56 protein-coding genes and 1 pseudogene (1 of these 57 running past the window's edge) are annotated in these 57,671 nt (G+C 43.4%); 45 read left to right on the forward strand and 12 right to left on the reverse strand.

The window, feature by feature from the left end; translation table 11 throughout:
- A partial coding sequence (locus MHI15_RS19870; protein ID WP_445668008.1) for a putative amidoligase domain-containing protein occupies positions 1 to 471 on the forward strand: 471 nt, incomplete at its 5' end.
- 14 nt (positions 472 to 485) lie between these two features.
- On the opposite strand, the gene MHI15_RS19875 is transcribed toward MHI15_RS19870, so the two are convergent.
- Positions 486 to 1,283, reverse strand: a complete 798-nt coding sequence (locus MHI15_RS19875; RefSeq protein ID WP_076128370.1) for a GNAT family N-acetyltransferase — start codon at positions 1,281 to 1,283, stop codon at positions 486 to 488.
- Positions 1,284 to 1,490: 207 nt separating this feature from the next.
- Here MHI15_RS19875 and mutS point away from each other — a divergent pair, with 207 nt between their 5' ends.
- From mutS to glnA, 13 genes are all read left to right on the forward strand, one after another.
- Entirely contained in the window at positions 1,491 to 4,220 is a 2,730-nt protein-coding gene (mutS, locus tag MHI15_RS19880) for a DNA mismatch repair protein MutS (RefSeq protein WP_076184448.1), read from the forward strand.
- 42 nt (positions 4,221 to 4,262) lie between these two features.
- The gene (mutL, locus tag MHI15_RS19885; protein WP_076302619.1) at positions 4,263 to 6,248 is read left to right on the forward strand and encodes a DNA mismatch repair endonuclease MutL; all 1,986 of its coding nucleotides are present in this window, start codon (positions 4,263 to 4,265) and stop codon (positions 6,246 to 6,248) included.
- 11 nt (positions 6,249 to 6,259) lie between these two features.
- Positions 6,260 to 7,072, forward strand: coding sequence for a class I SAM-dependent methyltransferase (locus tag MHI15_RS19890; RefSeq protein ID WP_305953964.1), 813 nt, complete (start codon positions 6,260 to 6,262; stop codon positions 7,070 to 7,072).
- Positions 7,062 to 8,042 (forward strand): tRNA (adenosine(37)-N6)-dimethylallyltransferase MiaA, encoded by a 981-nt coding sequence (miaA, locus tag MHI15_RS19895; RefSeq protein ID WP_175619957.1) that lies wholly within the window; start codon positions 7,062 to 7,064, stop codon positions 8,040 to 8,042. Before MHI15_RS19890 ends, miaA begins: the two co-directional genes overlap by 11 nt.
- A 19-nt stretch (positions 8,043 to 8,061) precedes the next feature.
- Positions 8,062 to 8,301 carry an RNA chaperone Hfq gene (hfq, locus tag MHI15_RS19900; RefSeq protein ID WP_036687741.1) on the forward strand — a complete coding sequence of 80 codons (240 nt, stop codon included), beginning with the start codon at positions 8,062 to 8,064 and terminating at the stop codon, positions 8,299 to 8,301.
- Positions 8,302 to 8,440: 139 nt separating this feature from the next.
- Positions 8,441 to 10,999: a transglycosylase domain-containing protein gene (locus MHI15_RS19905; RefSeq protein ID WP_076302618.1), complete on the forward strand. Its 2,559-nt coding sequence runs from the start codon at positions 8,441 to 8,443 to the stop codon at positions 10,997 to 10,999.
- Positions 11,000 to 11,185: 186 nt separating this feature from the next.
- Positions 11,186 to 11,740, forward strand: a complete 555-nt coding sequence (locus MHI15_RS19910) for a DUF402 domain-containing protein (RefSeq protein WP_076190185.1) — start codon at positions 11,186 to 11,188, stop codon at positions 11,738 to 11,740.
- A 2-nt stretch (positions 11,741 to 11,742) separates the two neighbouring features.
- Entirely contained in the window at positions 11,743 to 12,399 is a 657-nt protein-coding gene (locus MHI15_RS19915) for a YdcF family protein (RefSeq protein ID WP_076128385.1), read from the forward strand.
- A 317-nt stretch (positions 12,400 to 12,716) separates the two neighbouring features.
- Positions 12,717 to 13,691, forward strand: a complete 975-nt coding sequence (locus MHI15_RS19920) for an AAA family ATPase (RefSeq protein ID WP_340010358.1) — start codon at positions 12,717 to 12,719, stop codon at positions 13,689 to 13,691.
- A gap of 254 nt (positions 13,692 to 13,945) precedes the next feature.
- Entirely contained in the window at positions 13,946 to 15,235 is a 1,290-nt protein-coding gene (gene hflX, locus MHI15_RS19925) for a GTPase HflX (RefSeq protein WP_076128387.1), read from the forward strand.
- 133 nt (positions 15,236 to 15,368) lie between these two features.
- Positions 15,369 to 16,643: a methionine gamma-lyase family protein gene (locus MHI15_RS19930; RefSeq protein ID WP_036687732.1), complete on the forward strand. Its 1,275-nt coding sequence runs from the start codon at positions 15,369 to 15,371 to the stop codon at positions 16,641 to 16,643.
- Positions 16,644 to 16,705: 62 nt separating this feature from the next.
- Entirely contained in the window at positions 16,706 to 17,116 is a 411-nt protein-coding gene (locus tag MHI15_RS19935; protein ID WP_019910684.1) for a MerR family transcriptional regulator, read from the forward strand.
- 33 nt (positions 17,117 to 17,149) lie between these two features.
- Positions 17,150 to 18,478 carry a type I glutamate--ammonia ligase gene (gene glnA / locus MHI15_RS19940; RefSeq protein ID WP_036687730.1) on the forward strand — a complete coding sequence of 443 codons (1,329 nt, stop codon included), beginning with the start codon at positions 17,150 to 17,152 and terminating at the stop codon, positions 18,476 to 18,478.
- 119 nt (positions 18,479 to 18,597) lie between these two features.
- On the opposite strand, the gene MHI15_RS19945 is transcribed toward glnA, so the two are convergent.
- Together MHI15_RS19945 and MHI15_RS19950 are read right to left on the reverse strand one after the other, a co-directional pair.
- Complete coding sequence (locus MHI15_RS19945) at positions 18,598 to 18,855, reverse strand: tyrosine-type recombinase/integrase (RefSeq protein WP_254847683.1); 258 nt, start codon at positions 18,853 to 18,855, stop codon at positions 18,598 to 18,600.
- A 200-nt stretch (positions 18,856 to 19,055) separates the two neighbouring features.
- Positions 19,056 to 19,235: pseudogene (locus tag MHI15_RS19950) on the reverse strand (YHYH domain-containing protein); the annotation flags it as partial.
- Positions 19,236 to 19,421: 186 nt separating this feature from the next.
- Here MHI15_RS19950 and MHI15_RS19955 point away from each other — a divergent pair.
- Complete coding sequence (locus tag MHI15_RS19955) at positions 19,422 to 20,189, forward strand: nucleotidyltransferase domain-containing protein (RefSeq protein WP_341164761.1); 768 nt, start codon at positions 19,422 to 19,424, stop codon at positions 20,187 to 20,189.
- A gap of 286 nt (positions 20,190 to 20,475) precedes the next feature.
- Positions 20,476 to 21,258: an SDR family oxidoreductase gene (locus MHI15_RS19960; protein ID WP_339187308.1), complete on the forward strand. Its 783-nt coding sequence runs from the start codon at positions 20,476 to 20,478 to the stop codon at positions 21,256 to 21,258.
- Between the two features lie 79 nt (positions 21,259 to 21,337).
- Here MHI15_RS19960 and MHI15_RS19965 read toward each other — a convergent pair whose 3' ends face one another.
- Together MHI15_RS19965 and MHI15_RS19970 are read right to left on the reverse strand one after the other, a co-directional pair.
- Positions 21,338 to 21,589: a hypothetical protein gene (locus MHI15_RS19965; RefSeq protein WP_341164762.1), complete on the reverse strand. Its 252-nt coding sequence runs from the start codon at positions 21,587 to 21,589 to the stop codon at positions 21,338 to 21,340.
- A gap of 1,699 nt (positions 21,590 to 23,288) precedes the next feature.
- Positions 23,289 to 23,765: a ferritin-like domain-containing protein gene (locus MHI15_RS19970; RefSeq protein ID WP_339187305.1), complete on the reverse strand. Its 477-nt coding sequence runs from the start codon at positions 23,763 to 23,765 to the stop codon at positions 23,289 to 23,291.
- A 581-nt stretch (positions 23,766 to 24,346) separates the two neighbouring features.
- Here MHI15_RS19970 and MHI15_RS19975 point away from each other — a divergent pair.
- From MHI15_RS19975 to MHI15_RS19990, 4 genes are all read left to right on the forward strand, one after another.
- Positions 24,347 to 25,036, forward strand: coding sequence for a hypothetical protein (locus MHI15_RS19975; RefSeq protein ID WP_341164763.1), 690 nt, complete (start codon positions 24,347 to 24,349; stop codon positions 25,034 to 25,036).
- Positions 25,037 to 25,462: 426 nt separating this feature from the next.
- Positions 25,463 to 25,666: a DUF5316 domain-containing protein gene (locus MHI15_RS19980; RefSeq protein ID WP_076184440.1), complete on the forward strand. Its 204-nt coding sequence runs from the start codon at positions 25,463 to 25,465 to the stop codon at positions 25,664 to 25,666.
- Between the two features lie 32 nt (positions 25,667 to 25,698).
- Positions 25,699 to 26,190: a cupin domain-containing protein gene (locus MHI15_RS19985; protein WP_076184439.1), complete on the forward strand. Its 492-nt coding sequence runs from the start codon at positions 25,699 to 25,701 to the stop codon at positions 26,188 to 26,190.
- Positions 26,191 to 26,973: an MBL fold metallo-hydrolase gene (locus MHI15_RS19990; RefSeq protein WP_076308341.1), complete on the forward strand. Its 783-nt coding sequence runs from the start codon at positions 26,191 to 26,193 to the stop codon at positions 26,971 to 26,973.
- A gap of 105 nt (positions 26,974 to 27,078) precedes the next feature.
- On the opposite strand, the gene MHI15_RS19995 is transcribed toward MHI15_RS19990, so the two are convergent.
- The 4 genes from MHI15_RS19995 to lexA all read right to left on the reverse strand — a co-directional run bounded on the left by MHI15_RS19995 (position 27,079) and on the right by lexA (position 29,554).
- The gene (locus MHI15_RS19995) at positions 27,079 to 27,657 is read right to left on the reverse strand and encodes a hypothetical protein (protein WP_076279303.1); all 579 of its coding nucleotides are present in this window, start codon (positions 27,655 to 27,657) and stop codon (positions 27,079 to 27,081) included.
- A 222-nt stretch (positions 27,658 to 27,879) separates the two neighbouring features.
- Positions 27,880 to 28,260, reverse strand: a complete 381-nt coding sequence (locus MHI15_RS20000) for a hypothetical protein (RefSeq protein WP_139329870.1) — start codon at positions 28,258 to 28,260, stop codon at positions 27,880 to 27,882.
- Positions 28,261 to 28,410: 150 nt separating this feature from the next.
- On the reverse strand, positions 28,411 to 28,749 hold the full coding sequence (locus tag MHI15_RS20005; RefSeq protein ID WP_076128407.1) for a L,D-transpeptidase: 339 nt from the start codon (positions 28,747 to 28,749) through the stop codon (positions 28,411 to 28,413).
- 178 nt (positions 28,750 to 28,927) lie between these two features.
- On the reverse strand, positions 28,928 to 29,554 hold the full coding sequence (gene lexA / locus MHI15_RS20010) for a transcriptional repressor LexA (RefSeq protein WP_036687720.1): 627 nt from the start codon (positions 29,552 to 29,554) through the stop codon (positions 28,928 to 28,930).
- A 251-nt stretch (positions 29,555 to 29,805) separates the two neighbouring features.
- Between lexA and MHI15_RS20015 the strand changes: the two genes are divergently transcribed.
- The 18 genes from MHI15_RS20015 (at position 29,806) to MHI15_RS20100 (ending at position 47,795) form a co-directional block, all read left to right on the forward strand.
- A complete protein-coding gene (locus MHI15_RS20015; protein WP_076128409.1) occupies positions 29,806 to 30,219 on the forward strand; it encodes a LysM peptidoglycan-binding domain-containing protein in 414 nt (137 codons plus the stop codon).
- Between the two features lie 109 nt (positions 30,220 to 30,328).
- Positions 30,329 to 30,538: a DUF896 domain-containing protein gene (locus tag MHI15_RS20020; RefSeq protein ID WP_036687717.1), complete on the forward strand. Its 210-nt coding sequence runs from the start codon at positions 30,329 to 30,331 to the stop codon at positions 30,536 to 30,538.
- Positions 30,539 to 30,587: 49 nt separating this feature from the next.
- A complete protein-coding gene (locus tag MHI15_RS20025; RefSeq protein ID WP_076128411.1) occupies positions 30,588 to 31,109 on the forward strand; it encodes a hypothetical protein in 522 nt (173 codons plus the stop codon).
- Between the two features lie 34 nt (positions 31,110 to 31,143).
- Positions 31,144 to 31,929, forward strand: coding sequence for an HAD family hydrolase (locus MHI15_RS20030; protein ID WP_036687714.1), 786 nt, complete (start codon positions 31,144 to 31,146; stop codon positions 31,927 to 31,929).
- A 262-nt stretch (positions 31,930 to 32,191) separates the two neighbouring features.
- A complete protein-coding gene (locus tag MHI15_RS20035; protein ID WP_038571571.1) occupies positions 32,192 to 32,617 on the forward strand; it encodes a FixH family protein in 426 nt (141 codons plus the stop codon).
- Between the two features lie 179 nt (positions 32,618 to 32,796).
- Positions 32,797 to 36,174 carry a methionine synthase gene (metH, locus tag MHI15_RS20040; RefSeq protein WP_370511261.1) on the forward strand — a complete coding sequence of 1,126 codons (3,378 nt, stop codon included), beginning with the start codon at positions 32,797 to 32,799 and terminating at the stop codon, positions 36,172 to 36,174.
- A 143-nt stretch (positions 36,175 to 36,317) separates the two neighbouring features.
- Positions 36,318 to 37,256 carry a ribonuclease Z gene (rnz, locus tag MHI15_RS20045; protein ID WP_076279308.1) on the forward strand — a complete coding sequence of 313 codons (939 nt, stop codon included), beginning with the start codon at positions 36,318 to 36,320 and terminating at the stop codon, positions 37,254 to 37,256.
- 293 nt (positions 37,257 to 37,549) lie between these two features.
- Positions 37,550 to 38,338 carry a TIGR01457 family HAD-type hydrolase gene (locus MHI15_RS20050; RefSeq protein WP_076128417.1) on the forward strand — a complete coding sequence of 263 codons (789 nt, stop codon included), beginning with the start codon at positions 37,550 to 37,552 and terminating at the stop codon, positions 38,336 to 38,338.
- A gap of 45 nt (positions 38,339 to 38,383) precedes the next feature.
- Positions 38,384 to 39,199, forward strand: a complete 816-nt coding sequence (locus tag MHI15_RS20055) for an Fpg/Nei family DNA glycosylase (protein WP_076133771.1) — start codon at positions 38,384 to 38,386, stop codon at positions 39,197 to 39,199.
- The gene (locus MHI15_RS20060) at positions 39,189 to 40,052 is read left to right on the forward strand and encodes a deoxyribonuclease IV (protein ID WP_341164991.1); all 864 of its coding nucleotides are present in this window, start codon (positions 39,189 to 39,191) and stop codon (positions 40,050 to 40,052) included. The genes MHI15_RS20055 and MHI15_RS20060 overlap by 11 nt, the downstream gene beginning before the upstream one ends.
- Positions 40,049 to 40,393 carry a cyclic-phosphate processing receiver domain-containing protein gene (locus MHI15_RS20065; RefSeq protein ID WP_339243712.1) on the forward strand — a complete coding sequence of 115 codons (345 nt, stop codon included), beginning with the start codon at positions 40,049 to 40,051 and terminating at the stop codon, positions 40,391 to 40,393. Before MHI15_RS20060 ends, MHI15_RS20065 begins: the two co-directional genes overlap by 4 nt.
- Positions 40,390 to 40,713 (forward strand): thioredoxin family protein, encoded by a 324-nt coding sequence (locus MHI15_RS20070; protein WP_076128425.1) that lies wholly within the window; start codon positions 40,390 to 40,392, stop codon positions 40,711 to 40,713. The genes MHI15_RS20065 and MHI15_RS20070 overlap by 4 nt, the downstream gene beginning before the upstream one ends.
- Positions 40,710 to 41,495, forward strand: a complete 786-nt coding sequence (locus MHI15_RS20075; RefSeq protein WP_282579836.1) for an ABC transporter ATP-binding protein — start codon at positions 40,710 to 40,712, stop codon at positions 41,493 to 41,495. Before MHI15_RS20070 ends, MHI15_RS20075 begins: the two co-directional genes overlap by 4 nt.
- A 47-nt stretch (positions 41,496 to 41,542) precedes the next feature.
- Complete coding sequence (locus MHI15_RS20080) at positions 41,543 to 42,559, forward strand: SAM-dependent methyltransferase (protein ID WP_341164992.1); 1,017 nt, start codon at positions 41,543 to 41,545, stop codon at positions 42,557 to 42,559.
- 124 nt (positions 42,560 to 42,683) lie between these two features.
- A complete protein-coding gene (locus tag MHI15_RS20085; RefSeq protein ID WP_341164764.1) occupies positions 42,684 to 44,177 on the forward strand; it encodes a serine/threonine protein kinase in 1,494 nt (497 codons plus the stop codon).
- A gap of 114 nt (positions 44,178 to 44,291) precedes the next feature.
- Positions 44,292 to 45,845 (forward strand): ABC-F family ATP-binding cassette domain-containing protein, encoded by a 1,554-nt coding sequence (locus MHI15_RS20090; protein ID WP_036687697.1) that lies wholly within the window; start codon positions 44,292 to 44,294, stop codon positions 45,843 to 45,845.
- A 73-nt stretch (positions 45,846 to 45,918) separates the two neighbouring features.
- Positions 45,919 to 46,959 carry a ThiF family adenylyltransferase gene (locus MHI15_RS20095; protein ID WP_076302608.1) on the forward strand — a complete coding sequence of 347 codons (1,041 nt, stop codon included), beginning with the start codon at positions 45,919 to 45,921 and terminating at the stop codon, positions 46,957 to 46,959.
- A 116-nt stretch (positions 46,960 to 47,075) separates the two neighbouring features.
- Entirely contained in the window at positions 47,076 to 47,795 is a 720-nt protein-coding gene (locus MHI15_RS20100; protein ID WP_076128431.1) for a response regulator transcription factor, read from the forward strand.
- Positions 47,796 to 47,840: 45 nt separating this feature from the next.
- Here MHI15_RS20100 and MHI15_RS20105 read toward each other — a convergent pair whose 3' ends face one another.
- Positions 47,841 to 48,341, reverse strand: a complete 501-nt coding sequence (locus MHI15_RS20105) for a C40 family peptidase (protein WP_076128433.1) — start codon at positions 48,339 to 48,341, stop codon at positions 47,841 to 47,843.
- Between the two features lie 294 nt (positions 48,342 to 48,635).
- On the reverse strand, positions 48,636 to 49,277 hold the full coding sequence (locus MHI15_RS20110) for a thiamine diphosphokinase (RefSeq protein ID WP_036687693.1): 642 nt from the start codon (positions 49,275 to 49,277) through the stop codon (positions 48,636 to 48,638).
- A 165-nt stretch (positions 49,278 to 49,442) separates the two neighbouring features.
- Between MHI15_RS20110 and MHI15_RS20115 the strand changes: the two genes are divergently transcribed.
- Positions 49,443 to 49,907, forward strand: coding sequence for a low molecular weight protein-tyrosine-phosphatase (locus MHI15_RS20115; protein ID WP_076184504.1), 465 nt, complete (start codon positions 49,443 to 49,445; stop codon positions 49,905 to 49,907).
- 137 nt (positions 49,908 to 50,044) lie between these two features.
- Here the strand turns inward: MHI15_RS20115 and MHI15_RS20120 are convergent, their stop codons facing one another.
- Positions 50,045 to 50,776, reverse strand: a complete 732-nt coding sequence (locus tag MHI15_RS20120) for an alpha/beta hydrolase (RefSeq protein WP_076184429.1) — start codon at positions 50,774 to 50,776, stop codon at positions 50,045 to 50,047.
- 265 nt (positions 50,777 to 51,041) lie between these two features.
- Between MHI15_RS20120 and pdhA the strand changes: the two genes are divergently transcribed.
- The 6 genes from pdhA to MHI15_RS20150 all read left to right on the forward strand — a co-directional run.
- Positions 51,042 to 52,109: a pyruvate dehydrogenase (acetyl-transferring) E1 component subunit alpha gene (gene pdhA, locus MHI15_RS20125; protein WP_038571556.1), complete on the forward strand. Its 1,068-nt coding sequence runs from the start codon at positions 51,042 to 51,044 to the stop codon at positions 52,107 to 52,109.
- Positions 52,110 to 52,124: 15 nt separating this feature from the next.
- A complete protein-coding gene (locus MHI15_RS20130; RefSeq protein WP_038571553.1) occupies positions 52,125 to 53,102 on the forward strand; it encodes an alpha-ketoacid dehydrogenase subunit beta in 978 nt (325 codons plus the stop codon).
- Between the two features lie 106 nt (positions 53,103 to 53,208).
- A complete protein-coding gene (locus MHI15_RS20135) occupies positions 53,209 to 54,855 on the forward strand; it encodes a 2-oxo acid dehydrogenase subunit E2 (protein WP_076184428.1) in 1,647 nt (548 codons plus the stop codon).
- 2 nt (positions 54,856 to 54,857) lie between these two features.
- Positions 54,858 to 56,270, forward strand: a complete 1,413-nt coding sequence (lpdA, locus tag MHI15_RS20140) for a dihydrolipoyl dehydrogenase (protein ID WP_036687684.1) — start codon at positions 54,858 to 54,860, stop codon at positions 56,268 to 56,270.
- Between the two features lie 152 nt (positions 56,271 to 56,422).
- Entirely contained in the window at positions 56,423 to 57,397 is a 975-nt protein-coding gene (locus MHI15_RS20145) for a S66 family peptidase (RefSeq protein WP_341164765.1), read from the forward strand.
- Between the two features lie 141 nt (positions 57,398 to 57,538).
- Positions 57,539 to 57,671, forward strand: partial view of a thymidylate synthase gene (locus MHI15_RS20150; RefSeq protein WP_076190191.1) — the start only. It continues 848 nt past the right edge of the window; 133 of the gene's 981 nt are visible here — the first part of the coding sequence; its start codon is at positions 57,539 to 57,541; its stop codon lies off the right edge, out of view.

Below are 57,671 nucleotides of genomic sequence, written 5' to 3' on the forward strand. Positions count from 1 at the left end.
GGCGTGACGCTGACGGCGCCGCTGCTGCGCGCGCTCGATAACTATCTCGCGCTGCCCATGCTTCTGCTCGAAGACGTCCGCGCAGGGGCGCGTCGTCCCCGATACGGCGTGCTCGGCGATTTCCGGACTCAGCCGCATGGCGGCTTCGAGTACCGGACCTTGCCGAGCTTCCTGGTATCCCCGGTCATCGCTAAAGGCGCGGTCTATCTGGCTCACCTAATCGTGAGCCATTATGAGGACCTGACACAACGCCCGCTCGACCGGGAAGACCTGCATATCGCCTACTACAGCGGCGATAAATCTCCGCTGCGCGCCGCAATCCCCCCATTGCTGGCGCAGCTGCGTTCCCTAGGCGGCTACGAGATTGCCGCCCCCTATATCGAGCCTTTATTCGACTATATTGCCGCTGAACGGACGTGGGATGAATCACGTGATATACGTGAGTTATGGTGCAGTAAAGTAAAAGTGTGATTTTACTATTTGGTCTACATGTTAACAATGGTCCATGAACCGATATCTTGAAAACCAAGTCGTTTATAAATAACTCCGGCATGTGGGTTGTCATAAAAGAGGCACAATGACTTTCCTTCATGGAGCAGGTCTGCACATAGCTGTGCCATTACGCGCGAAGCAAGGCCTTGCTCTCTGAATGCTTGATGTGTGGCAACCCCTACAATCATCGCTGACATGGAATTTTCCGCTGAAGTTGAAGCGGTGACAATGACCTTATCTTCCCGTTCTATATAATAGGTGCGGCCGGTGTTGCTTTCCAGCGTTTTACGCAGGCTGGTTCTTGCACCATTCCGGCTGCTTTCAAATTCTTCAATGGTATCCGTGAGTGCGCAAATCGCTTCTACATCCTGAACCGTAGCTTTTTTAATAGGCTCAGCTGAAGAGAAGGACTCACTTATTTTATTGTTCATTTCTTTTAATTCAGCAAAATACAGCTGTTTTACTTGTTTGAAATTAATTTCCCCGTCAAAAGCCTTCACCACCTCTGAGGCTCCGGAGATCATATGTATGTCATTATCCTTTCGGATAATCTCAGCGAACCCCTCGACATCAAAAGGGCCATCTGCATAAGGAAGGTAACTTCTATAGAAGCGCAGCAGAACGGCTTTTATCCGCCCGTCGGCTGGATCAATCTCTCCCCATAAATCCATGAAATCCTGCTCAAACCCAAAATTCTCCACATCGCCAATGATAAATAAATTAAGCGCCGGCTCTTTCCGCAGCAATGCCATCAGCAGCTCTTGATCATCCTTCGTTAGCTTTCGTATCATATTGTATTCTCCTTTGATTTTTATATGGGCTGACGCTCTGTGTTAAGATTTTACAATATTTAAAAGCAGAAGAATATACCTCCTGCAAGTGTTTGTCTGATAAGTATTCTAGTCTTTCGTTGTACTAATGTGAGGTTTCAGGGTAACTTTGTCCACCAATTTTCTGTTATAATGGGGGACAGCATTAAATAGGCATGGAGGTTGACCATGGCACAATATACGCCGATGATAGAGCAATATTTAAAGGTAAAGGAAGGGGCTAAGGATGCCTTCCTATTTTTTAGACTGGGCGATTTCTACGAAATGTTCTTTGAAGATGCCATTTTGGCTTCCAAGGAGCTTGAGATTACGTTGACAGGCCGCGAAGGCGGGGGCGAGGAGAAAATCCCTATGTGTGGAGTGCCTTACCACGCCGCCGAGGGATATATTCAACGCCTGATAGAAAAAGGATATAAAGTCGCCATTTGTGAGCAGTTAGAGGATGCTTCAGTCACTAAAGGCATGGTGAAGCGGGATATTGTACGCGTCGTGACACCAGGAACCGTGATGGATGGAAAAATCATTGCTGACAAGAGCAATAACTACCTCGTTTGCGTCACCGAAAGTGACGGAATGATGGCATTAGCTGCCTGCGATTTAACAACTGGTGAGCTGTATGTTACTTCGGTATTATCTGGAGCCGAATGGCTGCGTGATGAGATTGGCATTTATGAACCGGCTGAGATCATCGGAGACGCTGCACTTTTGGAGATCCTGCGAAGCGAAACGCCGCTGTTAGCCAAACCTGTAGTTTACACCCCTTGGGAGAAACGCGAGGAGGAGCTGGCACGTCGTCAGTTCGGTGAAGCGGCATGGGTACGTCTAGAGAAGGAACGTGGACAATGTCTGGCGCTTCTGATCTCTTATCTGAATGAGACCCAGCGACGTTCGTTAGGGCAGCTTAGTCAGATTTCTCCTTATGAACCAGGCAATTATATGATTCTAGATCCATTTACACGCCGGAATCTTGAACTAACCGAGACGGTTCGCGAACGCTCCAAAAAAGGATCCCTGCTCTGGCTGCTGGATCGAACGGAAACGTCGATGGGCGCCCGTCTGTTGCGTCGCAGAATTGATAAGCCGCTATTGCAGCGAGCTCCGATCGAACGGCGCCTAGAGGCTGTCGATTATTTGTACAATCAGTTTATCGTTCGCGAGGACCTGCGTTTAGCGCTTAAAGAAATTTATGATTTGGAGCGTTTGGTGGGTCGTATTGCTTTTGGCAGCGCCAATGGCCGTGATATGAATGCTCTGAAATTATCGCTGGCACAAATTCCTGCATTGAAGGATTTATGTATGACCTCCGGTTCAGCTACTTTACGAGAGATCGGTGCAAGTATGGATGAATGCGCTGAGCTGCGAGAGGATATTGACCGCGCAATCGTAGAGGATGCCCCGGTGTCTGTGCGCGACGGTGGAATTATCCGTTCCGGTTATCATGAACGTTTGGACGAGCTTAGGGAAGCTAGCAGTAACGGTAAACGTTGGATCGCTGAACTGGAAGCTAAGGAAAGACAGGCCACTGGCATTAAGTCACTGAAGATCGGCTATAACAAAATCTTCGGGTATTTCATAGAGATCACCAAATCCAATCTGGCTGCACTGCCGGAAGGAAGATATGAACGTAAGCAGACGCTTGCCAACGCAGAGCGTTTTGTCACTCCTGAGCTTAAAGAGAAGGAAGCACTCATCCTTGAAGCTCAGGATAAAATGACGGATTTGGAATACAGCCTGTTTACCGAGCTGCGTGATCGCATCAGCGGGCAAATTCCCCGCCTGCAAAATCTTGCGGAAAAGGTTGCCGAGATTGATGTGTATCAATGCTTGGCGGCAGTTAGTGCCGAACATCGTTTTGTGAAGCCAGTCCTTTCGGATGGTTATGATCTTCGGCTTGAAGGGGGCCGTCATCCCGTTGTGGAGGCGGTGCTTAAAGATTCTGCTTTTATTGCAAATGGAAGCACGCTGAGTAAGGAAGAAGGTAATATTCTTCTAATTACAGGTCCTAATATGGCGGGAAAAAGTACTTACATGCGTCAGGTGGCGCTGATCTGCATCATGGCTCAGATTGGATGTTTTGTACCAGCAAACAGTGCTGAAGTTCCGCTTATAGACCGGATCTTTACTCGTATTGGAGCAGCTGATGATTTGATCGGTGGACAAAGTACATTTATGGTGGAAATGGCTGATATCCAGGTTATGACAGAGAAAGCAACAGCTCGTAGCTTGATTATTATTGATGAGCTGGGAAGAGGTACCTCGACCAGTGAAGGTATGGCCATCGCTCAGGCGGTTATTGAATATGTACATGATGTTATTTCTTGCAAAGCTCTAGTTTCGACGCATTTCCATGAATTGGCTCATTTGGAAGGGAGTCTTAAAGGACTGCGGAATTACTCTATGGCTGTTCAAGAGAGCGGTGATAAAGTTAACTTCCTGCGCAAGCTAGTTCCTGGAGCGGCTGACAGCAGCTATGGCATCTATTGTGCACGTCTTGCGGGTCTTCCTGAAGGGATTATTGACCGAGCTTATGGTCTCTTGCAGAGCATTGAGCAGGCAGCCCATCCTGGTGGTTCTGAACTTCATTACGGGGGAAGCCTCGAAAGACAGGCGGCTGTAAGAGAAGTTGCTAGCGCATCCTCGATAGCGCAAGCCGTAAGTGTCATCACTGAGGCACCTGTAGAAAATGAGGTTGTTCAGTTGTCTATCTTTGGTGAGGAAGAACCACGCAAGAATCGCAAAGGTAGTGCACATCAAGTTGCGGTAACCGAAATCCAAGAGAATCCTGCGCTAAAAGAGTTCATTTCTTCTGTGCGTGACGCTGATCTTATGAATATGACGCCGCTGCAGGCGATGAGTCTGTTGAACGAGCTGAAGATGAAGGTTAAGGATCTGCAATAAAGATTTTATAATAATTGATTGCCTAAATAAGAGGTGAATGAAATGGCCAAAATTCATATATTGGACGAGCATATTGCCAACCAGATAGCTGCGGGTGAAGTAGTAGAGCGGCCAGCTTCTGTTGTAAAGGAGCTTGTCGAGAATGCAATTGACGCTGGCAGTACAAGAATTGAGGTATCGGTAGAAGAGGGGGGCTTGCAGAGCATCCGCGTTAAAGATAATGGCTCCGGGATTGATCCTGAAGATTGCGAGACCGCCTTTTACCGGCATGCTACAAGTAAAATTCTGAATGGCCGCGATCTATTTCAAATCACAAGCTTAGGCTTCCGCGGAGAGGCACTTCCCAGTATTGCCGCGGTCTCCAAGGTATCGCTTCTAACTGCAACTGCCGATGACGGCAAAGGGCGCCTAGTAGACATTGAGGGTGGCAATCTCATACGAAATGAGGACGCTCCTTCCGGCCGGGGAAGTGATCTTGCCGTTCGTGAATTGTTTTTTAATACGCCGGCAAGGCTGAAATATATGAAGAGTATTCAGACGGAGCTGGGCCATATCTCAGATGCCATGTACCGCATGGCGCTGGCTCATCCGGGGATCTCTTTTACCTTGCATCATAATGGCAATCAGCTGCTGCATACGCTCGGAAATGGTGATCTGCTGCAGGTCATCGCAGCTGTTTACGGAACCAATGCCGCCAAAGCAATGCTGCCGATTACGGCAGAAGACTTGGATTACCGGATTTCCGGATATATTAGTCGTCCAGAATGGACACGTTCCAATCGAAATGCAATCACTACTATTGTCGGTGGACGTTATATTCGCAGTAATGGACTGAACGCAGCCATCATGCGTGCTTATCACACCTTGCTTCCGATTAACCGTTATCCGTTATTAGTTCTTGAACTGGATATGCACCCCTCTTTGGTAGATGTCAATGTACATCCAGCAAAACTCGAGGTTAGATTCAGTAAAGAGAATGAGCTTTACACCTTTGTTGAGCAGGAGATCCGCAAAATACTGCTGGGGCAAAGTCTGATTCCACGTCCAAGCAAGGAAACAATCGGACCCAAGGGCAGCAGCTCCTTTATCCAGGAGCAATTTGCTTTTTCCAAAGGAGCTGTTCCGCCGTCATCTTCGAATGGTGATGAGAAGGATACAGCCCCTACGGGATCTGCCAGCTTCTTAAGTGGACTACAGTCATCGAACCTTGACCGTAATTCCCGTGATTTTAGCAAGGATGGTCAGGCGGATCATCAGGTAGCTCGCGAGGTAGCTCCAGCTTACGGATCAGGCTATCCGTCTTCATCTTCGCAGGGGCGCCAAACTAATGCGAATACTAGTTATTCAAATAGCTATCGCCCGCAAGAAACGTCAATGGCGCAGAAGCAGCTCCCTTCGGTTGAGAAGCTATGGGCTCCACCACAACAAGAAGAGCCTGGACTTCCGGCCTTTCCTGAGCTTAATTATATAGGCCAGCATCATGGGACCTATATTATTGCCCAGAATGATGGAGGACTCTATTTAATCGATCAGCATGCGGCACATGAACGTATTAATTACGAATACTTCTATGAGAAATTTGGTCGGCCGGAGGATGCCTCACAGGAGCTGCTACTGCCGATTACACTGGAGTTCACGCCTTCTGAAAGTCGTCAGCTTAGTGAACGTCTACATTGGTTTCAGCAGGCCGGGGTATATCTTGAGCACTTTGGCGGACAGACCTTTCTTGTTCGTTCTTTGCCCTATTGGTTTCCTGAAGGGGATGAGAAGGCGGTCGTTGAAGAAATGGCGGAGTGGGTCTTAAGCGAGCGTATGATTGATCTTGCGAAGCTACGAGAAAAGTCATCGATTCTGTGTTCATGTAAAGCCTCGATTAAGGCCAACCATAAACTAACAGAACAGGAAGTGGAGGCTCTGTTGTCCCGACTGGCAGAGTGCAAACAACCGTATACTTGCCCACATGGACGGCCGATTGTGATCTCTTTTTCATCCTATGATTTAGAGAAATTGTTCAAGCGGGTTATGTAATTATACATTTTTTGAAATTTGTTAAGAGCAAGACTGGAGGCACCATGATTATAACTACGGGGTATAGCCCGATAATGGAAATAGTAGAACGCGCGCAAAGCCTTGCGGAGAGAACGGGTTGTAGTTATGCTCCACGTGAGAAGCTCTCCATTACAAGGATGGTTGAACATTACGGAGATGAGGATATTCTGATTCTATCTCAGGACGCTGTTCGACTACACCGCTTAGGAATGGAGCCTATGGAGTTTCATCCGAGCATGGGCTTCGTTCGCGCTAAACGAATTCTAAAGGGTGAGATCGAGCCGATGCTTGTTGCGGCTCGAATGCTTCCCGGAGATAGCGTATTGGATTGTACAGCTGGATTAGGAGCTGACTCCTTACTGTTTGCTGTACATGGTGGTGAGTCCTCAGAGGTAACCGCTTTGGAGAGCTCATTACCGCTGTACGCACTGCTCAGTGAAGGGATGTCTCATTACACCTCTGGGCAAGTAAAGGTCAATGAGGCTTTACGCAGAGTTAATGTCGTGCATAGTGAACATTTGGATTATTTACGGTCTCAACCAGATCGAAGTGTGGATATTGTTTATTTTGATCCTATGTTTCGCGTGCCACTGACGGGTTCTGCCTCGATTTCCCCGCTGCGGCAATTCGCTAACCGTGCAGCCTTATCGACAGAGAGTGTAGCCGAAGCGGTTAGGGTCGCCCGTAAGACTGTTCTTTTAAAAGAAAAGGCTTTGAGTGGCGAATTTGAACGCCTAGGGTTTACTGAGCTGCTCCGAAGCAACTCCAAAACATCGTACGGGGTGATACACATTGACAACTAAAGAAAGGCATAAGGTTCTAGTGCTGTTAGGACCAACTGCCGTAGGCAAAACCCGGTTAAGTCTGGAGCTGGCAGCGGCTTATAACGCTGAGATTATTTCCGGCGATTCGATGCAGGTTTATCGTGGCATGGATATTGGTACAGCTAAGATTACACCCGCCGAAATGAACGGCATTCCCCATCACCTGATCGATATTCATGATCCGCAGGATGCGTATTCTGCCGCTGAATTTCAAGAGCAGGGCACTAGACTCATCGAGGAGATAAGCGCTAGAGGGAAGCTTCCCTTTATCGTAGGGGGGACTGGACTGTATATTGAGTCTTTATGTTACGGCTTTCAGTTCTCGGAAGCAGTGGCTGATGAAGCTTTCCGTAAAGAGCAGGATCAATTTGCGGAAGAACATGGAGCGCTTGCACTGCATGCCAGACTCGAGGCGGTTGATCCAGTCAGCGCAGCCAAACTTCATCCTAACGACCGTCGCAGAATTATCCGTGCACTGGAAATTCAACACCAGACAAACACTACACTTTCCGCTTCTCATGCTGCTCAAAAGAAGGAATCTCCCTATGACTTATGTCTCATAGGTTTGACAATGGACCGGAAAATACTATATAAACGTATTGAGGACCGAATTGATAGCATGCTGGCGGATGGTCTCGTTGCTGAGGTGAAGGGACTGCTGGATAACGGTTACAGCAGAAGCCTTGTGTCCATGCAGGGATTGGGTTACAAGGAAATTGCCGCTTACCTGGCGGGAGAGCTGACGCTGGAAGAAGCTGTGATACTGCTTAAACGCGATACTCGCCGATTCGCCAAAAGACAGTTGTCATGGTTTCGCCACATGAAGGAAATCGAGTGGATCGATGTCGAAGGTGAACAAAACTTTTCTGAGAATTTCTCAAAAATACGTGGTATAATAGCAGGAAAGTTTCTCTCAGGTCTTGAATATACTTCTGAACAATCTAATTGAACCATTGGGGGTACGTCATATGAACAAGTCCATTAACATCCAAGATACATTCTTGAACCAACTACGCAAAGAAAATATCCCTGCTACGGTATATCTGACCAACGGTTTTCAAATCCGGGGAATAATTAAAGCATTCGACAATTTTACAATCGTCATTGACAGTGATGGACGCCAGCAAATGGTGTATAAACACGCAATTTCCACGTTCACACCACAACGTAGTGTATCACTGATGCAAGACAGCAGTAGTGAAGAATAACATTTATCAAAAATGAATTGAAACCTTTCTTGTTTATAAATCGTTTGAATAGAGTGTGAGAGAGCAACCTGTGAAGGTTGTTCTTTTCATTCATGGCAGACCATTTATGTTTATTTCCGAAAGGGAGTCAGGAGGCATTATGTCTAGAGACGATACATCCAGGACGAATCACAATAGAGATAGAGGATCGTCCAGTTCCAAATCAAAACCAAAATCAAAAACAAAAAAGAAAAAGAAATTTTTGACGAAGAAGCGTGTGCTGTGGAGCTTGTTCTTCGCTACGGCATTGGCCATTTTCTGTGCATTAGGTGGATATCTGTTCATTATGCTAAATGGTCAAAAGCTTCTGCTTGAGAACCAGGATAAGCTAACAGTGAATGAAACGACTAAGGTATATGACCGCAATGCTAATTTAATCGGCGAATTATCACTGGAGAAAAGTGATCCAGTAGAGTATGAAGAAATTCCACCGTTATTGGTTAACGCTTTTGTAGCCACAGAGGATAAACGTTTCTTCGAACATTCTGGTGTGGATTTATGGTCGATTGGCCGGGCAGCAGTAAAGGATATAGCCGCACGAAGTATGGTAGAGGGCGGTAGTACCATTACTCAACAGCTCGCCAAAAACATCTTCCTGACACGGGACAAGACGTTTTTCCGTAAAGCAACTGAGGTGTCGATTGCCGTAGCCCTGGAGAATCAGAAATCTAAAGAAGAGATTATTACCATGTATCTGAACCGGATTAACTTCGGGGGTACAATTTACGGAATTAAAGCAGCATCAGTAAGATATTTTGGTAAAAGTGATTTGAGTCAGCTTAAGGTTTGGGAAATCGCGACATTGGCGGCCATGCCAAAAGGCCCGTCTCGTTACAACCCGCTGCGTAACCCTGATCTTTCGAAGGAACGCCGGGCAGTAGTGCTTCAGCTTATGTATGAGCAAGGGTACATTACGGAGCAGGAAAGAGACGAAGCAAAAGCCGTAGATTATAACTATAAGCCGCCAGAAAAGAAACAGCGTTATCAAGCATTTATTGATTTTGCAGTAGATGAGGCGGAAGAAAAATTTGGATTGTCAGAAGATGATCTGAATATCGGCGGATACAAAATTTACACTACCATGGATAAGCATGCTCAAGAAACGGTTGAAGATGCTTTTGCAGATAGTGATAATTTTGAAAAGAGTGTAGATGAAGAGCTGGTACAAGGCTCGATGACGATTGTGAATCAGGAGAATGGCAGCATTGTCGCACTCCTTGGCGGACGGAATTATGAGAAAAAAGGCTACAGTCGTGTAACTGGCAGCCGTCGTTCTCCAGGTTCTGCTTTCAAACCAATTGTCTCTTATGCTCCAGCGCTGGAAACTGGGAAATTCACCATGAATTCAACGCTAAGCAACGAGAAGCAATGTTTCGCGAACTATTGTCCAACCAACCTGCACGGATATTCTAAGAGCATCAACATGAGTGATGCCATTCAGAAATCAGAGAATATTCCGGCTGTTTGGCTGCTCAATGAAATTGGTGTGAATACCGGATTTAAATTTGCCAAGAAACTAGGCATTGGATTGGAAGATGAGGATAAGAACCTCTCGCTGGCTCTTGGAGGCATGAGCAAAGGGACCAATACGCTGGAAATGGCGCAAGCCTACAGCGCTTTTGCAAATGGCGGCGAACTAAGAGAGGCTTATTCCATTAAATCCATCTCTGACAGCAGTGGTGAGACGGTCTACAAAGCGAATACAACGCCTGAGCGAGTGATGAGTAAGGAAACAGCTTATCAAATGACTGAGATGATGCAGAAGGTCGTGGAGAGCGGTACGGGTAGAAAAGCTAGGATTGACCGTCCTGTTGCCGGTAAGACCGGTACGACGCAAAGTGGATATTCTGGAATCAGCTCGAACCGTGATGTATGGTTTGTAGGCTATACGCCAGAATGGACTGCAGCAGTCTGGATGGGTTACGACAAGCCAAGTAAAAAGCATCTGCTTAAGAACAGCAGTCCGCTTGCCGCTGCTTTCTGGGGTAAGGTCATGGAGGAAGCGCTGAAGGATGTTCCTAAGAAATCCTTCCCGCAGCTCGATAACGAGATTGCTCCTGAGCCTACTGAAACACCAGAAACAGCTCAGACCGTTACTGGACTATCAGCAGCATATGATCCTTCTACGATGACTGTAAATCTCAATTGGGAGGCAGTTCCTGTTGCCGGCGTTGAGTATCGTATTTATCGTAGAGAGACATCGGAAGCTGAATTTGGCTCACTGTTAAATACAGTGACTACCAGCGCAGGCGATTTTAGTGCACTGCCTGGTTTGGTTTACGAGTATTATGTAACTTCTTATGACCCTGCGCTAAAAGTGGAGAGCGAACCCTCCAATGTGGTTAGTGTATCCGTGCAGGATGAAATGCCGACCCCTGAACCCACCATAGATCCTAATCTTCCGACCCCGACCCCAGAGGACGGTGGCAACAACGGAGAGAATGGAAATGGTGGCAATAACGGAGGCGGCAATGAGGGAGGCGGAAATGACGGCGGTACTACAATCCCTGAAATCACCCCGCCACCGCCAACACCAATGCCGACCCCAACTCCAGAACCCACTATCGGTGGAGAGGGTTCCGGCGATGAGAGTGGGAATGTATCCACAAACCCTGATCCAGAGACAGGTTTTGTGAACGGGGATTCTTCCACTCAATAAAACGAATTTGAATTTCGAACAATAGCTTTATCCATGGCAGTCCAGCTTTGCTTTATTTATAGAGCGAAGCTGGACTGCCGTTTTTATTAGGTTTAGAAGAAAAATTTCTTGTATTTTGCGGGATATTTTGAGTGTATCCTCTAAATGTGTTAAGCTGAATAGACCATACTGGAGAGGGTAATTTCTATGAAACGTAAATTCGGAGACCGGGCCAACTGGCGCCGGATTACGCGTCGCCATTTTGCCTGCCGCTATGTGGAGAGCCGGGAATTCAGCGGATATATTACGCTTTATACCATCTACGGGCTGAAAGAACCACTGTGGAAGAGCTATGGACGACATACATATCGTATTGCAGATAAAGGTTATTCCTGGCTGCAATATTTTCCGAAAGATAGTCACTATATTGTGACGGCTATGTTCGACGAAAAACAAAATATTGTTCAATGGTACATAGACACCTGTAAAGTGCAAGGCGTTACTGACCAAGGTGTGCCTTGGTTTGACGATTTGTATCTGGACGTGGTAGTACTTTGGAACGGCGAGGTGTTTTTGCTCGATGAGGATGAACTGGAGGAAGCACTGGAGAGGCAAGACATCTCAGAAAACGATTATAAGCTAGCCTGGGAGACTGCCCATACTATTTTACGTGGCATCGATGCTCATGCTTTCCCTTATTTCTCACTCTCTTTGAAACATCGTGCCGAATTATTTCATCATGGAGAATTCAGGAGGAAATAAAGATGGAATGGTACGTTTATGGAAGAGACTCTTCCCCGATTCGGATTGTTCGCAAAAAACGCCGAATTTGGTCTAAACGAACGTTGCTTATTGCTTTAATGGTTATTGTTGTAGTTGGTTTGTTGTGGTGTGCGTACGCATTGAGGAATATCAATAAAGCTGCAACGACAGATCCTATGCTCAAAGCCGATACAGGGATCATTCTTGGCATGTCGATGTGGGGAGATGAACCTAGCCCGGGATTGAAGGAACGATTGGATTACGGGCTTAAGCTTTACCAAGAGGGGATGTTCCCGCATTTCATAGTTTCTGGAGGTTTGGATAAACCTGATCTTAAATATACCGAAGGTCAAGGCATGCGCAATTATTTAGTAGCTCATGGAGTTCCGGATAGCGCCATTTCTGTTGAAAATAAAGCTACCAGCACTTACGAGAATCTTCTGTATAGCAAAGCAATTATGACAAGTGAGGGATTGTCCTCAGCAATTATTATTACGCATACATATCATGGATGGCGTTCACACGAAATCGCGGACGAGCTCGGTTATGTGAATTCTGAACTAGGGCTTACTGAATCCACTGTTCTGTCGATGACAAGGCATAAGTCGCGTGAAATTCTAGCCTATACGAAATGGAAAATCCAGCAGTTGTTCCTGTAATTGTTCCCAAATATCAGAATCTTCTAATAATGCTTCCTATTCCGGAAGAGACTTGATTAGAAAAGCCAGCCCCCAAATGGACTAAACTCTAAATGGGGGCTATTTGTTATTTGTAGATCAAAAATAATGGGGTTGTGAAATGATAAAAAAATAAATGTCTGCTTATGACTTTTATGCATTTCGGTCATTCTATCCTCGTGTACCATCGTAGAAGATGCGAGAGATAGCAGGGAATCCAATGTCGAAACCCCATTCTTTAAAACAAGTGCATGATGTCATTCAGTTATTGCATATAATGCTCTAACGAGGTGATTACAATGGGTGAAGAAAATTTAAGAAAGATAACCATTAATGATTCCAGAATGAATATAACTTTCAAAAATCAAGACCCAACAAATATTACGAATGAAACATTGGAGAGCGCGCTGGCTCAAAATAATCATTTAGAATCTACAAAAGAAATCCTGCAAGAGCTTCATGAGCTTATCGGTCTTGAAAAGGTGAAGGATCTCATATATGAAATTCATGCGCTTATCCAAGTGGAAAAAATGAGACAAGAACTGGGGTTAAATGTAGTTAATCAGGTTTATCATATGTTGTTTAAAGGCAACCCCGGGACTGGAAAGACAACTGTAGCAAGAATCGTTGCCAAGCTGTTAAAGAATATGGGCATATTAAGTAAAGGTCAATTAATCGAAGTAGAGAGAGCGGATTTAGTGGGGGAATACATAGGGCATACAGCTCAAAAGACCAGAGACCTTGTTAAGAAGGCTATGGGTGGCGTATTATTCATTGACGAGGCTTATAGCTTGGCTAGAGGCGGAGATAAGGATTTTGGAAAAGAGGCAATCGACTGTCTTGTAAAGGTTATGGAGGACAGGAATGATGATCTCATCATTATCTTAGCGGGTTATCCAAATGAAATGGAGATGTTCATGGAGGCTAATACCGGGCTTCCCTCACGATTTCCAATTCAACTCGATTTTCAGGACTACACAACAGATGAACTGATATTGATTGCACATAAAATGGCTGCTGAAAGAGACTATATAATTACTCCAGAAACAAACGGGAAACTAAAAGAGTTAATCCTTAATGAGAAAATTATTGAAGAAAACTTTAGTAATGCCCGGTATGTACGCAATATCCTCGAACAGGCAATCCGCCATCAAGCGGTTAGATTAATAAGCAGGCATGTCAAAATATCTAAACAATCTTTGATGGAGATCTTACCGAGAGACCTTGTTCTTACGGTCGATGATTATTCAAAAGGGGAGAGTATAATTTCTTAAATAAATTGACACCGGCTAAGTTTATACGTGCTTAGTCGGTTTATCTTTTATAAAAGATTGAAGATTATCATAATGAAAATGCGGACAGAATGGTGAGCCGTTCCATTATCAGCCTATATTACCAATGAAACTTATGATAAAATGTTTTGAAGCGCTGTGAATGAACAGGTTCATCTGTATAACATCAGCAAGAAGTGAAAAACTGATTAAATGGTACACAAAGATTCTATTACCGTCATAAGGAGCATGAATAAATGGCAATAACTACGCATGATACAGAAACGGATATTCAAGATCGGGCGATATTGGTCACTCTCGTCACAGATAAAATTAAACGTACCGGTATTGACCCAGAGCTTTCTCTGCAGGAATTAGTACAATTAGCAGAAACAGCAGGTGTTGAAGTCCTGGATGTGTTGCGTCAGAATAAGGAAACACCGGATTCGAAATGGTTTATCGGGAAAGGTAAGGTAGAAGAGCTCCGCATGGCCGCTGATGGTCTTGGAGCTAATACGGCTATTTTTGATCAGGAATTATCTGGAGCGCAGGTACGGAACCTTGAAGAGTCTCTGGATCTGAAGATTATTGATCGGACGCAGCTCATTTTGGATATTTTTGCTGGGCGGGCCAAAACACGAGAGGGTATTATTCAAGTAGAGCTGGCACAGCTGTCCTATCTTTTGCCGCGGTTATCCGGTCAAGGCAAAAACTTATCCAGATTAGGCGGGGGTATAGGAACCAGAGGGCCAGGTGAAAGTAAGCTTGAGACCGATCGCCGTCATATTCGCGGTCGGATTACGGAGTTGAAACGCCAGTTGGATGAGGTAGTTAAAACCCGTGAATTGCACCGTGAACGCCGCCGTAAGGCAGGGGCAGTGCAGGTTGCTCTAGTCGGCTACACGAATGCTGGTAAATCGACGCTGCTTAAGCAGCTTACGGATGCGGATGTTTATATTGAGAATCAATTGTTTGCTACGCTTGACCCTACTTCACGTGTGCTTCAACTAACGGGTGGCAAAGAGGTAGTGCTTACGGATACTGTAGGCTTCATTCAGAATCTTCCGCATGATCTTGTAGCATCTTTCCGCGCAACGCTGGAGGAAGTCAATGAGGCCAATCTGGTGTTGCATGTAGTGGATGCCTCATCTCCAATGCGTGAGGAGCAGATGGAGATTGTGCAAACTATTTTGCAGGACTTAGGGGCAGCTAGCAAACCGCAAATAGTACTTTTTAATAAAATCGATCTATGTGAGCCTGAGCAACTGGAAATGCTGCCAACAGGCACAGGGTTTTTGAAAATCAGTGCGTTTAACCCGGAGGATTTAACCCGGATTATTGAAATTATCTCTGATGAGTTGGCTGGAGATACGCTGAATTTTCGCATTCCTGGAGACCGAGGCGATATTTCTTCCCTGCTTTACAGAGTAGGTGAGGTTCTGGAAACCACCTATGATGAGAACGATGTTATCTATAACGTCCGTCTTAATAAAGAGGATTATGATAAATGGGGTTACATGCTTGCTGATTTTGTGGACCAGCCGTAATCTTCTTTGTTCCCCTAAAGTGGAAATGCTTGTTGTATAGGTATAAAATAATAGCTAATGACAGAAAGCGTCAGGCAACTGTCGCTTTCTGTCATTATGATGGCAAGTAAATGTAAGGAGCGAATAAGAACTAATGGCAGTTTTTGCAGAAGATATTTTAGGAGCGGCAGAGTCCGCAGAAGTTGAAATCGAAGGTGCAGTCAAAGCTCTTGATCGAATTGTCGATAAGAATCAATGGAAGGTTATTGAAGCGTTTCAACGTCATCAGGTCAGTGATTATCATTTTGCGGGTTCAACGGGGTATGCTTACAACGACCGTGGACGCGAAGTGCTGGATCTTGTCTATGCTGACGTTTTTGGTGCGGAATCAGCTTTGGTGCGCCCGCATTTTGCTTCAGGAACACATACCATTTCAACAGCCCTCTTTGGTGTGCTGCGACCAGGAGACGAGCTTTTATACATCACAGGTCGTCCGTACGATACCTTACACAAGGTGATTGGCCAAGCAGGAGATGGGACAGGCTCACTCGCAGACTTCGGAATTACATATCGGGAAGTTGCCCTTACAGCAGAGGGTAAGATTGATTGGGAAGAGGTAACTCTCTCTATCAATGAGAAAACTAAAGTAATTGGAATCCAAAGATCGCGTGGTTATGATTGGCGTGCTTCCTTCACAGTAGCCGAAATAGGTGACATGACAGCGAGAGTGAAGTCATTGAAACCGGATGTTATTGTGTTCGTTGATAATTGCTATGGTGAGTTTACTGAAGAGCTTGAGCCTCCACAGGTTGGTGTGGATCTAGTAGCGGGTTCATTAATTAAAAATCCTGGTGGTGGAATTGCTGAGACGGGTGGATACATCTGTGGGCGCAGAGATCTAGTAGAGCTTACAGCGTACCGTCTTACAGCTCCTGGTATCGGTGGCGAGGTAGGCGCAATGTTAGGAACTACCCGCGGGTTATACCAAGGCCTATTCATGGCTCCGCATACAGTTGGACAAGCCCTTAAAGGCAGTATTTTTGCGGCAGCTGTATTTCAGCGCTGCGGGTTTGAGACGAAACCAGCGTGGAATGAACCTCGTACAGATTTGATTCAGGCGGTTTCCTTTGATGGACCGGATCACTTGATTGCCTTCGTGCAGGGAATTCAACGTGCTGCGGCGGTAGACAGCCATGTAGTTCCAGAACCATGGGATATGCCGGGATATGAACATCCTGTCATCATGGCGGCAGGTACGTTTATACAAGGTGGTAGCTTAGAGTTATCGGCAGATGCGCCTATCCGTGCGCCTTATATTGGCTATATGCAAGGGGGATTAACCTACTCCCATGTCAAATATGGCGTTTTGATGGCACTCCAAAGTATGCGTGATCGAAAATTACTGTCAGAAAATCTTACACACCATTGACACGCTGTATTAGGAAATGTACAATGAGATCAGAAAAAGATCATTGGAAGGTTGGATGAGTCATGGGTGATGAAATCCGCAGAAATATGGCATTATTTCCTATTGGAATTGTAATGAAGTTAACTGATTTATCTGCAAGACAAATTCGTTATTATGAACAGCATAGTCTAATCGTACCTGCACGTACCTCTGGGAATCAACGTTTGTTCTCTTTTAATGATGTTGAGCGCCTATTAGAAATTAAGGCCTTGATTGAAAAGGGTGTTAACATTGCTGGCATCAAGCAAGTAATGAACCCAGTCTCGAAGGAATCCGAAGAAGCTACTGTGATTACCCCTGACACAGAGGTTAGACGTAGAGAGCTATCAGATTCGCAGCTTCACCGTTTGCTGAAGCAAGAACTAGTTTCCGGTAAAAGACCGGGACAGGTATCGCTTATTCAAGGTGAGTTATCCCGGTTTTTTAATAAATAATAATATACAGAGTTTTGAAAGGGAGAGGATCACGTGAGCTTTTCTAAAGAGGATATTTTACGCATTGCCAAGGAAGAGAATGTTCGTTTCATTCGTCTGCAATTTACAGATCTGTTAGGTACTATCAAGAATGTAGAGATTCCGGTTAGCCAATTGGAAAAAGCACTCGACAACAAAATGATGTTTGATGGTTCCTCCATCGAAGGTTATGTACGGATTGAAGAATCCGATATGTATCTCTTCCCAGACCTTGATACTTGGGTAATCTTCCCTTGGGTGACTGATAGCCGTGTTGCACGTCTGATTTGTGACGTGTATATGCCGGATGGTACTCCATTTGCTGGAGACCCACGTGGTATCCTGAAGCGTTGTCTGAAGGAAGCCGAAGAAATGGGCTTTACAGCGATGAATGTTGGACCTGAACCTGAATTCTTCTTGTTCAAAACAGACGAAAGAGGTAACCCAACTACAGAATTGAATGACCAAGGTGGTTATTTCGACTTAGCTCCTACAGACTTAGGGGAAAACTGCCGTCGTGAAATCGTATTGACCCTTGAAGAAATGGGCTTTGAAATCGAAGCTTCCCACCATGAAGTGGCTTCCGGCCAGCATGAAATTGATTTCAAATATGCAGACGCGATCACTTCTGCTGACCAAATTCAAACCTTTAAGCTCGTTGTGAAGACGGTTGCCCGTCAACATGGCTTGCATGCAACTTTTATGCCTAAACCATTGTTTGGTATTAACGGATCTGGTATGCACGCTCACCAATCCTTGTTTAATGGCAAAGAAAACATGTTCTACGATGAAAGTGACAAGCTAGGTCTGAGCAAAACTGCACGTTATTATATGGCTGGTATTTTGAAGCATGCTCGTGCTTTTGCAGCGATTACTAACCCAACAGTGAACTCTTACAAACGCCTTGTTCCTGGTTATGAAGCACCTTGTTACGTAGCTTGGTCTGCAAGTAACCGTAGCCCGATGATTCGTATCCCAGCTTCGAGAGGGCTTAGCACACGTGTTGAAGTTCGTAACCCGGACCCGGCAGCTAACCCATACCTCGCACTTGCTGTTATGTTGAAAGCAGGGCTAGACGGAATTAAGCGTAAGCTTGATCTTCCAGCTCCAATTGACCGTAACATCTATGTGATGTCTGAGGAAGAGCGTATTGAAGAAGGCATCCCAAGCTTGCCATCCGATTTGAAAGAAGCGCTAAGCGAAATGATCCGCAGCCATGTAATTACCGAAGCTCTCGGCGAACATGCGCTGGCTCACTTCTACGAACTGAAAGAAATCGAATGGGATATCTATCGTACACAAGTTCATGAGTGGGAAAGAAACCAATACATGACACTTTACTAGAACCTTTAAACCCTTGACACCTTTGGTGTTGAGGGTTTTTTTTGTGTGTGGGCGTGGGAGTAGTAGGGGACCCCTATAATGACGGTGCCCACAAAATGCCCACAAATAAATAGTGGGTGCTATTCGAGGATAGATCTCATGTGGGCTTCGTACTTTTCCATACTACTTTCTTCAATCTTCTTGGAAATGTGAGAATAGACATCAGATGTAATTGTAATATTTCCGTGTCCGAGTCGCTCCTGAACATACTTCATATCATTGCCTGCTTCTAGTAGTAGCACTGCATGAGTGTGTCTTAGTGAGTGAATCGGCATGGGTGGAAGACCGATCCGTTTCAAAATTCTCGAAAAGGAATTGAATAAAGAAGACTTTGGCATGAAGTTTCCATCATCTCTATAGGAACCCTTCTAAGCTAATTTATTTTGGTTCTGATATTTAATGTGTTGCTTTAGATCGCTAATGATAGATTGACTAATTTTTATCGTTCGTTGCGAATTAAACATTTTTGTATCTCCGAATAGAGTTGCTTCATCCTCAGCTGAAAAATCTAACGTCTTACAAATGTGGCAGCCGGTTTAGAATCTGAACCTCCACCGTTGTGGTAATGGTATTCTCCGTTTTCCAGTCCCCACTTTGCGCAATTTGTGCGGCAATAATGACCCCCATTTGCATCTGTGCGTCCTGGATGTGCCTCAGCAAGTACAGGCATCAATAATAAGAAAAGTGACATGAAGATTGGAACAATAATTCTTTTCATAAAAAATAAATACCCCAATGTTTGATTCTTGGAGTAGTCTATCAGAATACATTTTCACTTATCCCTTATTAAGCTAACGGGGCAGGATAGTTGAATGATTTCGCGAATAACTTAAGTCATGACGAATTTACGAAGTTCGCAAAAAGGCGTTAGCCGAAAGAAGTTCTTAGTTTAGGAGGAGTCTATATGATATTAGAAAAAGTTATAAATAGAATTGAAATACAAAGTGAATATAAGGATTTTGTTGATAAGTATATAGATAATATACTTACCGAATTCAAAGGTAAGATTCATAGCATTTATATGTGTGGCTCGATTCCAAAAGGAACTGCTAAACCTTTTAAGTCAGATGCAGACTTTACTATTGTATGTGTAAATCCCAAAGATATTGATTACGAAAGATTGTCAAATATTAAAGACAGGCTTTTGGAAGAATATCCAATAGTAACTAAGATTGATACGATAATTTGCTCGATTGACGATGTATTAAGTAAACCAAATGAGTGGGGTTTTTGGGTAAAGATAATTTGTGTTTGCATATATGGTCATGACGTTGGTGAAAAAGTACCACCGATAATTATTTCTCCAGAGTTCATTTTAGACTTAAATACAGAGACCAAGGAGGAAGTAGATCGTATACATAGTTTACTTTCTAATGCTAGTGATAACACAATGAAAATTAGATATATTAAAGGTTACTCTAAGAGATTAATTCGTGCATTATACTCTTTGGTTTTAGAAGATACAGGTGTATGGCAAGATGACATTATTAAGATGAAGAATGCCATATTAAACTATTGTAAGATTGACTCCGCTTTAGTTGATTATCTGTATGCTTGTTACTTGGATAGTAATGTACTTGTTGAAGAGTTTCTGGGAATTGCAGATGAAGTATATAGCTATTTTGAGAACGCCTTAAATACAATGGCTGCTTCCAGAACTTCCTTCGGCTAACACCATATTAACACTCCGGGTCACTCTGAGAAGCGAGTGACCACATCCAGCCCCCTAAGCCCGTCGGGACGTCACTGCGTTAGGTGTTCGGCAAGCCTCACAACTATAAGCAGCGACTCTAATTAAAACATAAGACTATTGAGCTAACGGGAACTTTAGTTGAATAATACACATTAATGAGCAGGCGCTACGGTAGCCTGCTGTTTTCATTGAAGTAACGGGCAGATTTGCACAATAGTCACCGCAGTTTAATGCGACTTCAAAATAAAAAGGAGAGAAAAGACCCATGAATACTACACTTGGCAGATTAACAGGTCGAATCGCAATAGTAACAGGTGCAAGTCGCAGCACAGGAATCGGTGCTGCAGTGTGCAAAGAGTTGGCCTATCTAGGCGCTGATGTATTTTTTACACACTGGGGTAGTTACGATCAACAGATGCCCTGGGGTAGCAATAACGAGGAGCAAAAGCAACTTTGTGAGGAAATACGTTCCATGGGCGTTCGTTGCGAACACCTAATGATGGATCTTTCTGCACCTGAAAGCTTTGTGGATTTATTAAATAACGTTGAGCAGAAGCTAGGAGAACCTTCCATTCTTGTTAACAATGCTTGTTATTCGGTTAACGATGACTTAACCACGATTACCCCAGAGTCTTTGGATGCACACTACGCAATTAATGTTAGGGCGGTAACTATGCTTAGTGTGGAATTCGCTAGACGGTTTACGCAATCGGCAGGTGGTCGAGTTATTAATATGACATCGGGCCAATCACTAGGCCCCATGGCTGGTGAAATCTCGTATGCCACAACGAAAGGGGCAATAGATGCTTTCACACGAACTTTTGCAGCAGAGGTGGGTCCGAAAGGCATCACCGTAAATGCGATAAATCCTGGACCCACAGACACCGGCTGGATGACTCCTGACCTACGACAGCAGTTATCTAAGCAATTTGTAACAGGTAGAGTAGGATTGCCTAAGGATGCAGCTCGTCTGGTTGCATTCTTAGCCACCGATGATGGGGAGTGGATTACCGGCCAAGTTTTACATTCCACGGGTGGATTCAACTAACGGAGAACGATAGCTCAATGAGACACCTAGCTAATACGATTGTGAAAATCGCCTCGTCAGTGATAATGCTGACGAGGCATTATAATTTGATGTGTCTTATATCAAATTCAGCCCATCCTGGTGGCAGTGATTCGAAGTCGAGATCTTCGAGGGCTTCTGGTTCAATAATTATTAGTAACGGTTCATATATGTCAATCAACGCACCTATACGTTCGCTGATACCAATAAAAGTACCAATAGCTACAATACTTCCGCACCTTCCACCAAATCCGCTATCGTGATTGTCACAGATATGCACGGACTGTCCCGGCTTTAAATCTTCCCATCTCATAATTTAGGGGGTGCTCCTTGTTCTTCAAAAGTTCTCTGGGACATTCCAAAGTAAGCAGCCCTGTCATTTGAGTAATGGTTCTGTCGTTGTATCGGTAGCATCAGTGGCGTCTCCGGGAAACTATTTTCGTTTGCCGCGCGGGCGACGTTTTATGGTTCCTTTTTTCTTGTCCTTTAGTAGTAGATAAGCTGTGTAACATTGTATTGCTGCTGTTAGGAGTTGTACCATGTAGAAGAGTCATCACAGGGATAACCTGAACTGCTCTTTTATTGCTCAAAAAATTTTGTTTTATCTGTAATCAACTCTACGAGTAAGCGTCATAATAAAACCTTGCTGACCATGATGGTAGCAGGGTTTTTGTTCATACATTAAATTTCTTCCCTCACGGAGGCAATGGATCCTATGATACATCCACCAATGATTCCGGAACGAAGCCAATTAGCGATGGTTATCCGATATCTAAAGTTAATTTTAACGGCGATGATTCTCCCAATACGATTTTCAAGCCACTTTTAAGATAGCGATATTCTGGATTCTATTCCCTAGATTGAAATCTTCAATTGCATTTGTAGTACCTCTTCTGATTGAAAATTGGGCTATATTTCCTGCACACATAAACGCCCACAAAATGCTCACAAATAATAGAAGGAAGACAATGAAATCCGTAATCGTTTTCTCAGAGAACCCTTTATTTTAACGGAATTAGGTACTATTCAGACCAATATAAAAAGGGCAAACTGTAAACCGGACTCGGTTCACGAGTGGGAAAGAAACCAATATATGACGCTTTACTAGAACCTTTAAACCCTCTACGCCTTTGGTGTTGAGTTTTTTTTTGTGTGTGGGGGTAAGAATAGGAGATATTGTAGAGGTTTATGGACGCCCCCGTAATGCCCCCAAAAAATGTAGTGATCATTCGAGGATACTTCTCATATGAGCTTCAAATTTCTCCATACTGCTTTCATTTATTTTCTTTGAAATATGTGTGTATGTGCGCTGTGATTCTTATGCTACCATGACCTAAACGTGTTATTCCAAAGCTTGAAAGGGGTAATAAGCTGGCTAAACGATTTTATGAATTGGACTATAAGAATGCTCTCCAACTTGGGACAAGCCATTTTCGCGACAGGTGAAACTTCTTAGCCTCTTATAATGGAGAATGCTATGACTCAGTCAAATGATTGAGTTTTTGAATTGCGAGCTCGGCAACTTTTGATAAATTTCACTCGTATGTTTCGTTATCGATAATCAATTCAAAGGCGAATCCAAAGCATGCGTTACCTTTGAATTCGTTCTTGACTAAAATGTAAAAAAGCCAGAAGGCTTAACACCATCTAGCTTAGCTGTATAGCGAAAAGTGGATTATTAGGATGAGGGCAAAGAATATGGTTTTTGAGGAATTGTGCTGCAGACCATAGTTCGACAGTTGGAAAGTAAACGTTCGATCATATACGAAGTATCAGAAAGAAATGCGGGGAAAAATGGTGGTATGGATAGAGCTGACGCATCTTTCACACACATCGTGGGCGGGACATTTGATTGGATCGAGAATGTGGATGAGTTCAACGTGTTAGGGAAGGCGCCGTCATGACACAGGTACAAGATAAGACTTACATTTGCACTCGAGAGAAGGCAGAGGGGACACTCTTAATATTAAGAAAGTAAAGTTGTGATTTCTGAAGGGCAGTCGATACAATGACTACTGATTTGCAGCTGAATTTAGTATCAATAAATTATTATACTTCGCTGCATGCTTTTGCTCATCGAGAATAATGCCATATAAAGTATCCTTATAAACGCCATACGGAAGACCGAACCATATCTTTCGATATTTTTCAACCGCTGACAATTCACCTTGAAAGGCTTTTTGCAAACCATTGTTATACGAATTAACTTGTTCAGGGACTTCGTCGCTAACTCCTGTCACTTCATGTCCTGTCAATTCTCTGTACATTTGTCGAAACATAAGATTATGCCCACGTTCATCATTCCGAATAGAAGTAATAACTTCAGCTTGTTCTTTATTCGGAGCAAGTTGAATGAGTTGGTCATAAAAAAGTTCGTCATTTCGTTCACCTTGGACTGAAGTCCTCATTAATTCAAGAGCCTCTTGAGTTGAAGTTGCCCAAATGGGGGCAAATTGAGATCTGAACCAATAAGGATACACCATATACATTAGCAAAACCTCCAATAATTTATAAGTATTCTATCAACAATCATATGCTCGCTAACTGATTGTATGAGTATGATCTCACTTCTTACTTTTTCTTAATTAGACCAAAGTCAAAAAAGTGGACGGTAAGAAATAGATTTTCTAGTAAATTGCTCAGCAAAACGAGCAGGTGAAAGATACCTTATCGACGTTTGCGCACAATTGGTTTTCCTTATTGCTGTGAGTCGCTATTTAATTTTTTTCTGAAAATGTGTTAAGTAAAGTGTTTTGTGGAATTTGTTTTACTTAATTGATGTGTCGTCTACCTTGCTCTTGCTCAGTCCAATTAACCTTATGAAACCGAGAAGAACTAAGATCTCATGGGTCACTTTATGGAATCTGGTGGCATTAATTAAGATAGTAGGTGCCCGAATCGTCCGGGAACAATTTGAATTTCGAGCACAACTCCATAGCTGTTAATAAGAACGAGTCGATTGTTTGAAATTTTTCAATCCGTAGCAATAAAAATGAAGAAAAGGTTTGAAGAATAAGAGGACACGTCACTCATGTGGGTAATAACTAATATAGTAATAAGGAGGTGCGTAATGAAAAAAATATTACTAACTACAGTTACTAGTATTCTTCTGTCTTCCTCAATTCTCGGTGCATGTAGTAACAATAAAACAACAGACGAGGCAAAACCTACAGCATCAAATGCAGCGACAATGCCAGTTGTTGAAGCTACAAGCACTCCTGAACCTTCTGCTACTCCTTCTATGGAGGTGCAGGAGTCCGCCAGTCCGGAGGCCACTGATCCTCTAGTATCCGATCGGCCAAAGACCAAAGCATTTGGTGAACAGGAGGGAGGGGTCTCAGGGCAAGAAGGTACACTTGAGCAAGGTGATGGATATTCCCTATATGTTTTTCAGGATTTCACACTAGACTCACAGTCTGGTCGTTTATCATTAACTGAGGATCCAACCTATTATGCCGAAATTAAACACTTACCTGCCGATTACGATCTCACAGCTTTGAAGCAGCAGGGACAAACCGAGCTTTCTGCAATTGGCAAAGCCAACGACCATAGCGGGGAACTAATTGAACATCCTCTAGGTTTTGCTGAACTATATCTGCAGGCAACCGGTGATAAAGGGATAGAAGATTATATGGTCTGGAAGAATCAGGCGGGGGAAGCTTTTCTTTTTCGGATACACAATCCTAAGGGGGATTCGTCGAATAAGTTTGCACCTTGGGTGATGGTTTCACTGGCAACACTTGAACTTGAAAGGAATTAAGTGTGATCAGAGCCGAAGGAGTTGTGCGGAGTAGAAGGGGTGTGCCATAACCATAATCAAAAAAATGGTTGTTGGCACACTTCTTCTTCTTTTTGGTACCTTACTTCATTCGAACGCCAATTTTCGTTTGCTGAGGTTGCAAATTTCGCGTATGAGCCTGCTATAGGATCCAGCAGACCTTATACGAAGCTTTACCCCACATTTGGGATACTAAAGGACTCCATAGTCGCTATTAGCATTAAAAACACTCAATATGAGCCTCATCCTTAGGAATAACGTCACTGGAGTCCGAAACCATGCTTCAAAGGCTCAAAATTAGCAAATAGCGTCATCTGGGTCCGAAAGTCATGGCACGTAGTAGAGGGATTTAATGTTAAAATATCTTATATATAGATTACTAATTCTTTCCTGGGAAGGAGTAAGTTCATGCAAATTTTTATTTACATAGGATTGGGCTTCTTTATAATTTCAGGTATATGTGTTGGAGCCTTCACGACAGGTACACAACAAAGAGGTAACTTTTATTCGGAATCTAAGCAAGACCGTAAAGCTAAAAACAAAGTAGCGAATTGGTCCGCTTTAGGTGGTCTTATTTCATTAGCTGTAGCTGGGATTCTTTATTTGTTGTAAATGAACGCACAACATAAGGAGGAGTGTTGCAGATGGTGAAGATTTTTAATGAAAATACGGTCTCTTTTACACAAAAACAGTCCCCGATCCCAGAGTTTGCTTGGCATACGAGTGAAAGGTTAGCTGAAATGGTGGGCTCCAAGCATTTAGTTTTTGATATCAGATCTTTAGATCCTGATAAATATTCTTTTCCTTATCATTTTCATAGAAATGCTGAAGAAATATTTGTGATTTTAGCGGGAAAAGCGATGTTAAGAACACCCGAGGGTTTTACGGAGGTTACTGAAGGGGATGTAATATTTTTTGAAATGGGACCGGAAGGGGCGCACCAGCTTTATAATCATTCCGATGCACCATGCAGGTATCTGGATCTCCGAACGAATCAGGGAATAGATGTTTGCGAATATCCAGACTCAGGCAAAATCAACATTTTGCCCTATCAAGAAATCTATCAAGCAGATGAACAGGCGGATTATTGTAAGGGAGAAGAGCATGTAAGGGAAAAATGGAATGGGGGAGTGTAATTGATTAAAGATCGTTGGTTTACAGTAACTGAAATTGATCCGACCACCTATGCAATCAGTGAATATGGACATTGGGAAAAGGTGCATTCTTTTTTACTCTTGGGGCAAAAACAAGCCGCGTTAATTGATACGGGATTAGGTATTGATAATATAAAAAGAATAACGGACCAGTTAACGGATTTACCTATCGCTGTCATAACTACGCATGTGCATGCAGATCATATTGGCAGTCATGGGCAATTCGAGACAATCTATGTTCATAAAGCGGATGAGGATTGGCTGATTAACGGAATAAAAGGCTTGTCCCTTGCCCAGATTCGAAAAGATATGAGCCGGGACATCACCCTTCCTGTTCCTGAAACCTTTGATCCTAACACCTACATACCTTTTCAAGGGAAACCAACAGCTCTTTTACAAGAAGGGGATGTGCTCGACATAGGCGGGCGCAAAATAGAAATTTACCACACACCAGGTCATTCGCCAGGTCATATCAGCCTTTTTGATCATGCCAACGGATATCTGTTTACAGGTGATTTATTGTATGACGTTACGCCAATCTATGCCTTTTACCCTTCGACTAGTCCGGTTGATTTAGTGGCATCCTTAGAAAAGATTACGGAAATTCCAGGAGTTACCCAAGTATTCGGTTCTCATAATACACTGGGTTTAGATCCATCTATTTTACAAGAGGTCAAAAAGGCAGTTCGTGAGTTACGTGAGCAAAAGGTAGTAGCACATGGTACGGGCATTCACCAGTTTGATGGGTTTAGTGTGCAACTTTAGATTTTTCTATGTCGAAAACAAATGAGGGTATGGCGATATGGTGTCTACATCAAAGGTTTTTGCGAAAAATAATTCACACATCTTATTGCGCAAAAAGCAACTTAATTATTCAGAGACGATTGACCTGAACAGTGCATGCAATTGCTGTACTTGGGAGAAAGCTTCCTTGTACTGGTTGTCGGATTGTCGAATAGGCAATAAACCCGGCAAGAAGGAGATACAATACACAGGCGTTTCTTTGCTGTTCATATATATTTTAAGCGTAAGCTCTTCAATCACATTAGCTTCTTCATCAGCTTCCTTAAGGACGTTAATATCTGCACTTGTTGCAGTAGTTTTGCTGTTTTGATGTCTTTTGGAGACTTTTGAAAGGGTGAGTGCGTTAACCACAATCTCGGATCCCATTACATTATCAAAAGAGTATAGCTTTGCTACTGCTTTTTTGTTACTCTTCGGATTTTTGGTACCGATTGCCAATTTTTTATTAGGCTCGTTAAGTGCGATCAAGTGAGATTGATTGGGGGGAATGAATGTTTTGGTGAAGCTGATGTTAAAAGATGAGGTCGCATTAACTAGCATAGAAATTTCAGATGAAGCAGATAGCGTTTTCAATTTTATAATGGCGGCACTTAGAATTAAAACAACTCCTAAAATAGCAAATAAGTACATCAAGATAATCAGCATATAATCACACCTCCTAGTTATCTCATTAGACTCAAATTGTTGCTTATTGAAAGATATGCCTGAATGATCTCCACTAGTATCTTTTAAAAGGGAAATTCGTGGAATTATAGGATCGACTTCACGATTAACCCAAAAAAAGCACCCAGAGAAACCTTCCGATTCTGCAAATGATGCAAAATTTGGGGTTGCTGCAAGAGTGCTTTTTAAGGTGATTATGTAAACCTATAGAAAATTGAAGGCAGTGATATGATCGGTATAAACAATCAGCTGTTTGTATTCGATCGGAGTCCCATAACTAGCATAAGGTCTTACAGTAACGTCATTGAGGACAACAAAGTTATAGCTGAAATTTTTATCAGGGTGTTCTGCTCCCAAATAAGATATGTATTCGTCTACAATTACATCATCCATCAAAGATTTTAAATCAAATACATCCTCTTTGTTGGAGACGGTTGGAGAGACGATTCCCTGAATGCTGCCAAAAGAGGTGAGCAAATTCACTTTTTTTCCACTAGCTTGTTCATCATTTAAAAGTAAACCGGACAGCTTACCCAGTGCATCGACTTTAAAATCGACGAGGGTTCTAATTTTTGAATTATTCAAACTAAACACATCCTTTTCAATTTGCAATCCTGTTAACAATATTCGACATATAATCACCAAACTCCTAGTATGCTAATGAAAAAATACTTACTTATGTAATGACCCCCATTTTTTAATGTGATTTGGGGGTTGCCGAGCCTCCATTCGAATTTAATTTCTTATCGTTACTCGTGTGCCTATAGGGACAATAGCAGCGAGTGCTAACACATCCTCGTTGTACATCCGGATGCAGCCGTGGGACACCTCTTTCCCAATGGAGGAAGGGTCATTGTTTCCATGAATTCCGTAGTGTGGTTTAGACAGTCCCATCCAAAACACACCGAAGGGACCCCCTGGGTCGGGTTGTTTGTTAATAATAGTGAATTCACCCACTGGGGATTGGGTTAACATCTTACCGATGCCGACAGGGAAACCTCTAATCACAATATCATTGTCCAGAAGATATAACATTCGTTGGGTCAGATCTACAATAATTCGGTAGTTGGGCATTATACGCAACACTCCTTTCTAATTAGGATATGAGCAGAACGCCTAAAGGGTTATTCATAGAAAATGGCCATTTTAGCCATTGGGAACAAATGTTCGTAAGTGGTTGGAAAAGCAAAAAAACGTAGAAAAAAGGCTGTTCCGCATATGCGGACCAGCCTTTTATGTTAGAAGTGCATACTTAGTGGATATCTCGAAACAATCCGATGACTCTTCCGAGAATAGTTACGCGATTAAGGCGAAGCGGCTCATAAGCTGGATTCTCCGGCTGAAGCCGTATATGATCACGTTCCTTGTAAAAGGTCTTAACGGTTGCTTCATCTTCTTCGGTCATGGCTACAACGATATCTCCGTTGTCCGCTGTTTGTTGTTGGCGAACAATCACATAGTCACCATTCATAATGCCTGCGTCCACCATACTATCACCCATGACAGACAGCATAAATACTTTGTTGTCACCTACATAGTGAGTAGGAAGTGGGAAGTAGTCTTCGATATTCTCTGTAGCAGTGATAGGTACCCCGGCGGTAACTTTACCTACGACAGGAATCCGTGAGATGGTCTGCGCGAATTGGTGAACATTCTCTGAATCCTCTTGGCCTAGTAATTCTATTGCACGTGGCTTCGTTGGATCTCGACGAATAAGTCCCTTCTTCTCAAGCCGGTCCAAATGACCGTGAACTGTGGAGCTGGAAGCAAGGCCAACAGCTTCTCCAATTTCCCGGACGGAAGGTGGATAACCCTTGCTGCGGACTTCGCTTCGTATAAATTCCAGGATCGCCAGCTGGCGACTTGAAATCTTTGACATTGGAATCAACCCCATATAGTAATGTTTGGGAAAATTATAACATAGAACTACCGTTCGCACAAACATAAGTTCTAACTATTATAAATATTAATCTGCTAGAGTTAAAAAATGGTAGACAAATGATAATAAAATGAACCGCTTGAGTCTCTCGAATAAAAGAGAACAATTGTTCTGAAATAGTATTGAACAAAACACATGTTCGTGTTATTATAAATTCGAAAGTAAGAACAAGTGTTTGGAGGATGATGATTATGCTAAAATACAGTACATACCGCAGCATCTACGATAAGGCCCCAGTGGTTGAATCTATAGGACATAATGACGTTGCCCGTAATTCCGCTAAGGTGAAAGAGATAACGGAACGTTTGCTTGGAGGGATGATTTCGTTGTTCCGTCAAGATTTCTTTATTAAGTTAATATTGATTTTCGTGCTAGTATTATCTGGCCTAACAGTAGTGGGAAATGTATTTGCAGGATCGACGACTATAATGAAGGAAGAGAAGCGGATTGTGGTTGAACGTGGAGATACACTATGGAGTATTGCCCTTAAGAATAAACCAGCTGATATGAAGACAGTTGTTTATATAGAAGGAATTAAACGTTCAAGTGGGATTAAGAGTAGTCAAATTAACGCTGGAGACATACTTACTTTACCTATTTATTAATTTTCTGAGAACATAATAGAATGACCAGTAGAGCTTGCAGGGAGTAGACCTTGACAAGCTCTTTTTCTCATGGCAGAGTTAGAATTAATTTATAGGGGGAGGGAAAGTATTGAATATTGATGAGTTGGTCGCGCGAATTAACGAATTGGCACGCAAACAGAAGAGCGTAGGCCTTAATCAAGAGGAAGTGGCGGAACGCGCCAAGCTTCGTGAAATTTACCTGGGGAATATCCGCAATAACTTCCGAGCACAATTAAATACTATTGAAGTGGTAGATAACGATGAGCATGAACAAGGTAACAAGGGGCTTAAACATTAGCTCGCTGTTCCTTTTCATAGATATTTCAGGATGACTAGGGGGAACGCACATGGCCCGTTCTTGGGAAAGAATGGTTCAACGCAACACACAGCAAATCAACAAGCAAAGAAAGAAGCAAGGCAAGGATACGATTTATGCCTCTAAATCTCCTACCCAGAATGCCGAAGTCTTTAAAGGTCGCAACATTGCATTTCCGGTAGTGTTAGTGATACTTGGCACTATGTTTTGGGTAGTTGGTTCTATTGATCAGGCCAAAGGTAATGGCATGCTGGCTAATTGGCTGGGAGTAGTACTGTACTATTTGCTGGCAGCGCTATTGTTCTTCCGTCGTCCGTACTTGAAGGTGGAAAAAGCAAGACTGTCCACTATTAAATTCAATCGCGAACGCGGACTTCCAGCTGCAGATATTGAGAAAATCACCCTTTCGCGTGGAGCTGTAGTCATTAAGCATAAAGGGAAACGTACGAAATGGATTTTCACAAAACTTATGAATCGCTATGATACTAATGCGATGAGTACACGATTAGAAGCATTTGCTAAAGCTCACAACATTGAAGTAGTTCACGAATAGAACTAGACCAGTTAAAGGGAGAGGGAGACCTGTAATGCCAATTTCTGCTGTACTATTTGACCTTGATGATACATTGCTGTGGGATGATCGGAGCGTCGAAGAAGCATTTCGTTCTGCTTGTGAAGCCGCCGGGGATACGATCGATCCACAAGAACTAGAAGTTGCAGTTCGTAAGGAAGCAAGTAGCTTATATGAATCTTATGAGACGTTCCCATTTACAAAGATGATCGGAATTAATCCATATGAAGCACTCTGGGCTAACTTTACGGCAGGTGAACAGCCAGAATTCCGTCAATTGGAGCAGCTTGCACCGGTATATCGTAAAGAGTCTTGGCGTCGCGGACTTGCAGCGTTAGGGGTGGAAGACGAAGCACTAGCTGAGACCTTGGCAACTAAATTCGCAGCAGAGCGCAGAAAACGTCCATACATCTATGAAGAAACAATGCATGTACTGGAGCAGTTACGGGGTCAAGTGAAGCTTCTGCTACTTACGAACGGCTGTCCTGCACTGCAACAAGAGAAACTAGATGGTGTGCCCGAGTTAATTCCTTTCTTTGATCATATTGTGATTTCCGGAAGCTTTGGTAAAGGCAAACCGGATAAGGAAATTTTCCTGCATGCTTTAGAGCTTCTTGATGTAACGCCTGAGCAAGCGGTTATGGTCGGCGATAAGCTGACAACGGATATCCGTGGGGGGCTGGCAGCAGGGTTGACCACGGTCTGGATTAATAGAAAAGGTAGAGCACCTAGTCTTGATATTCATCCGGATCATGAAATCAATCACCTTGAGGAACTTCTTCCACTAGTTCAATCCTTGTAAGATATACAGAGCTATTAGCTCCAATATAAAGACTTTATAAAAGCAGCGAGTTTCTGAGATCCTAAGAAACTCGCTGCTTTTCTGTACATACATACTAACATAAGGATTTCATTAGATTTTTAAGTAAATGATTTAAGTCACAAGACTAATGCGGAATTGATGCAAAATACTGAAAAACCAATAATAATGTGTATAATAGATGGAGATGTATAACATGAATTGGTAGATTTTTATTATTCGATAATGATTGGGAGGGCTCCAAATGATGAGATCGAAGAAATTAGTCGCTGTATTATTAGGTGCAACACTTCTAGTACTAGGTGGATGTTCTTCAAATGGAACCAAGCATTCAGAAATACATAACATGAATATGAACATGTCTATGGAACCTATCAAAGTCGAACTACAATGGAGTCCTGAAGAAGTTGTTGTAAATCAAAAGGTAACCTTTGAAGCTGTGGTGACCCAAGATAACGAGGCAGTAGATGATGCAAAAGAGGTTCTGTTCGAAATTGTGAATAAAAATGATGAGGGACAGAAAATAGAGCTTAAGGGAAAGCTAATTGGTAAAGGAGTCTATCAAGCAGAAGGGACCCTTGAAAAGGAAGGACAATATAATGTCACTTCACATGTGACAGCCCGGACACAGCACTCTATGCCTAGCAAAGAGCTGTCTGTGAAACCATGATTCAAAGGTTCGCAAAGGTTACTGAGCAATAACAGATAAAGCAGAGTGGAAAGGAAGGCTTTTCGAAATCCCTTTATTCTGCTAAACTTACTCTAATGTTTTACTGGGGGGACTATTAGTTGGCTAAATATACACTTGAGGAAAGCTTACAACAAAGGATTTTGATCCTTGATGGCGCAATGGGCACGATGATCCAACAGGTGCCTCTTACTGGAGAAGATTTTGGAGGCGATGAGCTGGACGGCTGTAATGAAATGCTGGTATTAACACGTCCAGAAGTCATTCAGACGATTCATGAGCAGTACCTCGAAGCAGGGGCTGATCTCATTGAGACTAACACATTTGGTGCAACCTCTGTTGTGCTAGCTGAATATGATATTCCTCAGCGGGCACGTGAGATCAATCTAGCGGCAGCAGAGTTGGCTCGCAGAGCAGTAGACAAATATGACACACCTGACCGTCCGCGATACGTCGTGGGGGCTATGGGTCCAACAACAAAAACGCTCTCAGTAACTGGAGGCGTTACTTTCCAAGAGTTAGTTGATAGCTATGAGGAACAAGCAGTGGCATTGATCGACGGTAAAGTAGATGTTTTGCTGCTGGAGACCTCTCAAGATACACTTAACGTTAAAGCTGGAAGTATTGGTATTCGTAATGCTTTTGAAAAGACTGGCATCACGTTGCCGGTTATGATTTCCGGAACAATTGAACCAATGGGTACTACATTGGCGGGTCAGAATATTGAAGCATTTTATATCTCATTAGAACATCTGAAGCCTATCTCTATGGGCCTCAACTGTGCGACTGGTCCTGAGTTCATGCGGGATCACATTCGTTCGCTTTCGGAGATCTCCTCCGCAGCCGTGAGCTGTTATCCAAACGCAGGATTGCCGGATGAGAACGGACATTATCATGAATCTCCAGATTCTTTAGCTCGCAAGATTGCAGCCTTTGCCGAAAAAGGCTGGCTGAACATTGCGGGGGGGTGCTGTGGAACGACACCAGAGCATATCCGTGCGATGAAGGAAGCACTTTCTGAATATCCTCCACGCCCGCTGACAGGTAATCATCCGCCTGCACTTTCAGGCATCGAGCCTATCTATATTGAGAACGACAACCGTCCATACATGGTTGGTGAACGTACGAATGTACTTGGCTCTCGTAAATTTAAACGTCTTATCGTCGAAGGTAAATATGAGGAAGCCTCAGAAATTGCCCGTGCTCAGGTGAAGAGTGGGGCACAGGTTATTGACGTGTGTGTACAAGACCCTGACCGTGATGAGATTGAAGATATTAAGCTTTTCTTAGAACTGGTTGTGAAAAAGGTTAAAGTACCCCTGATGATCGATACTACCGATCCTAAGGTTATCGATTTGGCTTTGCAGTACTGTCAAGGTAAGGCGATAATTAACTCCATTAACCTTGAAGATGGTGAAGAGAAATTCGAGCTGGTGACGCCGATCATTCATAAATATGGTGCAGCTATTGTTGTGGGTACCATCGATGAGACGGGACAAGCCATTAAGGCGACAGATAAACTGGAAGTGGCTAAACGCTCCTATGACTTGCTAGTGAATAAGTACGGTTTAGCAGGAGAAGATCTTATTTTTGACACGTTGGTGTTCCCTGTAGGAACCGGAGATGAACAATATATCGGTTCAGCAAAAGAAACGATTGACGGCATTCGTTTGATCAAGGAAGCACTTCCAGGCGTTCATACGATCTTGGGCATTAGCAACGTCTCCTTTGGATTGCCGGAAGCGGGTCGTGAAGTGTTGAACTCCGTATTCCTTTATGAATGTACAAAAGCTGGATTAGATTATGCGATCGTAAATACAGAAAAAGTGGAGCGGTATGCTTCCATTCCTGCTGAAGAACGTCATCTTGCTGAGGAACTGATTTATAATACGAATGATGAGACGCTTTCTGCTTTTGTAGCTGCTTTCCGTGGTAAAAAAGTAGAGAAAAAAGAGAAGATTTCCAACCTGTCACTTGAAGAACGTTTAGCTTCCTATGTGGTTGAAGGTACGAAGGAAGGACTCATTCCTGACCTTAATGAAGCATTGACTAAATCTGGTCCGCTGGAGATCATCAATGGACCGCTGATGGCAGGGATGTCGGAAGTCGGCCGGTTATTTAATAATAATGAATTGATCGTTGCTGAGGTGCTGCAAAGCGCTGAAGTGATGAAGGCATCTGTCAATCATCTAGAGCAGTTTATGCAGAAGGATGAGACAGCGGTTAAAGGGAAAATTATGCTGGCAACCGTAAAAGGGGACGTGCATGATATTGGTAAGAATCTAGTGGAGATCATCCTCTCTAATAATGGTTATCAGATCATTAATTTGGGTATAAAAGTACCACCAGAGACCATTATCGAAGCCTTCCGTCGAGAAAAAGCTGATGCGATAGGATTGTCCGGGCTGCTTGTGAAATCTGCTCAGCAGATGGTCCTCACCGCTCAGGATTTACGTACAGCAGGGATCGATGTTCCGATTATGGTCGGCGGCGCAGCTTTGACCCGTAAATTTACGAAGACCCGTATTCGTCCAGAATATGACGGTCTAGTATTGTATGCTAAGGACGCTATGGACGGGCTGGATATTGCCAATCGGCTTATGAACCCTGAAGAACGGGAGAAGATTGCCGAGGAAATTCGTGTGGAGGCAGAAGCAGCGGTTGCGGTGGCGCCTAAGCAAGAACTGCCGAAACTAACCAGAGCAGTGCGTTCCAAAATATCTCCAGATGCACCTGTATTTGTTCCACCGGATTTAGAACGCCACGTACTGCGTAACTATCCATTGGGGCATATTATCCCCTATGTGAATATGCAAATGCTGCTGGGTCATCATTTGGGGTTACGGGGTTCTGTAGAAGCCCAATTAGCTGCTGGAGATCAGCGGACTGTTGAACTGAAGGGTACCGTAGACGATATTCTCCATCAAGCGATGCTAGAGGGTACCATTACTCCACATGCTATGTATCAATTCTTCCCTGCACAATCGCAAGGGAATGATATTATAGTGTATAATCCACAGAATACGTCCGAGATCCTGCATACCTTTACTTTCCCGAGACAAGGGGTAGAGCCTCATCTGTGCTTGGCGGACTTTTTGAAACCTGTTGACAGTGGTATTATGGACTATGTTGGATTCCTAGTTGTAACAGCAGGTCACGGTGTACGTGAATTGTCTACTCAGCTGAAAGAAAGCGGAGATTATCTGCGTTCACACGCCTTGCAGTCGGTTGCACTTGAAGTGGCAGAAGGACTGGCGGAACGCGTCCATCATATGATGCGCGATACTTGGGGTTTCCCGGATCCGGCGGATATGACGATGAAGCAAAGACATGGGGCAAGATACCAAGGAATCCGTGTTTCATTTGGTTATCCTGCATGCCCGGATTTAGAAGATCAAGGTCCACTGTTTAAGTTGTTATCTCCGGAGGATATCGGTGTTCACCTTACAGAAGGCTTTATGATGGAGCCCGAAGCTTCCGTTTCGGCTATGGTATTTGCCCATCCAGAAGCGCAGTATTTTAATGTAGAGAAGCTGTAATTCTTTCATTTATATACCAGGTCTGTAGGGGATTGTATCCCTTTCAGCGGAACCTCCCGTAACTGGGGGGTTTTTTGCTGGAAGAAGGTCGTTTAGAATTGAAAAGAGATGGTTGAGCCAATAAGCAGAAGGGAGGAAAAAGAATGGATCTATATTTTTTAGGTACTAATGCAGGTGTGCCAACGCTACAACGCAATGTAACGTCCGTTACATTAAGACTGCTGGAAGAACGTCGCAGTATTTGGATGTTCGATTGTGGGGAAGGTACACAACATCAGGTTCTTCGTTCACCGATTCGGCTAGGAAAGCTGGAAAAACTATTCATTACCCACTTGCATGGTGATCACCTATTTGGTCTTCCAGGTCTATTATCAAGTCGTGGTTATCAGGGAGGGACAGCGCCGTTAACGGTGTACGGACCCCCTGGATTAAAAGCTTACTTAGAGATCTCCTTAGCTGTGAGCCAATCCCGAATTCCTTATAAGATTGAGATTGTAGAGCATACAGGAGGAATTATATTCGAGGATGATAGCTTTAAAGTTGAGGCTGCATTACTTGAGCACCGGATTGACAGCTATGGCTACCGGGTAACGGAAAAGGATAGTCCCGGAAGCCTCAATACGGAATTGCTTAAGAGTTATGGTTTAAAACCGGGACCGATTTATGGGAAATTAAAAAAAGGTGAAGATGTTGTTACGGATGAAGGTGTACGAATCTGTGCTGCTGATGTTGTCAGGGAACCCAAACGAGGACGTATTGTTACTATCCTTGGAGATACAAGACCTTGTTCGGGAGCCTTAGAACTCTCTCTTAATGCAGACCTTATCGTTCATGAAGCAACCTTCGCCCATGATCTGGCTGACATGGCGTATCAATATCATCATAGTACAGCCCGTCAGGCTGCAGAGTTAGCAAAAGAAGCCAAAGCAGGACAGCTGTTGCTGACTCATTTCAGTTCTCGTTACAGCTCGCATGAAGAGTTAATTCCTTTGCTTGAGGAAGCTGGACTCCTATTCCCAGAGACATTATTAGCTGAGGAATTTAATGCATATCCGGTACCTCGCAGACTAAATGGGCAATAGGGGGAATGATTATTTTCCGGGAAAGCGCAGGAAATGACAGTGCTATGCTAAAAAATGCTGGATGGGACGGTTGTTCGATTTCATTCGACGAAGTGTGTTAGATTTAAAGTAATCACGGAGTAAAAGACGAACGAATGGCTGGACATATTGCCGAAAATCAGTAGGTGATATCTTCCACCTAAAGGGATTGAGTTTTTCTAAAAATCCAAGCAGGGCAAAGGCTACGAGTTTGTTAATACTATTATTTATTTATTATATTAATTAAATTTATTGTGGAAACTGAGGGGTTAGTGATGGAACAAATTGAAGGATTATTGATTGATCTAGATGGTACATTGTACCATGGGCATAAAATGATTCCCGGTGCTGATCTGCTGATAAAAGCTCTTCGTGAAGCGGATATCCCTTTTTTATTTGTTACTAATAACTCATCGCGTACGGCAGCTAACGTTGCTGCCCACTTAAGTGGAATGGGAATTGAGGCGAAAGCTGAGGAGGTATGTACCTCTTCTATGGCAGCCGCACGTTACATAGCTGAGGAATCACCTGGGGCTACAGTGGCGATACTTGGAGAAGAGGGACTGCGTATGGCTTGCATTGAGGCAGGGCTCCAAATCGTCACAGAATCCCCTGATTATGTGGTGCAAGGTATCGATCGTTCTTTTAATTATGCTTCGTTAGCTCAAGCTTCGCGTTGGATTTTGAGCGGGGCAAAGTTTGTGCTCACCAATCCAGATTTAATGTTACCATCAGATGATGGGGTTATGCCGGGTGCGGGTACGATTGGTGCAGCAATTGAGGCTGCAAGTGGAGTGAAGCCAGTAGTGATCGGTAAACCTGAATCCCACCTGATCAAATATGCGACAGATCTTCTGAACATTCAACCTGAACATGCTGCTGTTGTTGGGGATAATATGCGTACGGATATCGCTGCCGGTGTTAATGCGGGCTGTCGTACAATCCTTGTTCTTACCGGTTTAACCACTACAGAGAACCTGGAGCACTATAAAAGCATCACAGGGATCACTCCCGATGAAATATGTGCCGATTTAGCTGAACTTAAAATGTTTCTCGGTGTATAATAGCTAGGGTCTTATTACTTCACCAACTTAGAGGGGACGATGAGTATGCCAGAATTGCCGGAAATGGAGAATTATAGACAGCTGCTTAGCCAGCGTATTATAAATGTTCCGATAACTAATGTAATTGTGAACAGAGAAAAAACAATTAACATGGAAACAGAAGCTTTCATTAATGCCTTGATCGGTGCGCGTGTTGTTTTTGTAGAGCGGCGCGCCAAGTACATTTTGTTTCATCTCCATGATGGACGAAGATTACTATTACATTTAATGCTGGGTGGATTGCTTTTTTATGGTTCAGAAGAAGAGCGGCCGGATCGTAATACGCAAGTAGAAATCGCATTTGGTGATCAGATCCTTTATTTTATGGGCCTGCGGTTAGGGTTCTTACATTTAGTATCCGTGAAGGAAAGCGAAGCAACGATGGGTAAGCTTGGACCTGAGCTGCTGGATCGACGGATGACGCCGGAACGTTTTGCAGGAATATTAAAAGGGCGGCGTGGTGCGTTAAAAAGTCTGTTAGTGAATCAGCATGTAATGGCGGGTATTGGAAATTGTTATGCGGATGAGATTGCTTTTGACGCAGGGCTTCTGCCTTCAGTTTTAGTACAAAATTTATCACCTGAAGCCATTTCCCGCCTGTATCAAAGCATTCAAAAAGTATTAACTGATGCGACAGAGATTGGCGGATACATGGAAATGCCTTTTATGACCGGTGATACGGTTACGGGTTCTTATAATGACCAATGTAAAGTCTATGACCGTGAGGGTGAGCCTTGCCTACGCGATGGGGGAACGATTATCAAAACAGAGCTGTCTGGACGCAAAGTATTTTATTGCCCAGACTGTCAGCATGAAGCCTAAACCCAAAATAGGGGCTCATGTCAGCATTCGTGGTGGATATGGGAGAGCTGCCCGATTTGCTTGGGAGAGCGGTGCAACAAGTTTTCAATATTTTCCGAAAAATCCGCGCAGTCTGAAGTTAAAGACGGTTGATATTCGAGATACAAGGGATTGTGCACTCTTTTGCCAAGAAAAAGGGATCACCTCTATCGCCCACACCCCTTATGCAATCAATATGGCTGCGAATAGGGATGACGCTACCCCGCGAAAGGTGTATGTAGACTCCCTACTTAATGATCTGGAAATTGCTGAAGCCTGCGGTTCCTTAGGCATTGTTGTTCATTTTGGACATTTTGCTGGAATGGAGCCGTTACAAGGCTATCAAAATATTATACAATGTATGAATGAGACGCTGGAGTCCTGGGAAGGTAACGCCAAGCTGTTAATCGAGAATCAAGCGGGCAACCATGGTACCGAAGGGATTACACTTGAAGAATTGGTGAAGGTTCGTGAGCTTAGCCAGTTTCCCGAGAAGATTGGATTTTGTCTGGATACCTGTCATGCTTTTGCAGCGGGAATTTGGAATCCTGAGCATACGGAAGACTTGCTTGAACGAGGAAACCAGCTTGGATTTTGGCCGCATCTTGTAGCTGTTCATCTAAATGATTCTAAGTTTCCCTTTGATTCGAGACGGGACCGGCATGCTGGAATAGGAAAAGGTTATATCGGCGAAGAGGGTCTTAAGCGCTTAATAACTTCTGATCCATTACGTAAAAAATCTGTTGTTTTGGAAACTGAAAAGGGTCCAGATGGCAGTCATCGGAATGAAATAGCTACTGTTCGTAGTTGGTTTGAAGCGGGGGTTAGAAAGTGATTCATATCTATATGGACGATCTCCGTAAAGGTCCGCTTGGATTTGCTTTAGCCAGGACAACAGAAGAATGTCTTCTGATGCTGCGTGAGTGTGAGGTTGGTATTTTATCGTTAGATTATGATATGGGACCGGATGATTATTCTGGTGGGGAAGTGGCTAGACGGATTGTTCTGGAAGGGCTGTACCCCCGTGAAATCTATCTACACACCTCTAGTGTTTTAGGGAGAAAAGAAATGTATGAAATCTTATACGCGGCTAAACCTGAGGGGATGATCTTGTTTAATGGTCCCCTAAGTTCTGATAAGCTTTATGATATCGCTAGGGAGACGGATCTGAAATGAAGGAAATGAATGAAGCGGATTTACTGGAGATACTCACGAGACCGGGAGAACCGCTGGTAGTATTTTTGCATACTCCGCTGTGTGGTACCTGTAAGGCTACAGAACGCATGTTGGAAGTAGCGGCACATCTATTGCCTGCTGAACTCCAAATGGTTGCCGGAAATGTGAACATGTTGCCTAATCTGGTCCAACAATACCGTATTACCAGTGTCCCTGCTCTACTTGTGGCTTCTGCTGACCGGATAGAGAATCCGCATATTTATTATTCAATGGTTTCAGTTGAGCGGATTCTGGAATACATAAGGAGTGTTATATCATGATCATTTCATTACAACATTTATCTCTGCGCAGAGAAGAAAGCCTAATCTTGGACGATGTATCGTTAGAAGTGAAGGAAGGCGAAAACTGGGTCATTTTGGGACGAAATGGTTCGGGCAAAACAACCATTTTGGAGATTATGACAGGTTATTTATTCCCTAGCAAAGGAACTGTTGAGGTATTGGGGAATAAATATGGTCAATGTGATTTACGCGAGGTTCGTAAAGAAATTGGTTATATTGGTCCTTCCTTAATGGAGAAGATGTCTTTAAATGATCCGGTGTGGGAGGTTGTCGCTACAGGAGCTTACGCTTATTTGCGTTTCTACGAGAGCATTCCACACGAAGTGAAGGAGAAGGCAATCCGCTTGCTAGAGGATATGAATCTGGGCAATATGGCACTTCATCCTTTTGGAACCTTGTCACAGGGAGAGCGAAAAAAAGCAATGCTGGCAAGATGTCTTATGGCTGACCCCAAACTTCTGATTATGGACGAGCCTTGTGCAGGTCTTGATCTGTACGAAAGAGAAAAAATGCTGGCTGAAGTAGACAAGCTGAGACAACGTAATGTCTCCGTTGTATATGTAACTCATCATGTGGAGGAAATCGTCCCGCTTTTTACACATGTTGCTTTAATTCGCGACGGTAAGCTAGCTGGTTCCGGACCGAAAGAAGAAGTATTAACCAAAGAAATGATCTTGGCCACCTATGATATTCCTGTTGATGTAGAATGGGATAGCGGTCGTCCCTGGATTAAAATTAGACCTGGAGGCAAAACGATTTGAACGAATTAAGACATGATAACGAAGAGCAGACCACTGCTCCGGAAGAAATGGTGTACTCCCGATATATTTGTACAGCTAATCACGGTTTTGCGCCATATGCTCAGGAAGAGCTTCGGCGCTTGTTCGGCGCAGTGAAGAGTACGCTGCTGCTGCCGGGAGAAATCTTTCTAGCCACCTTGCAGTCTGAACCCGAGGAAGTATCACGATTGCTCACACAGAATCTGCCCATTTTCCTTCGTCATATACAGCCTGTGCAGTTTCAGGATGAAGGAACCATTGATGGGTTACAGCGTTTGGCTGTGTATTTAAGCCGCCGCAGTGAGCTAGAGGGGGAGAAAATATCCCTAAATGTTCGTAAAGGGGATCCTTCCTTCTGGCAGGAAAGTCCGGGCGAACTACGTGAATGGCTGCAGGAGCAATTGCAAAGCTTGGGTGCAGAATTTACAGTACAAGATCCGGCATGGGTCATTTCTGTCTACGCAGACGGGAATGCCTTATATGCAGGAGTGTCCAGACCAGAAGAGAATCTATCCGGTTGGAATGGCGGTGCAATCCGTTTCCGCAAGGAAGACGGACAAATCTCACGTGCTAAGTTCAAGCTGATGGAAGCGGAGAAGGAGTTCGGTATTCCTTTTTACAGCTTCCGTAATGCGCTTGATATCGGTGCCTCTCCAGGGGGCTGGACTTCTTTCTTGCTGGAGCGTGGAATGAAGGTAACAGCGGTTGACCCTGCTTTGATGCATGAATCGCTGCGTAATTACCCGGGTCTGAAGATCCTGCGCAAAAATGCCGGAGAAGTGAAATTCCGCGATAATGAATTTGATCTGCTTGTATGTGATATGAGCTGGAGTCCTAAGCTGATGGCGAAGCTTGTAACCGGGCTGCTGCACAGCCTGTCCCCAGGCGGAACAGCGATTGTGACCGTAAAGCTGATGCATAAGAAACCTCTAGCGATGATCAAAGAGATCATCGCAATGTTTGAGGGCGAACGTATGCAGATTCAACGGGCCAAGCAGCTGTTTCATAATCGTGACGAAATAACACTTTATATGATTAAATACTAAGTTAGATCCTAATTTAAAAATCTTAAGGGAAAGCATCCCGTTATTAACGTTATCGTAATCTGCGGTAACAACGTTAATGGCGGAAGCTTTCTCTTTTTTTTATGTGAAAAAGGGGGAAGTTCAGGTGGATTTTGCATCGAAGCTTGGGGTAGGGCAGATAATGGACGCCAGATACAGAATTATTGATCAGATTGGAACAGGTGGAATGAGTATTGTTTATCTTGCGGAGGATCTGCGTTTAAAGGGGAAACGTTGGGCTGTAAAAGAAAGTGTAAGCTCAGATGAGATGCCTTCAGACATTAAAGCTGAAGCGCAGATGCTAATGTGTCTGGATCACCCGCGGCTTCCACGTATTGTTGATTACTATCTTTCGGATCAAGAAGGGTATTCTTATTTAGTTATGGATTATATTGAAGGGATAACTTTAAGTCAGCTGATGAAGGATAATCCCGGACCATTGCCTTGTGAATTCATCCTACAAATAGCTAAACAGCTTTTAGAAGTCCTGCAATATTTGCATGGTCATCATCCGCCCATTGTTTATCGTGATTTAAAGCCCTCCAATCTTATGTTAACTAAGCAAAAAGAATTGATGTTAATCGACTTCGGAATCGCTCGGAATTTTAGAAAAGGAATCGTTGAAGATACGGTGAAGCTTGGTACAGTAGGATTTGCGGCTCCTGAGCAGTATGGGAATGGGCAGAGTCAGCCGGTTTCTGATTTATATGGTCTTGGTGCATTACTTTTGTATATGGCTACCGGAGGCTTATGCAGCCACTGGGAGTCTGGAATGGAAAATAAGTTGCGTGACCATGTTCCCGCAGCTTTTATTCCTATAATTAGACGTTTATTACGGCCTCATCCGGAGGAAAGATATCAGGAGGCAACAGCTGTTATTCAAGCGCTGGTTCGTGTGGAAAATGATATGGATGAAGGTAATCCTTTAGCAGTGTCTGTGCCCCTAGCGGTTGATAAACGGAAGGCTATAGTGATCGCCTTACTTGGAGTAAGGCCGGGACTTGGAACAACACATACTTCATTTGCGATTAGCAGTTATTTGGGACAGATCGGTTCAACAGCTTGGGTTGATCTATCTCCAGATTCATCTGTTTATGATCGCATGCACAGTATGCTTGACGCGCAGAGCGCTTCAGTTCCTGCTAAGAGCCCTGAGCTTGCATTTTCCTGGAGGAAGGTTCATTACTGGAAGCGACCTCACCATGGGGATGTAGCAGAGCTTATGAGAGGAGCTTATCAATTTGTTGTCTTAGATCTGGGAACGGGTGGATTTGATGGAGCGCTGGAAGAAATCAAGCATAGCGATATTCCCATTCTGATTGCTTCTGGCGCCGATTGGCGATTGGAGGAAACTTTATTATGGATTAAACGGAGTGGGCTGCAGCCTGAACGGGAATGGAGAGTGGGGTTACCACTTGCTGAATACCAATCTGTTGAAGTATTGCGAAATTCTTTAGGTATAGATAGAGTTTATAATCTACCGTGTCAGCAAGATCCATTTTTACAAAAAGGGAAGTTGGCAGATGTAATTGCTGAGCTGTTAGGGGACATTAAGGGCGAGCGAAACGTTGGAAAACGCCGTGGTTTTTTCTTAAGATAGGCTATTGGGACTAACATTTAATTCAGTGTTCCGCTAAAGTATGATAAAATATATATTTATACGTGATTTGATTTACGCATTATTTAAGTATAGACAGGAGCTTGCGGAGAATTTATGAGTTTACTTACTGTAGAAGACGTTTCCCACAATTTTGGGGATCGGACATTGTTCAAGAACGTGTCTTTCCGGTTGTTACCAGGAGAACATGTTGGAATTGTTGGAGCAAATGGCGTTGGTAAATCGACGCTAATGAATATTTTGACAGGAAAGCTTTTGAAGGATAATGGTAAAGTAGAGTGGACCCCTCGGGTGCGTTACGGTTATTTGGACCAACATACGATTCTTACACCGGGCAAAACGATTCGCGATGTTCTAAAGGACGCTTTTTTGCCATTGCTTGAGTTGGAGCAGGAAATGCTGAAGATCACAGAGCAGATGGGTGATGCTTCGCCTGAGGAACTAGAAGTACTACTGGAGCAGATGGGAGACATTCAGGAACAACTGGATATCGGAGATTTCTATCTGATTGATGTAAAAGTAGAGGAAATGGCCAATGGTTTAGGCCTGTCCGTGATTGGGCTAGATCGTGATGTTGCTTCTCTCAGCGGTGGTCAAAGAACCAAAGTGCTGCTGGCGAAGCTGCTACTGGAGAAACCCAATGTACTATTGCTTGATGAGCCTACCAACTATTTGGATGTTGAGCATATCGATTGGCTGACCAACTATTTGAAACAGTACCCATATGCATTTATATTGATTTCCCATGACACTGAGTTTATGAATAAAGTCGTTAATGTCGTTTATCACTTAGAGTTCGGTAAATTGACCCGTTACACGGCGAACTATGAGAAATTCCTCGATATGGCGGAGATGAACAAAAACCAGCATATCGATGCCTATGAGAAGCAACAAGATTTTATCAAAAAACAAGAGGACTTCATCCAGCGGAATAAAGCGCGTGCTTCAACTTCAGGCCGGGCAAAAAGCCGTGAGAAGCAGCTTGATCGTATGGACCGAATTGATCGGCCTGAAGAAGCTGCTAAGCCGACCTTTAAGTTTAAAGAGAGCCGGGCAAGCGGGAAAACCGTCTTCGAGGGAATTGATTTCGAGATCGGTTATGATCGTCCGCTGCTGCCACAGCTAAATATGGTCATTGAACGTGGAGAGAAGATTGCTATTGTTGGCTGCAATGGTGTGGGTAAATCGACACTGCTGAAGACAATTCTGGGAGTGATCCCAACATACAGCGGCAAAACCTATCTTGGGGATTATCTGAACCCTGCATATTTCCAACAAGAAGTAAAAGCAGCTAGTCTTACACCCATTGAGGATGTCTGGAATGAATTCTCCAGTTTAACTCAGAACGAAGTTCGTGGACATCTGGCACGCTGTGGCCTAAAAAATGAACATATTACACGTCCGCTTAGTATGCTGAGTGGTGGGGAGCAAGCGAAAGTGCGACTTTGTAAGCTTTTGATGCGCGAAAGCAACTGGGTACTGTTCGATGAACCTACCAATCACCTTGACGTTATTGCTAAAGCAGAGTTGAAGCGCGCTTTGCAAGAATATAAAGGCACAGTCCTGCTTGTATCTCATGAACCTGATTTTTATGAAGATTGGGTTACGAAAATTTGGGATGTTGAGCAGTGGTCAGCTGTACAGGTATAGAATAATCATAAATCCGGAGAATAGCAGACATCCTGCTGTTCTCCGCTTTTTGGATATGGGGAGGAGATAATGTATGTTTCATAACGCTGGGCGAGAAGATCGATACTCACGACAGATACGTTTCGCGCCGTTTGGAACTGAAGGACAGCAGGGTCTTGCAAAATCAAAAGTGCTTGTAGTTGGTGCGGGTGCGTTAGGTACAGGGATTGCAGAGACATTAGTCCGCTGTGGGGTTGGGCATGTTCTTATCGTTGACCGCGATTATGTAGAGTGGAGTAACCTGCAGCGCCAACAGCTGTATACCGAGATGGATGCGCAGGAGAGAGCTCCAAAAGCCATTGCAGCCCAGAACAGACTGCAGCAGATTAATTCTGAGGTTGTCATAGAAGCGCATGTTATGGATGTGCGGAAGGAAGAGCTGGAAGGACTCATCTCAGGGGTGGACCTGATTATGGATGGGACTGATAATTTCGATACACGTCTCATCATTAATGATATTGCCCAAAAGAATAATATCCCTTGGATTTATGGAGCATGTGTAGGAAGCTATGGAATTACATATACGATTTTGCCTGGAGAAACGCCATGTCTTCATTGTCTTTTAGGTACAGTCCCACTAGGGGGAGATACCTGTGATACAGCGGGTATTCTCCCACAGGCCGTGCAATTGGTTACTGCAAATGCTACAGCTGAGGCGTTAAAGCTTCTCGGTAACCGTAAGGACCAATTAAGGAATAAACTGCTGACTTTCGATGTATGGCGTAATGAACATCAAGAAATTGGCGTGAAAAGTGCTAAAAAGGAGAATTGTCCTTCTTGTGGGACTCATCCGATCTACCCTTATCTAACAGCCTTAAATACGGAACGAAGTGATGTGCTTTGTGGCAGGGATACTGTACAGATCCGCCCTGCCCGGCCGCAGAAACTTAACTTGCAGGAAACAGCCAGTCGTCTGTCTCGTTTAGGAGACGGTGAGGTAGAGAGCAATCCTTATCTAATTTCCTTTAAGGAAGGTCCTTACCGGATGGTGATCTTCGCAGATGGCCGGGCATTGATCCATGGAACGAAGGATATTGCCGCTGCCCGTAGCTTTTATCATCGATATTTTGGATAAAAAGCATAATAAACAGATCTTCAGGCCATTTCATAGGAATGGTCTCTTTGTTTTCCGGGGATTCTATATCTATTAATGGGATGCTGATGCATGTCTGATGGATACGGGGGATCTTCGTGAGTGAGCAAATGATATGGTACATGTCTGCGGGAAACGGAAGAGGAGAGGAAGAACTAGACGCTATTGCGAAAGTGTTTAATGATATCGGTCTGCAAATAACAAAAAGCGAAGATCCCGAAGATCTTCGCTTATCCATTTCTGAAGTAGAACCGGTATTACTGCTTGCTGATTTAGGCGAGGTGGGAACATGGGAAGGATGGAAAATCATTTCCGCAGTAAGAGATGAGGGAATGATTCTTCCGGTCATGGTGATTTCCGAAGAATTATCTGGTAACGGAGCAGTTGCGGCCTTTTTAGCCGGAGGGAATGATTTCATGACAAAACCACTACATACCGGTGAATTTAAATGTAGAATTCTAAATTTATTAACCCTCACGGGTCGGCGTCGAAATTTAAAACATCTGTTAAAGGTAGATGGTTTAATGCTCGATCCCAGCCGCAGGCTGGTCACCCGTGAAGGGATCGAGCTTAAAATGACGCATAAAGAATTCGATCTTCTATATTATCTCGCTGCGAATCGAGGGATTATATGTTCCCGCGAGGAAATACTCAAACAAGTATGGGGATATCAATTCCATGCAGATACCAATGTTGTAGATGTATACATCAGGCATATCCGCTTAAAAATTGATAAAGGGTACCGGAACAAGTTGATTCATACTGTTCGCGGAACAGGATATGTAATGAGGGTGCCCGAAGGCAGCACCACATCCTGAGACTAATTCTCTTTTATAGAAAAGACTCTACTATAGAGCTGTTGTTTACAGTACGCGGCGAGCCTTTAGATAAGTCTTTTTCCATGTACCAGAATTAAGATCAGAAACCGTAACACCTGGTTTACCATAAGTGTGCAGAATTTTACCGTTCCCAGCGTAAACAGCTACGTGAGTTACATTTTTACCAGTTGCTCTGCTGCCGCTGGAGAAGAATACAAGATCGCCGACACGAAGGTTAGCTTTGGATACAGCAGTTCCTACTTTTGATTGAGCCGCAGCTGTGCGGGGTAATGATACATTATATTTATTAAAGATATGTTTCATAAAGGAAGAGCAGTCAAAAACCTTAGTAGTAGAAGTAGAGGCTCCGAATTTGTATGGAGTTCCCATAAAGTTTTTTCCGAAATTGACGACGCTTTGTCCTTTGGACACCGTAGCGGCTTCAACTTTAGTTGCACCTACACCAGTTGCCATCATTGTTCCTAAGCCCATTGTAGTAACCATTCCTATAACAATCGCTTTTTTTATCCATTGTTGTTTATTCATGTTGTAAGTACCTCCAAAGTTAGTATATCAATCTGTCTTGCTTGGCTTGTCTTGCTTGCCTGATTCGTAGTATAGCAGGTTATCTATGTCATAAAATTTGGTAGAGCAGCAATAAAGTGAGGCTGGGCCTGGGTTGTAAACGTTTTATTAAAAATTCATTAAAAGTTACAAAAAATTAATAACTTGATATTTTGAGCAATAAAATAAGCCGCAAACCCCTTGATATATAAAGGATTTAACGGCTTTTTAATTTTGAAACAAAAGTTACAAGGATGTTTCTATATCACTATGTATTTAGTCTTTGCTCTGGATAATCAGCAATAATCCACTACGTATTCTAACTGTTCCAGTGGAGGAAATCAGTTTGTTGCTTACACCTAGAGATTGCCCTAGCTTTAAAGTAGCATCATTCAAAGGATATTGAAATCCTTCTAATGTAATCCCTGTTACTTCAGGAGTTAATGGAAGCAAAGATACATAGGTGTAGCCCAAATCTTCAATGACTGTTTGGGATCCGGTAAGTGTCACATAGTTATTAGAATCCATCACGTAGCAATTGATTTGCCGTTGCAGAGCCCTTGTCATCATTTGAATGCTCGCTAAGGAGTGATCAATTCGAGTGCCTGTAACTCCTAATAGTAAAATAGAATCAGGTTGCTGATTCATTGCAATATCGAGTGCCATCTCACTGTCGGTTAAATCCTTGTTCACGGCGTCACAAGTGATTGTTTTTTTACTTTTGGATTGAATATCCTGAAAAGCCTCAGGCGATACAGAATCAAAATCACCTACCGCAATATCGGGTATATATCCATGTGAGATGAGGAATAATGCACCCCGGTCCGCACCGATAATAAAATCTTCTTCATCTAATAGAGCGAAATAATCCGGAGATAGTTCTCCACCGGCAAAAATAACAACTCGTTTGGATGGCATAACATCCATTCCTCCTCTAAAACTCTAGTTGGTTATCCTGTCCCAGTATAATGCAGATCGAAAAGTTGCACAATTGACCAAGACAACGCTAAAATGATAGTGTGCGATTTTTTATGTGCATAAATTCATATTTACTAATGTTTTAACAATTGGGAGGTGAATGAAATCGTAAACGTGCTATTTGTCTGTCTGGGTAATATTTGTCGCTCACCAATGGCGGAGGCCGTTCTGCGCCATAAGATTGATGAACGAGAGCTTTCACATAAGATTCTGGTTGACTCTGCAGGAACTGGAGATTGGCATATAGGTAAGGAACCGCATGAAGGGACTAGACGTATACTTGATCAAAACAAGATTAGCTATGCAAATATGGCAGCGCGTTTGGTCAGTAGCGAGGATTTTCAGAAGTTTGATTATATCGTCTGCATGGACAAGTCTAATGGAGAGAATGTTAGAAAGGTTCCTGGTGGAGAAGAGGCTAAGCTTTTGTTCTTCATGGATTTATTGCCTGAGGAAGAATTGAGAGAAGTACCAGACCCTTATTTTACAGGTAATTTTGAACAGGTATATGATTTGATCAATGCAGGCTGTGACGTGTTGCTAGAAATGGTGATAAGAGAAAAGCTGTAACCCGGTTGGGTTCCAGCCTCTCTGATTAGTATTAAAGTAAATTAAGGAAATTTGCTGGATTAAACTGTAAGCGTAAACACGGCTGAAATCTACATACGTTCTTTAGATGTTCATTTTTTGCTTCTATCAATAAGGCATTATGTGTTTAAAAAATAGAGTAGAGATTCAGGGAGTTCCTTTTGCCAAAAGCCCCAGAGATGACGACCGTCTTTCTCCCGGTAGGATACGGTAGCTCCACGTGCTTCAAGCAATGCTTTTGTTTCTCTGTTCATCTGAACAAAATCATAGGTCCCTGTATCAGTCTGGTAATCTGTTTCCTGCAGTCCAACGACCATATTAATGTTGAGCCAGGAGAGATCTTCTTCTTTAGCCAGCATGGCTTGTGATTCGGGATAGAATGCACCGGATAGGCTGATGATACGTGTGAAGATAGCTGGATAAGCAAGAGCGAGATGGAGGGAGACGCTGCCTCCAAGGGAATCACCGGCTAAGATTCGTTCGTCGGGTGTACGGCGTACGGGATAATTTTTTTCAATGAAGGGAATAATCTCTTCGGAAAAGCAAGATAGGTACTGCTTGAATCGGCTGCCGAACGGAGCGTATTCTTGAGTCCGAACAGCGACGTTAACTTCTACACCAACGATAATGAAGGGCTCGACATCTTCTTCTATAATAAGTTGTCCAGCAAGTGTAGCAATGCGTCCAAAGTTGAAAAATTCTTCTCCGTCTTGGCAGTACACCACGGGGTAACTCAGAACTTCATTGTAGCCTGGGGGCAGATAGATACGTAATTTACGTTCCTCCTGCAGATGTTCACTCCAAAGCGTTTCTTTTACAATTGTGCGTTTCAGAAAAACAGAATCGCTCATCGTTGTCACGTCACCTTTCTTGTCGAATTTTGCAATACACACAGGGTTACGCTAAAATTATTAAATGTGTAACTGTGTTATTAATCATTTACTTGTTAGAAAAGTGTTAAACTGTTATATAAAATTTTCTCACCTGTTATACATACAAAATTTGAAGGAATATAAATTTTATAAGTATTTCTTTGACGAAAGTAACTAAACAGGTGTATAATAATATTATAACAGAGGCAGCTGATATTCAAATTTTTTTATTGAGGTGAAGATAATGAGTAAAGTTCCTTATGAAGTGTATACAGAGGACGTCGAGGCTCTATCGGTACTTTCCCCGGATGGAGAAATTATCAATAAGGATAAGATGCCAGATTTAACCGATGATCAACTGAAAGAAATTATGTATCGTATGGTATTTACCCGTACTTGGGATGATCGTGCAGTAAACCTTGGCCGTCAAGGTCGCCTTGGTTTCTACGCACCGGTATCCGGTCAAGAAGCTACCATGATTGGTAGTGAGTTCGCTTTGGAGAAAGAAGACTTCTTATGCCCAGGCTACCGTGATATTCCGCAGCTAGTATGGCACGGACTTCCATTGTACCAAGCTTTCTTATATTCCCGCGGTCACCAACATGGTGGAGCTATTCCTGACGGGGTTAATGTATTGATGCCACAAATTATCATCGGTGCGCAAATCCTGCACGCTACTGGTATTGCTATGGGCTTCAAATTGAAAAAACAAAAGAATGTTGCAATTACTTACACTGGTGATGGCGGTTCTTCAGAAGGTGACTTCTACGAAGGCTTGAACTTTGCTGGTCGTTTTAAACTGCCTGTAATCTTCTTTGTTCAAAACAACGGGTATGCGATTACGACTCCGTTCGCTAAACAAACGGCTTCCAAATCGATCGCTCACAAAGCGGTTGCAGCTGGTATTCCAGGGATTAAGGTTGACGGTATGGACATCTTTGCAGTAATCAGTGCTGTACGTGATGCTGCAGAACGTGCACGCAACGGCGAAGGTGCTACATTGATCGAAGCTGTAACTTACCGTTTCCGTCCACACTCCCTTTCTGACGATGCAAGTAAATATCGTTCGAAAGAAGAAGAAGGACAATGGAGTGAAAAGGATCCAATCGCCCGTCTTGCCAAGTATTTGGAGAAGAAAGGTCTTTGGACTGAAGAAGATACACTGCGCGTGAAGGATGAAGCGAAAGCTACTGTTAACGAGCAGATCAAAAAAGCTGAACAAACCGAAAAAATGACAATACCTGGCTTGATCGACAGCATGTTCGAAGTAACACCTAAACATCTGGAAGAGCAAAAAGCCGATTTTGAATAAGGGGGATATCAGGCAATGGCACAAATGAATATGAAAGAAGCGATTCGCGACGCGATGCGCGTTGAACTGAATCGTGACCCTAACGTTCTTATCTTCGGAGAGGATGTTGGTAATGTAGGTGGCGTTTTCCGTGTAACTGAAGGTCTGCAAAAGGAATTTGGCGAAGATCGTATTTTTGATACACCACTAGCTGAGTCCGCTATCGGCGGTCTGGCATTTGGTCTTGGTGTACAAGGCTTCCGTCCGATTGCTGAAATTCAATTCGTAGGTTTTATCTTTGAAGCACTGGATCAAATCGTTGTTCAAGCAGCACGTTTGCGCTGGCGTTCTGGCGGTAAATATAACGCTCCAGTAGTATTCCGTACTCCTTTTGGTGGCGGAGTTAAGGCTGCTGAGCTTCACACTGACTCACTCGAAGGTTTGATCGCACAAAGCCCAGGGATTAAAGTTGTAATTCCTTCAAACCCATATGATGCGAAGGGACTTCTAATCGCGTCTATCCGCGACAATGACCCTGTCTTCTTCATGGAGCACTTGAACCTTTATCATGCATTCCGTGCTGAAGTGCCAGAAGGTGAATATACAGTTGAACTTGGTAAAGCGAACGTAGTACGTGAAGGTTCTGACGTTTCGATCATTACTTACGGGCTGATGGTACATACAGCTACCAAAGCAGCCGAGCAACTCGAAAAAGAAGGCGTTAATGTTGAAATTATCGACCTTCGTACTGTAAGTCCAATCGACATCGATACTATTGTAGCGTCTGTGAAGAAGACTAACCGTGCTATCGTGGTGCAAGAAGCACAAAAGAGTGCGGGTGTAGCTGCTGAAGTTATCGCACAAATCAATGAAAAAGCACTACTGCACTTGGAAGCACCTGTGCTTCGTATCGCAGGTCCTGATACTGTGTATCCATTCGCACAAATAGAAGATACATGGCTTCCAAACCCTGCACGTATTATTGCAGGCGTGAAGAAAGTTTTGGAATTCTAAATATTTTTACGAGAAACAGTTGTCATCCATATGGATGACAACGTTGTTTCATCTTATAAAGTTTAAATCATAAGGTTAGTCCCAATTTCACGAGGAGGTTTTCAAAGTGGCAAAGTTTGAATACCGATTTCCTGAACTAGGTGAAGGTCTGCATGAAGGTGAAATCATCAAAATGCATATCAAAGCCGGTGACAAGGTAACGGATGATGATATCGTAATGGAAGTTCAAAATGACAAGGCGGTAGTTGAGGTGCCTTGCCCAGTAAACGGTACTGTATTGGAAGTTCTGACTAAAGACGGTCAAGTATGCCGTGTCGGTGAAGTAGTGGCTATTATCGAAGCAGAAGGTGACGTGCCTGATCAAGAGGGTGCTGCTACTGAAGCTCCTGCTGCTCAAGCGCCAGCTGCACCAGCTGCTCCAGCATCTAACAAAGCATCGAATTTTGAATATCGCTTCCCTGAGCTGGGTGAAGGTCTGCATGAAGGTGAAATCATCAAAATGCATATCAAAGCCGGTGACAAGGTAACGGATGATGACATCATCATGGAAGTTCAAAATGATAAGGCTGTAGTTGAGGTTCCATGTCCAGTGAATGGTACTGTATTGGAAGTTCTGACTAAAGATGGCCAAGTTTGCCGCGTAGGCGAAGTTGTAGCTATTATCGCTGCTGAAGGCGACGTTCCTGAACAAGAAGGTCATGCATCTGCTGAAGCCGATGCAGCAAAAGGAAGTGCAAACACTACTTCTTCCCCTGCAGCAACAAGCCCTGCTGATGCTAAAGAAGGCGGATCTGCAAGTGTAACACCAGCTCCTGACCGCGATGTTTTGGCTACACCAAGCGTTCGCAAATTTGCTCGTGAGCAAAAAGTGGATATTTCCAAAGTGAACGGAACTGGTAAAGGTGGTAAAATCACTCGTGAAGACGTAGAAGCCTTCTTGAAAGGTGGTTCTACACCAGCAGCTCCTGCAGCAGCAGCGTCGTCTGAAGCTCCTAAGGCTGCTAAAACCGAAGCTAAAGCAGCACCTGCAGCAGCTAGCGGTAACGTTAGTCTTGAAGAAGAACGTGTACCATTCAAGGGTATTCGTAAGGCGATCTCCAACGCAATGGTTAAATCGGCTTACACTGCTCCACACGTAACCATCATGGATGAAGTAGATGTTACTGAACTGGTAGCATTCCGTACACGTATGAAACCTATTGCTGAGAAAAAAGGCGTTAAGGTTACTTACCTTCCATTCATCGTTAAGGCACTTGTTGCAGCTTCCCGTCAATTCCCAGCACTCAATGCTATGATTGATGAAGAAGCAGGCGAAATTGTCTACAAGAAATACTACAATATCGGTATCGCTACTGATACACCAAACGGTTTGATCGTTCCAGTTATCAAAGACGCTGACCGTAAGAGCATTTGGATGATTGCTAGCAGCATCACTGACTTGGCCGTTCGTGGCCGTGACGGTAAATTGTCTGCTAACGAAATGAAGGGCAGCACGATCTCCATCAGTAACATCGGTTCTGCTGGCGGTATGTTCTTTACTCCAATCATCAACTTCCCTGAAGTGGCTATCCTCGGAACTGGCCGTATCAGTGAAAAAGCAGTTGTGAAAAATGGTGAAATCGTAGTTGCTCCAGTGATGGCGTTGTCACTCAGCTTTGACCACCGTATTATCGATGGTGCGACTGCTCAAAACTTTATGAACTACATTAAATCGCTGCTCAATAATCCTGAGCTGCTGGTTATGGAGGTATAATTATGGTAGTAGGAGACGCTTCACTAGATATTGATACATTGGTCATTGGTGCAGGTCCTGGTGGGTATGTGGCGGCAATTCGTGCCGCCCAGCTCGGCCAAAAAGTCCTCATCGTGGATAAATCGGAACTCGGCGGTGTATGTTTGAACCGTGGATGTATTCCTTCTAAAGCCTTGATCGCTGCTGCGCATCAATTTGAATCCGCACAGCATGGTGAAGTTTTCGGCGTTACAGCTGAGAATGTTAAAGTGGATTTTGCCAAAACTCAAGAATTCAAGAACAGCGTAGTTAAAAAAATGACTAGCGGTGTGACTAGCTTGATGAAGGGCAACAAAATTGAAGTATTTAACGGCGAGTGCATGTTTATTAGCGACACAGAAGCACGTGTGTTCAATGATCATGAATCTCCACGTTACCGCTTCAAACACTGCATCATTGCTACAGGTTCCCGTCCAATTGAACTTAAACCTTTCCCATTCGGCGGACGTATTCTGTCTTCGACTGAAGCTCTGGAACTTCCAGAAATTCCGAAGAGCATGATCGTAATCGGTGGTGGATACATCGGTGCCGAGCTTGGTCAAATGTACTCTAAATTTGGCACTAAAGTAACAATCATCGAAGGTTTGGATACTGTACTTCCAGGCTTCGATAAAGATATGACTCGTCTTGTTGCGAAAAACATGGCTAAAACTGGCATCGAAATCGTAACTAACGCTAAAGCTGAAAGTGCTGTTCAGAACGACAAAGAAGTAACCGTGAAATACTCTGTTGGTGGCGAGTCCAAAGAAGTTACAGCAGATTACTTGCTTGTAACTGTAGGTCGTCGTCCTAACACTGACGGTGAACTTGGTCTGGACCTGATCGGTCTTGAGCTCGACGAGCGCGGATTGATCAAAGTTGATCACCAAGGACGCACAAGCATTCCTACCATCTTCGCTATCGGCGACGTTGTTCCAGGTCTTGCTTTGGCTCACAAGGCTTCTTACGAAGGTAAAATCGCTGCTGAAGCAATTGCAGGACTTACATCTGTTGTTGACTACAAAGTCATCCCAGCTGTTGTATTTACAGATCCTGAGTGTTCAAGCGTTGGTTTGACTGAAAAAGAAGCAAAAGACAAAGGCTACAAAGTGAAAAGCGGCAAATTCCCATTCGCAGGAAATGGTCGCGCAGTATCTTTGAACAGCCCAGAAGGCTTCATCAAAATTGTTGCTAACTCCGAGAACAATTTGGTACTGGGAGCTCAAATCGTTGGTATCGAAGCTTCTAACTTGATCGCTGAACTTGGTTTGGCAATCGAAATGGGCGCAACGCTTGAAGATATCGCTTTGACTATTCATGCGCATCCAACCCTTGGCGAAATCGTCATGGAAGCTGCTGAATTGGTTGAAGGTCACCCAATTCATGTAATGAAATAATTTTTCTCCAAAAATTGCTCTAGCAGGCAACAGAAAGGCGGACGCAAATGCGTTCCGCCTTTTTTTGTGTTTTCCACTTTTTTGAAAAGAGATATACTGGGAGGAAGAGCAATTACTTAATCTGTATTTTATAAATATAGGGAGGTTCAATGATGAGAGCTGATAAATTAAAGCCTGGAGATGAGCTGCGTATTATCTCTCCTTCCAGAAGTTTGTCATTAATCGATGCTCAGCAAAGAAAAATCGCTAAAGAGCAGCTTGAACGGTTAGGTTTTCGGATATCCATTTCAACAAATTCTTTTGAGACGGATGATTTTGTTTCCTCTTCTATTGATTCGAGAATTGAGGATTTGCACGAAGCCTTTTTAGACCCCAAAGTGAAAGGAATATTAACGACCATTGGGGGCTTCAATAGTAACCAGCTCCTGCGTTATATAGATTATTCAATCATTGCAGAGAATCCAAAGCGTTTATGTGGTTATTCGGATATTACTGCACTAAGTAATGCGATTTATGCTCAAACAGGATTAGTTACATACTCCGGACCGCATTTTTCCACATTTGCGATGCTCCACGATAATGAATATACCATCGAATATTTCCGCAAGCTGATGATGGACAATAAAGAAATTCTAGTGCAGCCTTCCAGGCATTGGAGTGATGATGAGTGGTATCTGGATCAGGAAAACCGGATATTTATTAAAAATGAAGGTCCGTTCATTATCAATGATGGGGAAGCGAAAGGAACGATTATTGGTGGCAATTTATGCAATTTAAATCTTTTGCAGGGAACAGAGTATATGCCAAGTTTAAAAAATTCTATCTTGTTCATTGAGGATGATTATGAGTCAGCACCTGCAACCTTTGATCGAGATCTGCAATCCCTAATTCATCAGCCTGAGTTTGAAGAGGTCAAAGGGTTGGTGATCGGCAGGTTCCAAAAAGAATCGCGTATGTCAAAGAAGCTGCTGACCACAATTATCCGCTCAAAAGAAGAATTATCCGATATTCCTGTGATTGCAGACGTGGACTTTGGACATACATCGCCGATGATTACCTTTCCTGTGGGTGGACAAGCAAGCCTTCGGGCTTATGGGGCAAGAGTGGAGCTTAGGATAGCGGAGTAGAGATACAATTGCTGAATCAATCCTTTATAATTGAATAGGTAACCCGATTATTAAATATATTTAAAAATTATCTTACCTTCTACAAAAATCGGATTTTTCAGATATAATATATGAGGTGAAATATTACGGAGGTGCAATACTTTGACGAATGAGTTAGAACAAACCTATTTGAATTTTTTACAATATATTTTGGATCATGGTGTGAAAAAAGAAGATCGTACAGGAACTGGTACAATTAGTGTATTTGGTTATCAGATGCGATTTGATTTATCAA

The organism is Paenibacillus sp. FSL H7-0918, from assembly GCF_038007025.1.
Lineage (GTDB): Bacteria > Bacillota > Bacilli > Paenibacillales > Paenibacillaceae > Paenibacillus_AQ > Paenibacillus_AQ odorifer.

Excerpts from the sequence above, each read along its gene's own strand:
- MHI15_RS19875 (WP_076128370.1), bottom strand. The coding sequence starts at position 1,283 with ATGATACGAAAGCTAACGAAGGATGATCAAGAGCTGCTGATGGCATTG.
- mutS (WP_076184448.1), top strand. The coding sequence starts at position 1,491 with ATGGCACAATATACGCCGATGATAGAGCAATATTTAAAGGTAAAGGAA.
- mutL (WP_076302619.1), top strand. The coding sequence starts at position 4,263 with ATGGCCAAAATTCATATATTGGACGAGCATATTGCCAACCAGATAGCT.
- hfq (WP_036687741.1), top strand. The coding sequence starts at position 8,062 with ATGAACAAGTCCATTAACATCCAAGATACATTCTTGAACCAACTACGC.
- MHI15_RS19905 (WP_076302618.1), top strand. The coding sequence starts at position 8,441 with ATGTCTAGAGACGATACATCCAGGACGAATCACAATAGAGATAGAGGA.
- MHI15_RS19910 (WP_076190185.1), top strand. The coding sequence starts at position 11,186 with ATGAAACGTAAATTCGGAGACCGGGCCAACTGGCGCCGGATTACGCGT.
- MHI15_RS19915 (WP_076128385.1), top strand. The coding sequence starts at position 11,743 with ATGGAATGGTACGTTTATGGAAGAGACTCTTCCCCGATTCGGATTGTT.
- MHI15_RS19920 (WP_340010358.1), top strand. The coding sequence starts at position 12,717 with ATGGGTGAAGAAAATTTAAGAAAGATAACCATTAATGATTCCAGAATG.
- hflX (WP_076128387.1), top strand. The coding sequence starts at position 13,946 with ATGGCAATAACTACGCATGATACAGAAACGGATATTCAAGATCGGGCG.
- MHI15_RS19930 (WP_036687732.1), top strand. The coding sequence starts at position 15,369 with ATGGCAGTTTTTGCAGAAGATATTTTAGGAGCGGCAGAGTCCGCAGAA.
- MHI15_RS19935 (WP_019910684.1), top strand. The coding sequence starts at position 16,706 with ATGGGTGATGAAATCCGCAGAAATATGGCATTATTTCCTATTGGAATT.
- MHI15_RS19945 (WP_254847683.1), bottom strand. The coding sequence starts at position 18,855 with ATGCCAAAGTCTTCTTTATTCAATTCCTTTTCGAGAATTTTGAAACGG.
- MHI15_RS19955 (WP_341164761.1), top strand. The coding sequence starts at position 19,422 with ATGATATTAGAAAAAGTTATAAATAGAATTGAAATACAAAGTGAATAT.
- MHI15_RS19960 (WP_339187308.1), top strand. The coding sequence starts at position 20,476 with ATGAATACTACACTTGGCAGATTAACAGGTCGAATCGCAATAGTAACA.
- MHI15_RS19965 (WP_341164762.1), bottom strand. The coding sequence starts at position 21,589 with ATGAGATGGGAAGATTTAAAGCCGGGACAGTCCGTGCATATCTGTGAC.
- MHI15_RS19970 (WP_339187305.1), bottom strand. The coding sequence starts at position 23,765 with ATGTATATGGTGTATCCTTATTGGTTCAGATCTCAATTTGCCCCCATT.
- MHI15_RS19975 (WP_341164763.1), top strand. The coding sequence starts at position 24,347 with ATGAAAAAAATATTACTAACTACAGTTACTAGTATTCTTCTGTCTTCC.
- MHI15_RS19980 (WP_076184440.1), top strand. The coding sequence starts at position 25,463 with ATGCAAATTTTTATTTACATAGGATTGGGCTTCTTTATAATTTCAGGT.
- MHI15_RS19985 (WP_076184439.1), top strand. The coding sequence starts at position 25,699 with ATGGTGAAGATTTTTAATGAAAATACGGTCTCTTTTACACAAAAACAG.
- MHI15_RS19995 (WP_076279303.1), bottom strand. The coding sequence starts at position 27,657 with ATGCTGATTATCTTGATGTACTTATTTGCTATTTTAGGAGTTGTTTTA.
- MHI15_RS20005 (WP_076128407.1), bottom strand. The coding sequence starts at position 28,749 with ATGCCCAACTACCGAATTATTGTAGATCTGACCCAACGAATGTTATAT.
- lexA (WP_036687720.1), bottom strand. The coding sequence starts at position 29,554 with ATGTCAAAGATTTCAAGTCGCCAGCTGGCGATCCTGGAATTTATACGA.
- MHI15_RS20015 (WP_076128409.1), top strand. The coding sequence starts at position 29,806 with ATGCTAAAATACAGTACATACCGCAGCATCTACGATAAGGCCCCAGTG.
- MHI15_RS20025 (WP_076128411.1), top strand. The coding sequence starts at position 30,588 with ATGGCCCGTTCTTGGGAAAGAATGGTTCAACGCAACACACAGCAAATC.
- MHI15_RS20030 (WP_036687714.1), top strand. The coding sequence starts at position 31,144 with ATGCCAATTTCTGCTGTACTATTTGACCTTGATGATACATTGCTGTGG.
- MHI15_RS20035 (WP_038571571.1), top strand. The coding sequence starts at position 32,192 with ATGATGAGATCGAAGAAATTAGTCGCTGTATTATTAGGTGCAACACTT.
- metH (WP_370511261.1), top strand. The coding sequence starts at position 32,797 with ATGGGCACGATGATCCAACAGGTGCCTCTTACTGGAGAAGATTTTGGA.
- rnz (WP_076279308.1), top strand. The coding sequence starts at position 36,318 with ATGGATCTATATTTTTTAGGTACTAATGCAGGTGTGCCAACGCTACAA.
- MHI15_RS20050 (WP_076128417.1), top strand. The coding sequence starts at position 37,550 with ATGGAACAAATTGAAGGATTATTGATTGATCTAGATGGTACATTGTAC.
- MHI15_RS20055 (WP_076133771.1), top strand. The coding sequence starts at position 38,384 with ATGCCAGAATTGCCGGAAATGGAGAATTATAGACAGCTGCTTAGCCAG.
- MHI15_RS20060 (WP_341164991.1), top strand. The coding sequence starts at position 39,189 with ATGAAGCCTAAACCCAAAATAGGGGCTCATGTCAGCATTCGTGGTGGA.
- MHI15_RS20070 (WP_076128425.1), top strand. The coding sequence starts at position 40,390 with ATGAAGGAAATGAATGAAGCGGATTTACTGGAGATACTCACGAGACCG.
- MHI15_RS20075 (WP_282579836.1), top strand. The coding sequence starts at position 40,710 with ATGATCATTTCATTACAACATTTATCTCTGCGCAGAGAAGAAAGCCTA.
- MHI15_RS20080 (WP_341164992.1), top strand. The coding sequence starts at position 41,543 with ATGGTGTACTCCCGATATATTTGTACAGCTAATCACGGTTTTGCGCCA.
- MHI15_RS20090 (WP_036687697.1), top strand. The coding sequence starts at position 44,292 with ATGAGTTTACTTACTGTAGAAGACGTTTCCCACAATTTTGGGGATCGG.
- MHI15_RS20095 (WP_076302608.1), top strand. The coding sequence starts at position 45,919 with ATGTTTCATAACGCTGGGCGAGAAGATCGATACTCACGACAGATACGT.
- MHI15_RS20105 (WP_076128433.1), bottom strand. The coding sequence starts at position 48,341 with ATGAATAAACAACAATGGATAAAAAAAGCGATTGTTATAGGAATGGTT.
- MHI15_RS20110 (WP_036687693.1), bottom strand. The coding sequence starts at position 49,277 with ATGCCATCCAAACGAGTTGTTATTTTTGCCGGTGGAGAACTATCTCCG.
- MHI15_RS20120 (WP_076184429.1), bottom strand. The coding sequence starts at position 50,776 with ATGAGCGATTCTGTTTTTCTGAAACGCACAATTGTAAAAGAAACGCTT.
- pdhA (WP_038571556.1), top strand. The coding sequence starts at position 51,042 with ATGAGTAAAGTTCCTTATGAAGTGTATACAGAGGACGTCGAGGCTCTA.
- MHI15_RS20130 (WP_038571553.1), top strand. The coding sequence starts at position 52,125 with ATGGCACAAATGAATATGAAAGAAGCGATTCGCGACGCGATGCGCGTT.
- lpdA (WP_036687684.1), top strand. The coding sequence starts at position 54,858 with ATGGTAGTAGGAGACGCTTCACTAGATATTGATACATTGGTCATTGGT.
- MHI15_RS20145 (WP_341164765.1), top strand. The coding sequence starts at position 56,423 with ATGAGAGCTGATAAATTAAAGCCTGGAGATGAGCTGCGTATTATCTCT.